The organism is Porphyromonas sp. COT-239 OH1446, assembly GCF_000768875.1.
GTDB lineage: Bacteria > Bacteroidota > Bacteroidia > Bacteroidales > Porphyromonadaceae > Porphyromonas.
In genome coordinates this window covers 1-57,671 of the sequence record NZ_JRAO01000018.1, presented here as the reverse complement: position 1 = coordinate 57,671, position 57,671 = coordinate 1, and the positions used below count along the sequence as shown (strand labels likewise).

The 57,671-nt window shown below is 52.5% G+C and carries 42 protein-coding genes, 1 pseudogene and 1 CRISPR repeat array (1 of these 44 running past the window's edge); of the genes and pseudogenes, 16 read left to right on the top strand and 27 right to left on the bottom strand.

Annotation, left to right across the window (positions count from 1 at the left end):
* The 5 genes from cls to HQ37_RS05015 all read right to left on the bottom strand — a co-directional run.
* A protein-coding gene (cls, locus tag HQ37_RS05035; protein ID WP_081951768.1) for a cardiolipin synthase crosses the window boundary here: on the bottom strand, positions 1–628 show its 5' end (the start). It extends 641 nt beyond the left edge of the window; the window shows 628 of its 1,269 coding nt (coding positions 1–628); its start codon is at positions 626–628; the stop codon falls past the left edge of the window.
* Positions 629–745: 117 nt separating this feature from the next.
* Positions 746–1,834: a GDP-L-fucose synthase gene (locus tag HQ37_RS05030; RefSeq protein ID WP_036881226.1), complete on the bottom strand. Its 1,089-nt coding sequence runs from the start codon at positions 1,832–1,834 to the stop codon at positions 746–748.
* 104 nt (positions 1,835–1,938) lie between these two features.
* Complete coding sequence (locus HQ37_RS08085) at positions 1,939–2,910, bottom strand: glycosyltransferase family 10 domain-containing protein (RefSeq protein ID WP_052080772.1); 972 nt, start codon at positions 2,908–2,910, stop codon at positions 1,939–1,941.
* A gap of 62 nt (positions 2,911–2,972) precedes the next feature.
* Positions 2,973–3,539, bottom strand: a complete 567-nt coding sequence (locus HQ37_RS05020) for an FHA domain-containing protein (RefSeq protein ID WP_036881225.1) — start codon at positions 3,537–3,539, stop codon at positions 2,973–2,975.
* A complete protein-coding gene (locus tag HQ37_RS05015) occupies positions 3,540–5,231 on the bottom strand; it encodes a S41 family peptidase (RefSeq protein WP_052080780.1) in 1,692 nt (563 codons plus the stop codon).
* Positions 5,232–5,818: 587 nt separating this feature from the next.
* On the opposite strand from HQ37_RS05015, the gene rplU reads away from it, so the two are divergent.
* The 9 genes from rplU (at position 5,819) to HQ37_RS04970 (ending at position 15,261) form a co-directional block, all read left to right on the top strand.
* Positions 5,819–6,136 (top strand): 50S ribosomal protein L21, encoded by a 318-nt coding sequence (rplU, locus tag HQ37_RS05010; RefSeq protein ID WP_036881223.1) that lies wholly within the window; start codon positions 5,819–5,821, stop codon positions 6,134–6,136.
* Positions 6,137–6,166: 30 nt separating this feature from the next.
* Positions 6,167–6,424: a 50S ribosomal protein L27 gene (gene rpmA / locus HQ37_RS05005; protein WP_036881221.1), complete on the top strand. Its 258-nt coding sequence runs from the start codon at positions 6,167–6,169 to the stop codon at positions 6,422–6,424.
* A 123-nt stretch (positions 6,425–6,547) separates the two neighbouring features.
* Positions 6,548–7,825 (top strand): serine--tRNA ligase, encoded by a 1,278-nt coding sequence (gene serS, locus HQ37_RS05000; protein WP_036881219.1) that lies wholly within the window; start codon positions 6,548–6,550, stop codon positions 7,823–7,825.
* A gap of 33 nt (positions 7,826–7,858) precedes the next feature.
* Positions 7,859–8,227, top strand: coding sequence for a DUF4878 domain-containing protein (locus HQ37_RS04995; RefSeq protein ID WP_081951767.1), 369 nt, complete (start codon positions 7,859–7,861; stop codon positions 8,225–8,227).
* Between the two features lie 192 nt (positions 8,228–8,419).
* Positions 8,420–9,739: a UDP-N-acetylmuramoyl-tripeptide--D-alanyl-D-alanine ligase gene (murF, locus tag HQ37_RS04990; RefSeq protein ID WP_036881218.1), complete on the top strand. Its 1,320-nt coding sequence runs from the start codon at positions 8,420–8,422 to the stop codon at positions 9,737–9,739.
* Between the two features lie 3 nt (positions 9,740–9,742).
* Complete coding sequence (gene rpoN, locus HQ37_RS04985; protein ID WP_036881217.1) at positions 9,743–11,203, top strand: RNA polymerase factor sigma-54; 1,461 nt, start codon at positions 9,743–9,745, stop codon at positions 11,201–11,203.
* A gap of 529 nt (positions 11,204–11,732) precedes the next feature.
* Positions 11,733–13,382, top strand: coding sequence for a fumarate hydratase (locus tag HQ37_RS04980; RefSeq protein WP_036881216.1), 1,650 nt, complete (start codon positions 11,733–11,735; stop codon positions 13,380–13,382).
* 125 nt (positions 13,383–13,507) lie between these two features.
* Entirely contained in the window at positions 13,508–14,539 is a 1,032-nt protein-coding gene (locus HQ37_RS04975) for a branched-chain amino acid aminotransferase (protein ID WP_036881215.1), read from the top strand.
* Between the two features lie 221 nt (positions 14,540–14,760).
* Positions 14,761–15,261, top strand: a complete 501-nt coding sequence (locus tag HQ37_RS04970) for a flavodoxin (protein WP_036881214.1) — start codon at positions 14,761–14,763, stop codon at positions 15,259–15,261.
* A gap of 108 nt (positions 15,262–15,369) precedes the next feature.
* Here the strand turns inward: HQ37_RS04970 and HQ37_RS04965 are convergent, their stop codons facing one another.
* From HQ37_RS04965 to HQ37_RS04950, 4 genes are read right to left on the bottom strand one after another with little or no spacing between them, the layout of a single operon-like run.
* Positions 15,370–17,019, bottom strand: a complete 1,650-nt coding sequence (locus tag HQ37_RS04965) for a beta-N-acetylhexosaminidase (RefSeq protein ID WP_036881213.1) — start codon at positions 17,017–17,019, stop codon at positions 15,370–15,372.
* An 11-nt stretch (positions 17,020–17,030) separates the two neighbouring features.
* The gene (locus tag HQ37_RS04960; RefSeq protein WP_036881208.1) at positions 17,031–18,344 is read right to left on the bottom strand and encodes an ABC transporter permease; all 1,314 of its coding nucleotides are present in this window, start codon (positions 18,342–18,344) and stop codon (positions 17,031–17,033) included.
* On the bottom strand, positions 18,334–19,251 hold the full coding sequence (locus HQ37_RS04955) for an ABC transporter ATP-binding protein (protein WP_036881207.1): 918 nt from the start codon (positions 19,249–19,251) through the stop codon (positions 18,334–18,336). The genes HQ37_RS04960 and HQ37_RS04955 overlap by 11 nt, the downstream gene beginning before the upstream one ends.
* Before the next feature lie 32 nt (positions 19,252–19,283).
* Positions 19,284–19,745 (bottom strand): type I restriction enzyme HsdR N-terminal domain-containing protein, encoded by a 462-nt coding sequence (locus HQ37_RS04950; protein WP_036881206.1) that lies wholly within the window; start codon positions 19,743–19,745, stop codon positions 19,284–19,286.
* A gap of 113 nt (positions 19,746–19,858) precedes the next feature.
* Between HQ37_RS04950 and holA the strand changes: the two genes are divergently transcribed.
* Together holA and HQ37_RS04940 are read left to right on the top strand one after the other, a co-directional pair.
* Complete coding sequence (holA, locus tag HQ37_RS04945) at positions 19,859–20,800, top strand: DNA polymerase III subunit delta (protein WP_235264640.1); 942 nt, start codon at positions 19,859–19,861, stop codon at positions 20,798–20,800.
* 42 nt (positions 20,801–20,842) lie between these two features.
* Positions 20,843–22,876, top strand: a complete 2,034-nt coding sequence (locus HQ37_RS04940; protein ID WP_036881204.1) for a family 20 glycosylhydrolase — start codon at positions 20,843–20,845, stop codon at positions 22,874–22,876.
* Between the two features lie 99 nt (positions 22,877–22,975).
* Here the strand turns inward: HQ37_RS04940 and HQ37_RS04935 are convergent, their stop codons facing one another.
* The 5 genes from HQ37_RS04935 to HQ37_RS04915 form a co-directional block, all read right to left on the bottom strand.
* The gene (locus HQ37_RS04935; protein WP_036881203.1) at positions 22,976–23,623 is read right to left on the bottom strand and encodes a WbqC family protein; all 648 of its coding nucleotides are present in this window, start codon (positions 23,621–23,623) and stop codon (positions 22,976–22,978) included.
* Complete coding sequence (gene lepB, locus HQ37_RS04930) at positions 23,613–25,043, bottom strand: signal peptidase I (RefSeq protein WP_036881202.1); 1,431 nt, start codon at positions 25,041–25,043, stop codon at positions 23,613–23,615. The genes HQ37_RS04935 and lepB overlap by 11 nt, the downstream gene beginning before the upstream one ends.
* Before the next feature lie 10 nt (positions 25,044–25,053).
* Entirely contained in the window at positions 25,054–25,815 is a 762-nt protein-coding gene (locus tag HQ37_RS04925; RefSeq protein ID WP_036881201.1) for a 4-hydroxy-tetrahydrodipicolinate reductase, read from the bottom strand.
* A gap of 123 nt (positions 25,816–25,938) precedes the next feature.
* On the bottom strand, positions 25,939–26,712 hold the full coding sequence (locus tag HQ37_RS04920; protein ID WP_036881200.1) for a DUF5020 family protein: 774 nt from the start codon (positions 26,710–26,712) through the stop codon (positions 25,939–25,941).
* Positions 26,713–27,076: 364 nt separating this feature from the next.
* Complete coding sequence (locus HQ37_RS04915) at positions 27,077–31,135, bottom strand: glycoside hydrolase family 2 TIM barrel-domain containing protein (protein ID WP_036881199.1); 4,059 nt, start codon at positions 31,133–31,135, stop codon at positions 27,077–27,079.
* Positions 31,136–31,590: 455 nt separating this feature from the next.
* Here HQ37_RS04915 and HQ37_RS04905 point away from each other — a divergent pair, with 455 nt between their 5' ends.
* The 3 genes from HQ37_RS04905 to HQ37_RS04895 all read left to right on the top strand — a co-directional run bounded on the left by HQ37_RS04905 (position 31,591) and on the right by HQ37_RS04895 (position 36,303).
* Complete coding sequence (locus HQ37_RS04905; protein ID WP_036881197.1) at positions 31,591–33,039, top strand: CCA tRNA nucleotidyltransferase; 1,449 nt, start codon at positions 31,591–31,593, stop codon at positions 33,037–33,039.
* Positions 33,040–33,160: 121 nt separating this feature from the next.
* Positions 33,161–33,787 carry a uridine kinase gene (gene udk / locus HQ37_RS04900; protein WP_036881196.1) on the top strand — a complete coding sequence of 209 codons (627 nt, stop codon included), beginning with the start codon at positions 33,161–33,163 and terminating at the stop codon, positions 33,785–33,787.
* Positions 33,787–36,303: a bifunctional UDP-N-acetylmuramoyl-tripeptide:D-alanyl-D-alanine ligase/alanine racemase gene (locus tag HQ37_RS04895; RefSeq protein WP_052080770.1), complete on the top strand. Its 2,517-nt coding sequence runs from the start codon at positions 33,787–33,789 to the stop codon at positions 36,301–36,303. Before udk ends, HQ37_RS04895 begins: the two co-directional genes overlap by 1 nt.
* Before the next feature lie 124 nt (positions 36,304–36,427).
* Here the strand turns inward: HQ37_RS04895 and HQ37_RS04890 are convergent, their stop codons facing one another.
* The 7 genes and pseudogenes from HQ37_RS04890 to HQ37_RS08490 form a co-directional block, all read right to left on the bottom strand.
* Positions 36,428–37,321, bottom strand: a complete 894-nt coding sequence (locus HQ37_RS04890) for a diacylglycerol kinase family protein (RefSeq protein WP_036881194.1) — start codon at positions 37,319–37,321, stop codon at positions 36,428–36,430.
* Positions 37,318–37,788, bottom strand: a complete 471-nt coding sequence (gene queF, locus HQ37_RS04885) for a preQ(1) synthase (protein ID WP_036881193.1) — start codon at positions 37,786–37,788, stop codon at positions 37,318–37,320. Before queF ends, HQ37_RS04890 begins: the two co-directional genes overlap by 4 nt.
* 80 nt (positions 37,789–37,868) lie before the next feature.
* Positions 37,869–38,501 carry a polysaccharide deacetylase family protein gene (locus tag HQ37_RS04880; protein WP_036881191.1) on the bottom strand — a complete coding sequence of 211 codons (633 nt, stop codon included), beginning with the start codon at positions 38,499–38,501 and terminating at the stop codon, positions 37,869–37,871.
* On the bottom strand, positions 38,498–41,782 hold the full coding sequence (locus tag HQ37_RS04875) for a protein O-mannosyl-transferase family (protein ID WP_036881190.1): 3,285 nt from the start codon (positions 41,780–41,782) through the stop codon (positions 38,498–38,500). The genes HQ37_RS04880 and HQ37_RS04875 overlap by 4 nt, the downstream gene beginning before the upstream one ends.
* A 615-nt stretch (positions 41,783–42,397) precedes the next feature.
* A complete protein-coding gene (locus HQ37_RS04870) occupies positions 42,398–43,750 on the bottom strand; it encodes a zinc-dependent metalloproteinase lipoprotein (protein ID WP_152566797.1) in 1,353 nt (450 codons plus the stop codon).
* Between the two features lie 27 nt (positions 43,751–43,777).
* Positions 43,778–46,000, bottom strand: a complete 2,223-nt coding sequence (locus HQ37_RS04865; RefSeq protein ID WP_036881186.1) for a hypothetical protein — start codon at positions 45,998–46,000, stop codon at positions 43,778–43,780.
* Positions 46,001–46,194: 194 nt separating this feature from the next.
* Positions 46,195–47,112: direct repeats of the CRISPR family, unit length 37 nt; unit sequence GTCTTGATAATCCTATAGACTGTATTTGTATAGATAC.
* 311 nt (positions 47,113–47,423) lie between these two features.
* Positions 47,424–47,867 (bottom strand): annotated as a pseudogene (locus HQ37_RS08490) (CRISPR-associated endonuclease Cas1); the annotation flags it as partial.
* Here HQ37_RS08490 and HQ37_RS08445 point away from each other — a divergent pair.
* Positions 47,856–48,122: a hypothetical protein gene (locus tag HQ37_RS08445; RefSeq protein ID WP_036881185.1), complete on the top strand. Its 267-nt coding sequence runs from the start codon at positions 47,856–47,858 to the stop codon at positions 48,120–48,122. The pseudogene HQ37_RS08490 and the gene HQ37_RS08445 sit on opposite strands and share 12 nt — an antisense overlap.
* A 130-nt stretch (positions 48,123–48,252) precedes the next feature.
* Here the strand turns inward: HQ37_RS08445 and cmr6 are convergent, their stop codons facing one another.
* From cmr6 to HQ37_RS04830, 6 genes are read right to left on the bottom strand one after another with little or no spacing between them, the layout of a single operon-like run.
* Positions 48,253–48,996: a type III-B CRISPR module RAMP protein Cmr6 gene (gene cmr6 / locus HQ37_RS04855; protein ID WP_036881184.1), complete on the bottom strand. Its 744-nt coding sequence runs from the start codon at positions 48,994–48,996 to the stop codon at positions 48,253–48,255.
* On the bottom strand, positions 48,993–49,487 hold the full coding sequence (locus tag HQ37_RS04850; RefSeq protein ID WP_052080769.1) for a hypothetical protein: 495 nt from the start codon (positions 49,485–49,487) through the stop codon (positions 48,993–48,995). Before HQ37_RS04850 ends, cmr6 begins: the two co-directional genes overlap by 4 nt.
* Positions 49,474–50,295, bottom strand: a complete 822-nt coding sequence (locus HQ37_RS04845) for an RAMP superfamily CRISPR-associated protein (protein WP_052080768.1) — start codon at positions 50,293–50,295, stop codon at positions 49,474–49,476. The genes HQ37_RS04850 and HQ37_RS04845 overlap by 14 nt, the downstream gene beginning before the upstream one ends.
* Entirely contained in the window at positions 50,292–51,452 is a 1,161-nt protein-coding gene (gene cmr3 / locus HQ37_RS04840; protein ID WP_036881183.1) for a type III-B CRISPR module-associated protein Cmr3, read from the bottom strand. Before cmr3 ends, HQ37_RS04845 begins: the two co-directional genes overlap by 4 nt.
* Before the next feature lie 2 nt (positions 51,453–51,454).
* Positions 51,455–53,062 (bottom strand): type III-B CRISPR-associated protein Cas10/Cmr2, encoded by a 1,608-nt coding sequence (cas10, locus tag HQ37_RS04835; protein ID WP_081951765.1) that lies wholly within the window; start codon positions 53,060–53,062, stop codon positions 51,455–51,457.
* The gene (locus HQ37_RS04830) at positions 53,002–54,423 is read right to left on the bottom strand and encodes a hypothetical protein (RefSeq protein WP_036881181.1); all 1,422 of its coding nucleotides are present in this window, start codon (positions 54,421–54,423) and stop codon (positions 53,002–53,004) included. Before HQ37_RS04830 ends, cas10 begins: the two co-directional genes overlap by 61 nt.
* Positions 54,424–54,960: 537 nt before the next feature.
* Between HQ37_RS04830 and HQ37_RS04825 the strand changes: the two genes are divergently transcribed.
* Complete coding sequence (locus HQ37_RS04825; RefSeq protein ID WP_036881180.1) at positions 54,961–57,291, top strand: TIM-barrel domain-containing protein; 2,331 nt, start codon at positions 54,961–54,963, stop codon at positions 57,289–57,291.
* The last annotated feature ends 380 nt before the right edge of the window (positions 57,292–57,671 follow it).

The following is a 57,671-nucleotide window of genomic DNA, read 5'->3' as shown; positions in this document are numbered from 1 at the left end:
CCTGCTGCAGATCCAGCACTGCATCCCCCTCGATCCGCATGTGAATATCCCTCCACGGGCCGATCTTAGGTAGGCCATTGATGTAATAGTCTGCGACATTCATCCCCCCGACATAGCCGATATAGCCATCAATCACCACGATCTTACGATGGTCGCGGCTCTTAGCATGATTGATATAGGGGAAGCGGATGGGGTCAAACTTGACAATATCTATTCCCAAATCTCTAAGCTCGAGGAGGTCTCGACGCTTGAGGGGGCGATTATTCGACCAGTTGCCAAAGTCATCAAAGAGGATGCGTATCTCCACCCCTTGCTCTGCCTTCTCGGCGAGCAAGGTAAAGAGAGCATGCGAGATGGAGTCATTTCTAAAGTTGAAGTACTCCATGTGAATATGATGCTGTGCCTGACGAATATGGTCGAAGAGATCGTCGAACTTCTCCTGCCCACTGGTCAATAGGCGCACACGATTGCTCCGACGGATAGGCGAACCCTCCTCTATAAGCAAATGCTTGACCAGCGAATCACTCGTGGCATCGAAAGCCTCCCGAGGCAAAGAGAAGAGGCTATCACGCAGTGGCATGTTGCCCCATAGGCTCTGAGGGAGGGCCGAGGCAAGAAAAACAAGCATCAGAACAAGCAACCTAGGCCTGGATCTCGATCCGATGAGGCATATCGGGCTGGATTGTTCGTTCATCTAATGCTCGTAAGCTCTCGGCTGAGCCATAGGAAATCTATAGGGGACAAGTTATTGCTCAAGGCTAGAGAGATACCAACGGTGTAGCTGCTCGATCCCCTCGTCCAACCCTACACTATGCCTCCAGCCCATGCGATGCAGGCGGCTAGGATCAGTTAACTTCAGCATCGTACCGTCTGGCTTCGTAACATCGAAGGAGATCTTCCCCTTATAGCCAACGACATAGGCGATCAAATGAGCCAGCTCACTGATGCTAATATCCTCTCCAGTACCAACATTAATGTGGCAGTTGCGCACAGGGCCTGTCTCAGGGATGAGGTCAGAGAAGTTCACCTGCTGCATGAGAAACACACAGGCACGGGCCATATCCTCACTCCAAAGGAACTCCCTGCGAGGCCGCCCACTGCCCCAAAGGATTAGTTCACTAGCCTTGATGCCATAGTGCTCGTCTAGTACTTGGGCAATAGCCTCATTGCTCTCTTCGCTCAGAGCCCCTAGCTGAAGGAGGGGTCTCACCTCAAGGTCTCGACGGATGAATGCCCAGTCCGACTCGGACAAAGCCCTTGCCAGCAACATTTTGCGTAGCATTGCGGGCAAGACATGACTGCGCTCAAGGTCGAAGTTATCCCCCGGGCCATACAGATTCGTAGGCATGGCAGCGATGAAGTTCGTACCATACTGCAAATTCATACTCTCGCAGAGTTTGAGTCCTGCGATCTTCGCAATAGCATAGGGTTCGTTTGTGTATTCGAGGGGGGAAGTCAAGAGACAATCTTCGCTCATGGGTTGAGGAGCCTCTTTGGGATAAATGCAGGTACTACCCAAGAAGAGGAGCTTCTTGACCCCTGTACGGAGACTTTCTCCGATCACATGCTGCTGGATAGCAAGATTATCGAGTAGGAAGTCTGCCCGATAGGTATTGTTTGCCATAATCCCTCCGACCTTGGCAGCTGCGAGGAAGACATACTCGGGCCTCTCCTCTTCGAAAAAGGCTCGTGTGGCCACAGCATCCGTTAAGTCTAGCTCGGCGTGGGTTCGAACTACTAGATTGGTGTACCCCTGCCCTTGAAGGGCTCTGAGGATGGCACTACCGACGAGGCCTCGATGGCCTGCAACATAAATCTTGGCACTACGTTCCATGAACTTCGTATAAAAAAGTAGTTGTAGATCTAACCATTTTTAGTGGGCTTTATGGTATATCTGTCCACTAAATCTGTTGTATTCATATTAACTCCACTTCCGCCTTAACGGACAATTGCGGCAAGCTTGTCATGAAGATTCTCCATGTAAGCATAGATAACATCTGCTGCTTGCTCCTTAAAGGGAGGAATTTCGGCCACAGCTCTGTATGCGGAGGGAGACTCCCAAAGCTCTCGAACCGTGTCCATCCAGTCCATTCGACCATCATCCCAGTATCGAATAAAGGCTCCTTGATTAACGATATCCGGTTCTATCTCTTCTGTTCCTCCTCCAAAGTATATCGGGATACAACCTGATGCAAAAGAATCAAATAGTTTCTCTGTAATATAGCCGGGAGTAGAGGAGTTCTCAGGACAAACATTGAACTTGAAGAGCTTCAGATACTCCCTTTTGTCATTTGCATACAGATCATGCAATTCATTCGTATTATTCTGAAACCTTCCAGGGCAAGTAACTGAGGCAATGGGCATAAGTACATCATACAGCTTCTGACGTATCCCAGTCTTATCATGGCTAGCCACAAGGCAAGCAAAGCGATCTCGGCTGGCATTAAGCCTCGTGGAGGGGTCATTGATCCTCTCGATCGTCTCTTTAATCTTTTGATAATCAGCGGTGGGATCAATGAGAAAAGCTATCCACAGAGGGAAACGCATATAGTTGACACGGCTATCTTCAACCTCATAGTCAAAACCAAGAACGAGATCATAAACGGGGAAGGTCTTCTTAAACGCCCTTCCAATACTATGAATGGAATTATCTGCCAAGTTTTCTCCAGTAAAAAAGACCTTTTTACCGGGAATGATTCTGGGGAGTAATGGATTCCCGAATACAGAAAAGAAATTCAATCGATGCCGCTCCTTCGCCAGGCCTCGATGCTCAACAAAGTGATTGAACCAGTTATTGTTGTAATCACACGGCCAAAAGTTATAGTACTTACTGTTCGGACACTGACGGTACATTTGTACCTCATTGATACAATAGTTCAAAATGTTTCTAACTCTTTCTACGGCATTCATTATTCTTCCAATATGTTTGTATCAACAGATTAATATTCCCAAGCAAAATATAGAGACAGAGCCTAAATATCACTTTCTACCTGCTCCTGGGCCTCGGAGGGTAATGGATCACTGGAGAAGATCACACTCGTCGCCCCAAGGGTGAAGACGTCGCCCGTCTCGAGGTTGCACCACTCACGAGGAGCGAGCAACCTCCCAGCGACGAAAGTCCCAACACGGCTGTCATCATCCGAGAGCGCGAAGCTCAGCCCCCCACCCTTGCGCTGCATGACCTTGATTATGGCATGATGACGATCCATACTAGGATCACCCGTAATGATGGGGATATCGGTCTGAGTATCCTTGTTGCGTCGCCCTATCCTATTTAGTCCAAGATAAAGAGGGAAGAGCTGCTTGTAACCAAATACATTCTCCAGGACGACAATGTGGCCTAGGCTCTCGCCTGTAGATGCTTGCCTACCCTGCTCCTGAGGCTCAGAGGATGCTGACCTCAGACGAATGCGCAGCTGATGTCCACAGCTCGGGCAGACAATAGCGGCTCGATCACTTTGGCTCTCACGGATCTCCCTGAGACGTGCATGAGAAAGGATAATCACCCCATCGCACTTGGGACAGAAGATCTTCTTCATCTACTTCGCCGAACTTGTAGCGGTTTGCACACTAGGGCTTAGGATAGAGCTGTAGCGAGCTGCATCTCTGAGCACCTCCTTAGCTTCTTGAACGACCTTGTCGGTAAGCAATTCTCTCTCAATGACTCCACGGCGATAGTAGTAGCGTCCGACAATGCTACTCTCCAGGAAGCTCTCGATATGCGGACGAAGGCTCTCGAGATCGTGCTTGAGGTCTGGCTTGAGAGCCTCTCGAAGCTGCTGCATGAGCTGCGCATGCTTGGTGTAGTAGCCCTCGATCTTGGAGATCTCCTCGAGGGTGCTGAGACTCTTGGCGGTTTGACGATCGTAATCGAACTTCTTCTCGATGAGCATTCGACCGAAGTCTGCATAGTCCTCATCGCTGAGCTGGAACTGTGTGGGCGAAGCAATGCTCTTATGACGCAGCGTGTAAGCCGTGATCCAGTCGAAAGCATCGGGGTTAATACCCAGGTAAAGCATCATCGTAGGAAGGGAGTCTCGAGAGACTTGAATATCGGGCAAGATGCCTCCCGCATCGCGCACAGGTCGCCCTGCTTCGGTGTAGAAGGTATGGGTCAAGCTATCGGGCAAGACGGCATCACGCTGCCCATCCCGCACCTTCTTGTAGTCAATGCGCTGGATGCAGCGGCCACTAGGGATGTAGTACTTGGCCGTGGTCAGCTTGAGCACTCCATTGTGAGGCAGCTGCATGGTGGTCTGCACAAGACCCTTGCCGAAGCTCTTCTGCCCGATAATAACCGCCCGATCTAGATCCTGTAGTGCACCGCTGACGATCTCGGCCGACGAAGCCGTCTCCGAATCGATAAGGACAGCTAGGGGAAGCCTGGGGGCAATGGGGCTGGTCATCGTCTTGAGGGTAATGTCCTGCTTGAGATCCGCACGCTGCTTGGTCATCACCACGGCCTTACCCTTGGGGACGAAGAGGTTTACAACCTTCACGGCCTCATCGAGCAGTCCTCCGACATTACCTCTCAGATCCAGGACGAGCCCCCTGAGGTTGGGCTCTTGCATGAGCTTGTCGAGAGCTTTCTTGAGTTCTATGGTGGCAGTATTTGGGAAAGAGTTGAGGGCGATATAGCCCAGGTCTTGATCGATCATTCCGTAATACGACACAGGATTGATCCTAATCTTACGACGCTTGAAAGAGACCTTACGAGGCTTCTTCTCTCCCATGCGCTGCACGAGGATCGTTAGCATGCTCCCAGGCTCTCCCTTGAGATCTTTAGTTACGGCCTCGCTGCTCGAGCGGCGATGGTCATGTCCATTGACCTCGAGGATCACATCCCCAGCCTTGAGCCCAGCCTCGGCGGCAGGCATTCCCTCCATGGGGTCGTTGATGATAACAGTGCTATCGGGGCGTTGGGAAATGATAGCCCCGATCCCTCCGTACTCGCCCGTGGTAATCAAGCGTAGACGTTCGGAGTCCTCCTCCGAGAAGTACTCTGTATAGGGGTCTAGGCTATGCAGCATAGCATTGATACCAATCTTGCTGATCTTCTCGATATTGACGCTATCGACGAAGTACCTATTGAGCAATGCCATTGATGAGCCCATGACGTCGAGAGCCTTGGTATAGCTTTTCTTGTTACTGCTGGCATTCTGCCCATGCATGGGCAGGCTACAGCCAAGGGATAGGGCAATCAGGACGCCTAGGGATAGTTTCTTGATCATTCGCTGACGATACATATAGCTTGTAGTTCTCCTTAGTTTCAATGTACCGCAAAGGTAAAGAGAATGCTTGACACTTCCGGCCTATGTGTATCCATGAGACACATCCGAAGATGTAGATAGGGACACTGACGAGGTTGCAGATAGGGCCTCGATGGAGATCTAAGTAAGATCGACGTAGAGATCTAAGTAGGACTTGAATCGAGGTGTAAGTAGGATCGTGGTGGAGCTCCTATTTGGGTCTCACTTACGATCCTATCTAAGCCTACACCGAGGTATAAATAGGATCGAAATGGAGCTTCTCCTAACGCCTCCCTCGAGCCCCTATCAGGATGGCTATCCATGCACAGTGGAGCCCTCGTTCGTCCTCACTCTTCGGTCGTGTCAGAGGCTTCGATAGGGAGCGTAGCAAGACTCTGAACCCAGCAATGAGCAGAACCATCCGAGGGACAATACTAATGCAGACTTGCGGGTCTCAGAGAGAAGCATTACCTTTGCACAGATTTTCCTAAGTAGGGTATGCGTATTAAGTGAGAAGATCGAGAAATCTGATCCACCTTACGGGACTAATTTCAATTAGTAATATTCAAATGTACGTTATCGTAGAAATTCAAGGACAGCAGTTCAAGGTTGAGCAGGGCCGTCGCTTGTTCGTGCACCACATCGCTGGTGCAGAGAGTGGTTCAGTAGTTGAGTTCGACAAGGTACTCCTTGCAGACAAGGATGGCCTCGTAACTGTAGGTGCTCCTGTCGTAGAGGGTGCTAAGGTTGTGTGCGAAGTCCTCTCTCCACTAGTTAAAGGAGACAAGGTACTCGTCTTCCACAAGAAGAGAAGAAAGGGCTACCGTAAGCTCAACGGCCATCGCCAGCAGTTCACGGAGATCCTCGTAAAGGAAGTTGTCGCTTAATTCATTAACCCCTTAAACTAGAACAAAGAAATGGCTCATAAAAAAGGTGTCGGTAGTTCCAAGAACGGACGCGAATCAGAAAGCAAGCGCCTGGGGGTAAAGCTCTATGGCGGTCAGACAGCTAAGGCTGGTAACATCATCGTGCGTCAGCGTGGTACGCAGCATCATCCTGGTGCTGGTGTAGGTATCGGCAAGGATCACACGCTCTATGCCTTGATCGATGGTAAGGTTGTCTTCACACGCAAGAAGGACAACCGATCGTATGTGTCTGTACAGGCAGAGGCTTAATCTCTACTGCACGACGAGTAGATCACATCTTTAGATTTAGATTAGAACTCACGAGAGAGGTTGCCTCTGAGGGTCGTAGGACCTTTGGGGCAACCTCTCTCTTTATGGATCATACACCACTCTATGCTTACACTCAAGCAGATTAAGGATAACCGGGCAGAGGTCATACTCAAGCTTGCTAAAAAGGGCTTCAAAGCCGACGATATCATAGACGAAGTCCTGCGACTGGACGAGGCTCGGCGTCAGAGCCAAACAGAGCTCGACAGCCTGCTCGCTGAGCAAAATCAGTGTGCCCGAGAGATTGGGGCTCTGATGAAGGCCGGACAAAAGGACGAAGCAGAAGCCAAGAAGGCTCAGGTCGCCTCGATGAAGGCCCGAAGTAAAGAGGTCGAGGAGGCCAAGGAGGCCTATGAGAGAGAACTCAGAAACCTGCTCCTACAGATCCCCAACTTACCCAATGACATTGTCCCCGAAGGCAAATCAGCCGCAGACAATCTCGAAGTGCGCTCAGGTGGACGGATGCCTGAGCTCGGAACTACAGCCAAGCCTCACTGGGATTTGGCCAAGGAATACGACCTCATTGACTTCGAGCTCGGAGTGAAGATTTCAGGCGCAGGCTTCCCCGTCTACAAGGGTTATGGAGCACGTCTGCAGCGAGCCCTGATCAACTTCTTCCTCGATCAAGCTCGAGAGGCTGGCTTCGTGGAGGTACAGCCCCCCTATGTGGTCAATGAAGACTCGGGCTATGGCACAGGCCAGCTCCCAGACAAGGAGGGGCAGATGTACCATATCGGTCTCGATGGGCTGTATCTCATCCCCACAGCGGAGGTTCCTGTAACGAATATCTACCGAGACGTCATCCTCTCCGAGGCAGAGCTACCTATTAAGAATACGGCCTACTCGGCTTGCTTCCGCCGTGAGGCAGGCTCATATGGCAAGGATGTACGAGGCCTCAATCGTCTGCACCAGTTCGACAAGGTCGAGATCGTCTGCATTGACAAGCCCGAGCGCAGCTACGAACGTCTCGACGAGATGGTCGCCTACGTGCAGACGCTTGTAGACAAGCTCGAGCTCCCCTGGCGCATCCTGCGTCTCTGTGGGGGGGATATGAGCTTCACCAGTGCACTCACCTATGACTTTGAAGTCTATTCTGCGGCTCAGCAGCGTTGGCTCGAGGTGAGCTCGGTATCGAACTTCGAGAGCTATCAGGCCAATCGTCTCAAGTGTCGCTATCGTGATGCTCAGACGGGGGTTCAACTCGTACACACTCTCAATGGCAGTGCATTAGCCTTGCCCCGCATCGTTGCAGCCCTCCTAGAGAACCACCAGAGCCCAGAGGGTATTCACATCCCCAAGGCCCTTGTGCCCTATACGGGCTTTGACCTCATCCCTGCTCCTTAGCAGCTATTGATCACACTCTGAAGTAAAAACGACATGATGAAAAAAGCTATGATCGCCATGGCCTTCGCAGGCTTAGCCCTTGTGGGCCTAAGCAGCTGCGAGTCGGGCCCCGAAAAGGCTACTCGTAAGTTCTACGAATACCTCTCTACGGGTCAGATCGAGGAGGCAGAGGATTATTGTACCGAGCGCACAGAGCGTCTGCTCGAGATGGCTGCAGCCCTAGGGTCATCGAAGGAGCTGAATCCAAACTTCAAGTTCAAGCTCGTCGAAGAGAGAATAGAGGGCCGAGAGGCATGGGTAAAGTTTACTGACATTGCAGGCAAGGGGCAGAACGACACGACCGAGGTGTACCTCATCAAAGTCGATGACGACTGGAAGGTAGACATAGCCTCCGACAAGTAGCCCTCCATCTCATTTAGGTTTGATTATGGATACGAGTGCTTTGCTCCGTAGTGGTGCAGGGTACTCGTATCTGTATTTGAGACTCTTCCGCCCAGTCGAGAGCCTACTCTCTCGATGATGTACCCCTCGAGCTTGGGGCTCGAGAGATCAAGGATTTGAAGAGATAAGGCGAAATGCTTACATTTGTTTATTATGATACAGACAGACAAGTTATACGAAATATTTTGCCAACACCCCGAGATCGTAACTGATAGTAGACAGATACTCCCTGGGTGCCTCTTCTTTGCCCTCAAGGGGGCTCGGTTCGATGGTAATCAGTATGCCCTCGAGGCCCTCGAGTCTGGGGCTGCCTATGCTGTGATCGATGATGCCCGCTTGCCCAATGATCCTCGCCTCCTCCTCGTGGAGGATGTCCTCGGAGCAATGCAGGCCTTGGCTCGGGAGCACCGTCGTAGAATGGGTATCCCCGTGATTGCCATCACAGGGACGAACGGCAAGACAACGACCAAAGAGCTCGCTGCTGCCGTCCTCTCTACGACCTATCGGCTGCTCTATACCCAGGGCAACCTCAACAATCATATCGGCGTGCCCCTGACCCTGCTGCGCCTGAGGCAAGAGCACCAACTTGCTCTCGTCGAGATGGGTGCGAGCAAGCCTGGCGACATCGCAGAGCTCTGTGCCATCGCCGAGCCCAACTATGGCATCATTACCAATATTGGCCAAGCACACCTCGAGGGCTTCGGCTCGCTCGAGGGCGTCCTTAGGACGAAGGGTGAGCTCTATGACTGGCTACGCAACCACGAGGGGAAGGCGATCCGCAATGCTGACGATCCACTACTCCGAGACATCGCCGACGGCATCCCCTCGGTACTCTATGGTCAGGGCTCAGAGGCCCTCATCAGGGGGGAGCTCTTATCCCAGGAGGCGGGGAAGCTATTCTTCGAGCTCCAGTGGTCTGCCGAGGTCATCGGCATCGAGGGGCAGAGACAGGCAACACAGCTCGTTGGGGCGTACAATATGGGCAATGTGTTGGCCGCCGTCGCCCTAGGCCTCTTCCTCGATGTCCCTAGCGAAGAGATTGTCCGCTCGATCGCAGCCTACAGCCCCAGTAACAGTCGCTCTCAGCTGATGCACACCCCTCTAGATAACCTCGTCATTGCCGACGCCTACAATGCCAATCCGAGCAGCATGCACCACGCACTGGAGAACTTCTTCGCCATCGAGAGCCCTCGCCCTCGACTGCTTATCCTGGGCGATATGAATGAGCTCGGAACTCAGGCACACGAGGCGCACCAAATCCTTTATGAGGAGATACAGAGACTGGCTCAAGAGGGCGATCAACTCTGGCTCTGCGGCCCGATATGGGCAGGGATGGGGCTGACAGAGCGCACCTTCGCCTCAGCCGTCGAGCTCGAGCATTATCTCAGTAAAGGGAACGTACCTCACGGACATCTGATCCTAGTCAAGGGATCGAATGGCATCAGACTCAACAACATCCTCCCCAAGCTATAGTGCATGAATAAGATCGGTCAAGAGCAGCGTCTCGAGCAGACAACCAACCTCTCCGCCTCTCAGATCCAGGCTATCAAGATGCTGGAACTCACGGGTCTTGAGCTCGAGGGACGCATCGAGCAGGAACTCGAGGAGAACCCTGCCCTCGAAGAGAACCCCGAGGGGGAACGCCTCGGAGAAGATGAGGAGGCCAAGGGGCAGGAAGGCCTCGACGGACAAGACTGGGAGTTGGGCGAATATGCCAGCGAAGACGACATCCCCGCTTACAAGCTTCAGGAGATCCAGGAGCGTCAGAGCCGCCGGGAGGAGATCCCCTTCGCCGCCTCTGCCCCCTCGCTCGATGAACTGCTGATGGAGCAGCTCTCGATGACCCGCCTCAGCGAACGAGAGCGAGAGCTAGCCCGATACATCATCGGCAACATCAATGCTGATGGCTACCTTGACCGCTCGATCGAGCAGTTGCAGGACGATCTGCTCTTCAAGGTCGGCCTCGACACTTCTGAGGCCGAGCTAGAGACAATGATCGCTCGAATCAAGACCCTCGACCCTGCTGGCGTGGGGGCTAAGGATCTGAGGGAATGCCTTATCCTCCAGCTCGAACGCAAAGGCGAGGGTGAGGGCGACTCAGAGACGCACCTTGCCCTCGAGCTGCTGCGGCATCACTATGAGGACTTTGTCAATAAACGCTTCGACCAGCTTCGGGAAGCTCTAGGCGTAGATGCTGAGCAGCTAGCCGCACTCTACAGCCTCATCTCCCGCCTCAACCCCAAACCTGGCAACATTGCCTCGGACGAGGGCGAGGATCGATTGGCCCATTATATCCCAGACTTTATCGTGGGCGAGCGGGATGGCGAGCTGCAGCTGACCCTCGTCGGAGAGCGAGAGATCCCCCTCCTGCGTCTGAGCCCCATGTACGTGGAGATGATCGAACAGGAGCGTCAGGAGGGCTCTCGGAACAAGGGTGCTCGAGAGGCCATGAGCTTCCTCAGGCACAAGATCGATAGGGCGCGCTGGTTCATAGATGCCGTGGCCCAGCGTCAGCACACGCTACGCACGACGATGCAGGCTATTATGGTGCATCAGAGGGAGTTCTTCCTCTCGGGTGAAGTACTCGACCTCCGCCCCATGATCTTAAAGGATATTGCCCAAGCCACAGGCCTAGACATCAGCACCATCTCTCGGGTGAGCAATAGCAAATCCGTGCAGACGGACTTTGGGGTGTATCCGCTGAAGTTCTTCTTCAACGAGGGGATCACCTCCGAGGGGGGCGATGAGGTCTCGACCCGACGGATCAAGGAGGCCCTAAGGCGAATCATCGAGACAGAGGACAAGGCCTCGCCCTATTCGGATGCTCAACTGGTGGAGGTCTTAGCCCGTGAGGGCTATCCCTTGGCACGCCGTACGGTGGCCAAATATCGAGAGCAGCTACGCCTACCCGTGGCTCGCCTGCGCAAGCAACTCTAGGGGCGGAAGAGGCCTCCAAAAGGCCCTCTTAGAGGCTTCGCATAAATCACTAGAAACCAATCGGATAACGAATGGCCCGCAGAGGGCCAAATTTTCTTGCGGAAGAAAAAATTTTCTTGCGGAAGAAAATATTTTTTCTTGCGGAAGAAAATAAATTTTCGTGCGCACGAAAATTTATTTCTCTGCGCACACAAATTTGGAGGACTGCCCGGAAGGGCAATTTTCCGTCCGCAAACAAATTTAGAGGACTGCCCGGAAGGGCAATTTTCCGTCCGCAAACAAATTTAGAGGACTGCCCGGAAGGGCAAATTTCCGTCCGCAAACAAATTTAGAGGACTGCCCGGAAGGGCAATTTTCCGTCCGCACACAAATTTGGAGGACTGCCCGAAGGAGTCCATTCGAGCCTCCCTCCACCCTTCGCATGAGACGGGAGTAAGAGGGGAAATTCACCCGCAGACAACCCTGGGAGACGAGGTAGTTTTCGTATATTTGCGGACATATAAGGATCACAAACAAAAACTATTTTCAGATGGCTACACCTACCTTCCGTTATCAAAAGCCTTTCCCCGTGGGAGAGGACAAGACCGAGTATTATCTGCTGACAAAGGATTATGTTTCAGTAGAGCAATTTGGCGAGCATGAGATGCTGCGCATTGAGCCCGAAGCCCTGCGCCTCTTGAGCCGTACGGCCTTTCACGATGTGTCGTTTTACCTGCGCCCTGAGCACCAGGAGCAGGTCGCTAAGATCCTGCATGATCCCGAGGCCAGCGACAATGACAAGTTCGTCGCTCTGACCTTCCTGCGCAATGCCGAGGTGGCCGCCAAGGGGCAGCTCCCCTTCTGCCAAGATACTGGTACCGCGATCATCATGGGTAAGAAGGGGCAGCAAGTCTTCACCGGAGGCCACGACGAGGAGCACCTCTCACACGGGGTGTACGATGCCTACACAGAGAATAACCTACGCTATTCGCAGAACGTCCCCCTAGACATGTACCGAGAGGTCAATACGGGCTGTAATTTGCCCGCACAGATTGATCTACTCGCAGTCGATGGGATGGAGTATAACTTCCTCTGCATTGCCAAGGGAGGAGGCTCAGCCAACAAGACCTATCTCTATCAGGAGACCAAGGCACTGCTCAATCCTGAGAGCCTAGTCAAGTTCCTCGTCGAGAAGATGAGTTCGCTCGGCACAGCCGCTTGTCCTCCCTACCATATTGCCTTCGTTATCGGGGGGACTTCGGCCGAGACAAACCTCAAGACCGTCAAGCTCGCCTCTGCCAAGTACTATGATAACCTGCCCACCGAGGGCAATGAGGGCGGACAGGCCTTCCGAGACATCGCCCTCGAAGAGCAGGTACTCGCCGAGGCTCATCGTCTGGGGCTTGGAGCCCAATTCGGCGGGAAGTACTTTGCCCACGATGTGCGTATCATCCGCCTCCCTCGCCACGGAGCATCCTGCCCCGTAGGGATGGGTGTCAGCTGCTCAGCCGACCGCAATATCAAGGCCAAGATCAACCGAGATGGCATTTGGATCGAGAAGCTCGAGACCAACCCCGCACGCCTCATCCCCGAAGAGCTTCGTCAAAAGGGTGAGGGCAATGTGGTGAAGATCGACCTCAACCGTCCCATGAGCGAGATCCTTGCCGAGTTGAGCAAGTACCCTGTCTCCACTCGCCTCTCGCTCAGTGGTACAATCATCGTCGGGCGAGACATAGCACACGCCAAGCTCAAGGAACGGATCGACCGAGGTGAGGGCCTGCCACAGTATATCAAGGATCACCCCATCTACTACGCAGGGCCTGCCAAGACCCCCAAGGGAATGCCTAGCGGATCATTCGGCCCCACGACGGCTGGGCGTATGGATAGCTATGTAGACCTCTTCCAGAGCCACGGCGGTAGCATGCTCATGATCGCCAAGGGAAACCGCAGCCGACAGGTAACTGATGCCTGCCACAAGTACGGAGGCTTCTACCTCGGCAGCGTCGGAGGGCCAGCAGCCATCCTTGCCCAGGATAGCATCAAGAAGGTCGAATGCCTCGAATATCCAGAGCTCGGCATGGAGGCCATTTGGAAGATCGAGGTTGTAGACTTCCCCGCTTTCATCCTGGTCGATGACAAGGGCAATGACTTCTTCGAACAGATCAAAAGCAAGTGCAGCTCCTGCGGACTGGGCAAATAGACAACATCCCTGAGTGATAAGGGGACAAATACACAAGATAAGAGGCGGCGTCCTCGTAAGTTTATCTTATCTTTGTCCATCATACACTACATTAACTGTTACTAACCACCTAATTAAACATTGTTATGGGAAACAGAGCAGAATTGGATTGGTCTTCGCTGACCTTTGGCTACGTCCCTACGGACTACAACATTAGATGCTACTGGCGCAATGGGGCCTGGGGCGAGCTGGAGGTATCTTCGTCGGATATGCTGACGATCCCGATGGCAGCGACCTGCCTGCATTACGGACAGGAGTCTTTCGAAGGGCTCAAAGCCTTCGAGGGCAAAGACGGCAAGGTGCGCATCTTCCGCCCAGAGGAGAACGCTGCCCGTATGCAGCACACCAGCCGAGGTATTATGATGCCTGAGATGCCGACAGACCTCTTCCTAGAGGCTATCGAGCGTGTCGTCCGCCTCAACCGTCGCTTTGTCCCCCCTTATGGTTCGGGAGCATCGCTCTATCTTCGTCCACTGATGATCGGGCTCGGCCAGCAGGTCGGTGTCAAGCCTGCCACTGAGTACATGTTCATGGTCTTCGTTACACCCGTAGGGCCTTACTTCAAGGAGGGTTTCCGCCCTACCCCTATGGCCATCATGCGAGGCTATGACCGTGCCGCCCCTCTAGGAACAGGAACTTACAAGGTCGGCGGGAACTATGCCGCTAGCCTCTATTCAGGACACCTGGCCCACAGCAAGGGATATTCGGCTGTGATCTACCTCGATGCCAAGCACAAGGAGTTCATTGACGAATGCGGCCCAGCCAACTTCTTCGGGATCAAGGACAATACCTACATCACCCCCGAAAGCACTTCGATCCTGCCCTCCATCACGAACAAGAGTCTCATGCAGATCGCCCAAGATATGGGTCTAAAGGTGGAGCGTCGCCCTATCCACGTAGAGGAGCTAGCTACCTTCAGTGAGGCTGGTGCTTGCGGTACAGCTGCTGTTATTAGCCCTATTGCACGCATCGACGACCTCGACGAGGGCACAAGCTACGTCTATAGCACAGACGGCAAAGCGGGTGAAATCAGTGAGCGTATGTACAATAAACTACGTGCCATCCAGTATGGAGATGAGCCTGATACACACGGCTGGGTTCGTGTCTACGACTTCTAAACGAAGTGCATAGATCGGCCTCTGAAGGCCAGTACCTGTAAAGGAAATCTAGCGGTGGATACAGCGATGGTTGTATCCACCGTTTGTTTTTGCCCCTCCGCAGTCGAATATCCCTATGGATAAGTAGCGAATATAACAATTATACCTATATGTGGGGATCGAGGGGATGAGGTCGAACCTCTATCTTTGCTTCGAACAAACGAAACACCTATTAATTAGTTATGAAAAAGTTCGGTATTTTCTACGGTTCATCAACCGGTTCAACCTCTGAGCTCGCTCAGCGTATCGCCAAGGCAGTGGGTGCCGAGGCAGAAGTCCATGACGTAGCTAGTGCTGATGCCTCTATGGCAGCAGACTACGAAGTACTCCTGCTCGGTAGCTCTACTTGGGGTATCGGAGAGCTACAGGATGACTTTGACGGCTTCCTGCCCAAGCTCGCAACCCAAAATCTAGCAGGCAAGGCTGTAGCCCTCTTCGGCTGTGGCGATGCTGATAGCTACCCAGACTCTTTCTGTGAAGCCTTGGCCCTGATCAAGGAGGGGCTTGCTGGTACAGGCTGCCGCTTCGTCGGAGCTTATACCCCAGAGGGTTATAGCTATGATTGCACACGTAGCGAAGAGGATGGCAAGCTCATCGGCCTCTGCGCAGACGAGATCAATCAGTCCGATATGACAGACGAGCGTATCGACATTTGGCTCGCTGCTATCAAGGCTGAGCTCTAAGGCAGAAGGTATACTTTCCTCACCCTAAGCCAAGGTAGAGAAACAATCACCCCCGACTAGATGATCTAGTCGGGGGTGATGTCGTATGCAAGCAGCTCCCAGAGCTGACTACTTGCTGGGCTGAGGAGCGTAGACCTCAAAAGGGGGACGATAGGGTATGCCCGAGCGCAAGAGCTCATCCAATACCAAAGGCAGTCGATGCACGAATGATGCCCAGTCTCTACGAGGCAGAGTCGTCCAGCCAATCTCCGCCAGAGCAAGGGCACGAGGATAGGTCATATAAAACACCCTATTCATGTCCTTAATAGCCTCTCCCCAAAGTGTTCCCATAACTCCCAAAACGTGGCCATCGCCAGAGGCATAGAGGTTGTTCTTCAAGTCCCAGGTATAGGCTCGCTCAAGTGTTGTGATTGGCATTCCCCAATTATTAAACTCGGGCAGATCTCCTCGAAACTGAGGATAATCGAAGTAAGCTGCCTCGCCCGGGGCTAGGATGATCTTGTGCCCCGAAGCCCTAGTCAAATCGAGGCACTTGGGTGTCAGCCCCATGCGCCAAGTGATCAACTCGACATCCTTAGGGTAATCGAAAAGATACTCCTTGGCAGGCATACGGATATTATCCAACTCACACCACAGCATTGGTCTCAGACCATACTTACGAGCAGAGCTCAATACCCGCTCGAAAAAGTAGCTCATCAGAGCTCGAGGCCCATCATAGCCCAACTTCTTCTGTAGCTCCTGATGCTCAGGACTTACGGCCCAGTTACGTTCAATGGCTGATTCGTCTCCACCGAGATGTATGCGCGTACCTCTAGGGAAGATCTCTGAGAGCTCCCTCAAGACATCGTCCAATACCTTAAAAGTCGCCTCACTTACAGCCGAAAGCATTACATTATCTGTCTTACCTAGGACAAAGTCTGTCTCCCGAGCAATATCGCAGCGCAGCTCTGGCTTAGCGAGGAGCAACGCAGCCGTATGACCGGGGACATCGACCTCGGGGATAATCTCTATCCCTCGCTGTGCGGCATAAGCGACCAATTCCTTAAGGTCATTGGCAGTATAGAAGCCATTATCCGTAATGCTTTCATGAGAACTACGCCTAGCCCCAATTCTCGTGAGATCTGGGTGAGAAGCGATCTCAACCCGCCAGCCCTGATCGTCGGTCAAATGAAGTTGAAGCGTATTGAACTTGTAGCGAGCCATACGATCGAGAAATCGCTTTACTTGAGCTACTGGGAGAAAGTTACGGGCAGGGTCAAGCATCAAGGCACGCATCCTATAGCGAGGCTGGTCATCAATCTCCAACCCAGGCAATACAAACCTCCCTCCAAAGCGAGGACGATGGCTATGCAGCAACTGCATTAAGGTCATTACTCCATAGAGAGCTCCTCGTTCGTGGCCAGCACGCACACTTAGACCAGTCTTCGATATGGAGAGTCTATAGGCCTCCTCGTCTGAAACCTGAGGGTCTATCAAGAGTGATATATGCCCAGGAGCTTTGCTAAGCTTACTTGTGGGACTAAGGCTCAGCTCCTGACGCAGATATTGATGCAGATATTCAGAAGCGAAACCGAGGCGAGCATCGTTGTAGTGTAGGCGGAGCTTTGCAGGCAAGCGATAGCGAGTCCCTGTCTTTTGGATCATTCGAGGCTGTGGAATAAGCCCATAAGCATCCATGGACTCCTGTGCCCTTAGCCCCCAAAGGGGACATAAAAGCAGGAAGAGAAGTGATAGACGCTTGATTATATTCTTTTCCATAATATATAGGGTTACTTGTATCGAGTCCATCGCCATAGCTCCCTAAGGCTAGGCTTCTTACCATACATCAAGATCCCAATACGATAGATCTTCGCACTGATGAAGGTAATCCCCACAAAGCTCAGATATAGGATCAAGATGCTCAAGGCCTGTTGCCACAAAGATACGTCATAGGGCAGTCGTACCATCATCACAATAGGTGAAGTGAAGGGGATCAACGAAGCCCAAAAGGCTAAGTTCCCCTCGGGATTGTTCATACAAGCCATACCAATGTAGAAGGATACCATGATGATCAATGTAACGGGCAACATCAACTGTCCGGCATCTTCATCGCTGGAGACAGACGAGGCAAGTGCCGCCAGAATTGAGGCATAGAGCAGAAAGCCACCCAAGAAGAGAAGAACGAAGAGTACGATGATCTCAACGAAGTTAATTCCTTGGACAATCCCAAAGAGCTCATAGACCATATGCATGCTCTGCATACCAATATCCGACTGACTGGCCTCTAGGAGTAGCTCTGGGCTGTACAGTTGCCCGATCAAAAGGAATTGTGCTGCAATATAAAGGCTAAAGGTGAGCACACACCATATTGCTATCTGTGTTAGCCCGAGGAGGCCTACACCCAGGATTTTACCCATCATGAGATCAAAGGGACGTACAGAAGAGACCATAATCTCCATGATACGACTCTTTTTCTCCTCCAAAACGCTCTGTAAGATCATCGTACCATAAGTAAGGATGAACATGTAGCTCATCAGAGCAAGGACAAGACCAAGGATAGAGGCAAAATCACTCGAGCTAGCCGTCTCTGCCCCACTCTCATTCCATTTATAGGTTGCCAGGGAGATATTCACCTTGCTGTCTCGTATGATCTCTGGGAGATTAGGGATGTCATACGAGGCCATTTTCTGCTCCGATAGATGCTTCGACAGAGTGGCATTGACATAAGCCTCGAGCCCTGGGGGCAATTGTCGGAAAGCATAGAGACCAATAGCTTTAGGATCCTGGAGTAGATCTTGGCGGATCTCTAGCACAGCTGTAATCTCCTGTTCCTCCCCGAGGGCTTTGTATTCCTCAGCAGTCTTGTCAGCATCGACGAAGCGATACTGCTCATTACTCTCAAGCAGAGAAGCATACTGACCCGTGCGATCAATAACAGCCACAATTTGCTGATCACTATCGCTATCGATCTGCATCAATAGTACTGGTAGAAAGGATATGAGGATGAAAAACAAAGGAGCAAGCAGGGTAATGATGATAAAGCTACGCTTGCGAAGCCTCGAGAGATATTCTCGGGCAATGATGATACTAATCTTACTCTCCATGGTAACCGTTTTCTTGGACTGTTTGGATGAATATCTCGTGCATACTGGGGACTTCTTCGTAGAAGCTAAGCAACTCCACCCCATGGGGCATCTGAGAGATTAGCTCCCAGTTAGTTAGGCTCTGTGGCTTGTGCAGGCGTAGTACAGAGCCGCCTCGCTCCTCCCTATATTCCACGACATCAAACTCTCTGAGGGACTCCTCTGAGAGGTTCTGCTCAAAGCGCATTGAGAGGATACCCGAAGCATACTGACGGCGGATAGAGTCCACTTGGCCACTCAACACGACCCTAGAACGATTAATCAAGGCAATATCATCGCAGATCTCCTCGACAGACTGCATGTTATGCGTGGAGAAGATAATCGTATGCCCAGCATCTCTCAACTCTAAGATCTCTCTCTTGAGCAAATCGGCATTAACAGGGTCAAAGCCACTAAAGGGCTCGTCGAAGATAAGCAACTCGGGCTTATGAATGACAGTGCAGACAAATTGGACCTTCTGCTGCATCCCCTTGGAGAGCTCCTCGACCTTCTTGTCCCACCAAGGCATGATATCAAATTTGTCGAACCACTGCTTCAGCTGCTTGCGAGCCTCAGACTTCTCAACGCCCTTGAGACGAGCCAGGTAAATAGCATGCTCACCAACCTTCATCTTACGATATAGGCCTCTCTCCTCTGGTAGATAGCCAATACGGTTAATATCACTCTGCTGCATAGGCTTCCCATCGATCAAGATTTGCCCTTGATCTGGAGCAGTAATGCGGTTAATGATGCGGATCAAAGAGGTTTTACCCGCCCCATTGGGGCCAAGCAGACCGAACACTCTGCCCCTCTCGACCTCAATGCTCACGTCATCGAGGGCCGTATGAGCAGCATAGTGCTTGTACACGTTCTTTGCTTCTAAAAACATAGGTTTATAGGTGAATGATAATACGAATCTATTTAGATTGGAGACATGAGATGCCCAAAGGGGGGGATTTCCCTCAAAGGCTCATAAGTCATTTGTTCATAGTCGATATGATAGACTAAATGCTCTAGCCCATTACTCAAGATAAGGTAAGGGACTAGGAGGGTATAGTTGTAGCGGATAGCCTGCTGCAGCACTCGCTCACTAAGAGCTACCTCAGGAGCTTTATATTCGACCAAGACGAGAGGTCGAAGGTTACGATTATAGATGACAGTATCGCAACGTTTGCTTCGCTGTGCCACACGGATCGAGACCTCGTTCATCATGAGCTCTGGGGGATACCTTAGGTGATCGATAAGATAATGAACGAAATGCTGCCGCACCCACTCTTCGGGGGTAAGGCGTACAGTCCGCCTGCGCAGGCAGTCATATATGTAGGGCTTACCAGCCTGTTGAGACACTTGTGCGGCGTAAGGGGGGAGATTTAGCCTAATCATCTTATCTTTGCGACATCTGTCTACGAAGATACATATTTCTATATTAGTTGCCCATGCTCTCCTATGATGATATAGTTCGAAGCCTCAAACGCAAACAACCCAAGCGCATCTATATGCTTTGGGGAGAAGAGCCTCTGTTCATCGATCGCCTAGCAGAGTTATTTGCGACTCAACTCATTCCAGAGGATGAAAGAGACTTCAATCAGACCATCCTCTATGGCAATGACACGCAGATCGGAGACGTTCTGACGGAGGCTATGCGCTTCCCCATGCTCGGGGAGCGTCATCTAGTACTCGTGCGAGAGGCCCAGCAAATCAAGGATCTAGAGCGTCTCTCAGGCTACATCCCTCGCCTACCTGAAACGACCTGCCTCGTACTCTGCTACAAGAAGAAGATAGACAAGCGTAAGGCCCTCTACAAGGCTCTAGAGGAGGCCGAAGCTCTCTACGAAAGTGCTAAGATCTACGACTCCAAAGTCCCGGACTTCATCATCAAGTCATTTGCTGCCGAGGGAATGTCTATCGATCAGCGTACAGCCTACATCATGGCCGACCATACTGGCAATGACCTAGAGAAGATCCTCGGAGAGATCCAGAAGCTATCCATAGCCCTAGGCCCTGGCAGGCATATCGTAACAACTGAGCATATAGAGGAATACATTGGGCTGAGTAAGGAATACAACAATTTTGAGCTCCTAAGGGCTATCATCGAGAGAGATGCTGCTCGAGCCTACAAGATAGCCCTATACTTCTCCGCCAACGAGAGGAATTATCCCGTGCAGATGACCCTAGCCGTTCTCTACAACTTCTTCTCAGCTCTCATGGGAGTCTACTACATGCCCCAAGCCAGTGATAAGGCTATTGCGGAGGCCTTGCGTGTATCCACCTATGCAGCCCGAGACTATATCGTTGCCAGTCGAGTGTATAGCTCTATGGCTACCTTCAATATTATCCGACAAATACGTCTGAGCGATGCTGCCTCCAAGGGGGTCGATGCCTCTATCTCTGATGGAGAGATCCTCAAGGAGCTTGTCTCTTATATCCTAGCCCAATAACTATCTCAACACCAAAAGCATTCATCCTATAAAATAACCTATATGAAGTACATTCGCTGCCTATTCGCTGTAGCATTATTCATTCTAAGCCCGAGTCTCATGGCCGAAGGGAAGAACCCGAAGCCTTTTGTAATCCCCGAGCTCACCTCCTGGACAGGAGGAGATGGGCACTTTACCCCCACTGGTCGCATTGTTTTAGGGTCTAGAGATAAGGCTCTGTTCTCTGTAGCCAAGAGCCTGATAGAAGACTATCGCCTCATGTTTGGCCGTGAGCTCAAGATCTCCTACGGCAAGGCTCGCCAGGGAGACCTAGCCCTCTCTCTTCTGAAAGACAAGACTCTTGGGGAGGAAGGCTATCGCCTGGACATCGCCCAGTCGGCTAAGCTCACAGCTGCCACTCCTAGGGGGCTATACTGGGGGACACGGACACTACTTCAGCTCTCTGAGCAAGACCCCGAGCGCAAGCTACCCCAGGGGAGTACGATCGACATCCCTCGCTATGCTCTCAGGGGGCTACTGATGGATGTAGGTCGCAAATACATCCCGATAGACTATTTGAATAACCTCGTCAAGGTCATGGCCTACTACAAGATGAATACATTGCAGGTGCACCTCAATGACAATGGTTTCAAGCAGTACTTCGACCATGACTGGAGCAAAACGTCATCGGCCTTTAGGCTAGAGAGTGAGACCTTCCCGGATCTAGCTATAGCAGGGGCATCCTACTCTAAGAAAGAGTTCATTGACTTCCAAATTAAGGCCGAAAGCCAATTCGTTGAGATCATCCCAGAGATCGACGTCCCAGCTCACTCGTTAGCCTTCTCACGTATCAAACCTGAGATTGGGAGCAAGGAGTATGGGATCGATCACCTAGACCTATTCAATCCTGGCACTTACGAGTTTGTGGATGCCCTCTTCAAGGAGTATCTATCGGGTAAGAATCCAGTATTCCGAGGTAAGCGGGTCAATATTGGCACGGACGAATATAGCAATGCCAAGGAGGAGGTACGAGAGAAATTCCGTTACTTCACCGATCGCTATATCAAGTATGTACAGGGCTTTGGCAAGCAGGCCTGCCTGTGGGGAGCACTCACCCATGCCTATGGTAAGACACCCGTGGCGAGCAAAGATGTTGTCATGATGTGCTGGTACAATGGATATGCAGACCCTAAGGCGATGAAGGAGGCTGGCTATCAAATCGTCAGCATCCCCGATGGCTATACCTATATCGTCCCAGCAGCAGGCTATTACTACGATTATCTGAATACGGAGTATCTGCATAAGTCCTGGACCCCAGCACAAATAGGTAACCAAAAGTTCGAGGACGGGGACCCATCTCTATTGGGAGGGATGTTTGCCGTGTGGAATGACCACTATGGCAATGGGATCTCGGTCAAGGACATTCACCATCGGGTCATGCCCGCCATGCAGATAATGGCTCTGAAGACCTGGACAGCTCACGACACTAGTATCCCCTATGCTGAGTATAATGAGAAGAGGCTGAACTTAAGCGAAGCTCCTGGAGTGAATGAGCTCGGACGTATTGGTCGAGGCAAACAGCTTGTCTACGAACGCTCTGAGCTTAGGGCTGGAGATACCCTCCCCTATATGGAGATAGGTTACGACTATACCATCAGCTTCGACCTCGAGGCCGCCGAAGAGGCTAAGGGGACTATACTGCTTCGCTCTCCGCACGCCACGGTCTATCTAGCTGATCCTAAAAGCGGAGCTATAGGATTTGAGCGAGATGGTTACCTCAATACTTTCTCTGTCCGCCTACCCAAAGCTGGGGAAAAGATCAACATTAGCATACAGGGGACGAATAGGGAGACTTCGATCTTCGTCAATGGCAAGCTCCGCCAACGTCTCAGCCCCGAAACAGTCTATGTACTCGAAGAGAAAAATAAGCTCGACGTCCAGCACAATGCTCCAGATCCCTTCACCCCAACAGTTTATAGAGGAGGGGCGAAGATGCACTATCAGCGCACTCTTGTCTTCCCCCTAAAGGAAGCAGGAGGGTTCGAGAGCCGCATCACAAACTTCAAGGTATATAACTACCTCGTCGCTATGCCCTAGCCGCTAGAGAGGATAATGAACTGCTCGCCCCCAGTCAGTACTCATACTGACTGGGGGCGAGCTCTTTGCTGGCCTACCGATCGACCAGGCTAGAGGTCATCAAGCCTTGCTGAGGTAAAGCAAAGCCTCTGGGCCTAGATTGAAGATTAGATCGAAGATACTCAACGCTTGGACGAAGCCCCACCGCTCGGCAAATGGCTGATAATAACCCTCGAAGGAGATGTCCTCAGACTGCTGTATAGACTTAGGACTAAGCCTATAGCGATAGTCTTGGGAGGACTGCTTCTCAGGTGGGAGGAAGCTCTGCGTAGGCTCTAGGCTCAGCTCCAAGTCAATGAGCCTCGAGAGGCAATGTAGGAGCTCCCAGTTGAAGTCCCAAAGGTAGGTATAGCGTCCCTGCTCGTAGAATGGGCGAATATCATCCCAGTAGTACTCAAAGTAGGGACTACGACCATAAGAGGCCATCAATGCTCCCCGATGTAGATGTCGCCAAGCCCCATGATCGGAGATTCGTATATCTCTGATCATGGGGCTAGCCTTATGCTCGACAGGGATCGTTAGAGCCTGAAGCCCGTTCGGGCCAGTGATATGGCAGCGACTGCGGTAGCTCTGCTTGACGAAGTGCTCCTGTGCCTCGAGATAAGCGACTTGCCCCTGGGTTCTATAGAGACGAATCATGTACTCTATCGGCGGGGCATAGGCTGTCGAGAGCAGCAAAGCCTCCGAGAGATCTAGCTTAGTCTGCATCGACGGCTCTAAACATTCTTCCCCAACGAATACCGCTTAGAAATCCTTGCTCATCGTTGCGAGAGAAGAAGATGAAGAGGGGTCGGCCGACAATATGATCCTCGGGGACAAAGCCCCAGTAGCGACTATCGGCAGAGTTGTGCCTATTGTCTCCGAGCATGAAGTAATAGTCCATAGCAAAGGTATAGCTACGCTGCTCTACACCATCGACGAGGAAACGCCCCTCGGGCGTCGTCTCGAGGCGATGCCCTTCATAGGCCTCTATGCAGCGGCGATAGAGGGCTAGATTATGTTCGTTGAGCTCGATAGTCAGCCCAGCCTTGGGAATGAGAAGAGGCCCATAGTTGTCCCCCGTCCAGGCAAAGTCCTTAGAGAGAGGGTAGCACACCCCTCGGTCTCGACTGCGCTCAACGACGATATTACGCACATAGGGCTCACGGGTGAGCTGCTCCCTCATCGCTTGGGTCAGGGGCAATTCGTAGATGCGCCCCATCGAGAGCGTACTGTCAATGGGTGTCAAGCCGAGCTCGAGCTCCAGAGCCTCCGCTTCTTTTTGAGAATGGATCTGCATCGAGATCTCGTTCACGTCTCTATAGTTGATTTTGAGTGCATCAAGGACTTCTTTCGAGAGCGTACGTCCATCGGTCTGTAGCAGATAATTGAGCTGCATCTTCGAGGGGTTGCCTATTGTCTTGCCATCGATAAGGACTTGATTGTCTCGGATCTCGATACGCTCTCCAGGCAGGCCTACACACCTCTTAATATAGTGAGCTCGCTTATCCACTGGCCGGTAAATGATCTCGCCGAAGGTAGCCCGATCTCGATGCACGGCCTCCCTGCCGTACTGAGCGCACAAAGTATAATAATCGGGGATGGAGACAGAGAGGGCGACTGTATCTCCAGCGGGGAAGTTGAAGACAACAAGATCATTGCGCTCGATCTGACGAAGTCCCTTGAGCCTGCGATAGGGGCAGGAAGGCTTGTCGAGATAGGCCTTCATCCCGAGGAAGCTCTCGTGCACTAGAGGCATAGCCACAGGGGTCATAGGCATTCGAGGGCCATAGCTGAGCTTCTCGACTACGAGGTAGTCTCCGACGAGCATCGTCTTCTCGAGAGAGGAGCTTGGAATGCCGAAATTTTGGAAGAGGAAGGTCTGCAGCACAGACACCAGCACGACAATGAAAATCAAATCCCCGACCCAGGTAGCCAGGAAGCGCACGATCGGATTGGAGCTATTACGCCCCCAACCCCAGGGGATGAGGCGCAGGAAGTAATAGTCAAATGCCAAGGGAAGAGCCAAGAGCCACCACAGACTAGCCCAGAGAGCTAGCACAAGGATGAGGATCATGAGCAGAATGCCCCAAAGATAACGGCGCAGGCGGTGTCGGGTGCTCTCGCCTGTAGGACGATAGAGTTTCATAGAGCTAGATCTATAGATTGGGTGAAGCTAACATTTGACGCATGCTCAGCGGGCCACGCCGCCCTCGAGTGAACTCGGCCGCCAAGACCGCCCCAAGGGCAAAACCCTCGCGACCGAAGGCCTCATGGCGCAGCGTGATCACATCCACCTCGGAGCGATACTCTACGCTGTGAACGCCTGCCACCTCGCCCTCTCGATGGGCATAGATCGGGAGCAGATTGTCCGCTAGAGGTGTAGCCTCGTCCGCCAAGTGCCAACCGAGGAGCTCAGGACGCTCCGAGAGGATGCCCTCGGCCAAGGTAATGGCTGTGCCGCTGGGGGCATCGAGCTTGTGCACGTGGTGCGTCTCCTCGAGCGAGACACGATACTCTGGGGCTGCCGAGCGCATGAGGGCGGCCATACGACGATTCATCTCGTCCATGAGGTAGACCCCAATACTGAAGTTCGAGGCCCAAAAGAAAGCTGCCTCGAGCTCCTCGGCCCAAGCCTGCAACTGCCGTACGCCCTCAGTCCAGCCCGTCGTACCCGAGACGACCGAGAGGCCGAACTCGAGACACCGCCGACAATGCTCATAGGCAGCACTAGGCTGGGTAAATTCGATCGCTACGTCGGCCTGCTGCATCAGCTCGGGCGTGAGCTCCAGGCCAGTAGTCTTATCCACACGAGCGACGATCTCATGCCCCCGCTCCTGGGCAATGCGCTCGATCATGTGCCCCATACGGCCGTAGCCGATGAGTAGGATCTTGAGCTTATGCGTTACGTTCTCTTCCATACTTCTTCTAAGCAAAATTCCCATTCGGGAGGTGAGGCGAGCTCTCCCCTGCCCTCCTAAAAACGGAGGACAGGGGAGAAAGCTCAGGGAGAGCAAAGGTAGTGTTATTTGCTGACAGCCTTGCTATTTGAAGCTCCACTTCAGAGCCAACGTAGGGGCACAGATCCATTGCGGAGCATCAATATTGCGCGAGATGCGTAGCTCTGTACCCAGACTTAGGTTGAAGTCTCGGGCGAAGCCCTTGAGGCGATTCAGATTGACCCACAGCTGGGGTTGGCTCATGAGCTTGAAGTTTGTCCCCCAACCCATTCTGTCGTCCTGCTCTGTCCACAGGCTGATAAAGCCCGAGGCCGTCAGCAATCCGCTAGGACTATTGTAACGCCAAACGGGGCATAGCTCGACATTGTGAGGCTTGCCGTGCCCCTTGATATACTTGTAGAGGAGCGAGAGGCTGAGCATCAGCCTCCTGTCCGAGCTGAGGTAGGTGTAGGTCCCTCCTGTCATGAAAGCATCCTTGATAGAAATAGCCCTCGAGGATAATGCGGGAGAGGGAGCATGAGGAGCAACAAAGCGCAAGCCCCCATCGTAACGCACATGCCAAGAGAAGGGCGAACGCCAAAAGCGTAGATTACGCATGAATTTCCAATTCGCTGCTACAGCCCCCTGATCGAGCCAACTCATATCGACAAAATAGAAGGTGTCTCCCCAGCGATCTAGGCTCTGCTGCTCTAGCGTTGCGGTCATCCTAGGGCGGGAGGCCTGCACCTCGGGATGGGTATAGCGACCGAGGTCATAATGTAGCTGAATGTTCTGCGCCGAGGTTGGCAAGGCTTGAGCTCCAAGCACAAGAGAGAGGACAATCGATGCCCTCCGTACGAAATGAATGGTTTTGGTCATAAGTATATAATATATATAAGGTAGCGACAGTGCCACCTTGTTGTGCAAAGATAGTGATTATAGGCCATCCCCTCCCCTCTTGAGAGCTATGCCTAGGGGCGGAGGGGGGCTCAAAAAGGGCCTCTAATTTTCTTGCGGAAGAAAATATTTTTTCTTGCGGAAGAAAATAAATTTTCGTGCGCACGAAAATTTATTTCTCTGCGCACACAAATTTGAGGGACTGCCTGAAGAGATAATTTTTCGTCCGCAAACAAACTTAGAGGACTGCCCAAGGAGCGGCTCGAGCCTCCCTCCACAAAGAGATCGGGGTCTCGGTGCTGTGGCACCGAGACCCCGATCATCTCTATCAACTTGACTAAGGGAATTAATTTGCTGAAATCACATCAAACTCTGCCCCAGAAGCGAAGTCATTACCCGCATGAGAGCTCAGGGCCTTGAAGCGCACATAGCGAGCTGAAATCACTGAGAACTCGACACGCTTGAGATCTTTATTGCGATCGAAACTACCCTTGTGTACTTCAGTCCAGGTCTTGCCATCGGTGCTTACTTCGATGACATAGTCCTTGATACGACCATTTTCACCATCCTGGCGAGGCAGATAGGTGAAGCCCTTAATAGGTTGCTCCTCCTGCATATCGAAGTCGATCCAGTGTGGGTACTGAGCCACAGTTACAGAGTAGACAGAGTGCCAAAAAGTAGCAGGATCTTGGTCGATCAGGTTACTCGCCCCCTCGCCATAGTGGATCTCCTCGCTACTTACATAGGATATGTTCAGGGGTACGGTCTCTATCTTGCCGTACTTGATATAGCTCTTGATGTGAGGAGTGTGCATAGACCAAGCCACGACCTCTCCATCACTGCGCAGCTGGATGGGTGTCGTATAGGTCTGATCCTTACCGCCATCAATGGTATACTTGATCTCAGAGCCTACAGGATGCGAGAGCGTAAGCATACCACGATGGTCGCGATCGATGAGCACAGGCAGCTCCATCGCTAGAGAAGATACCTGAGTGAGCTCCTGCTCACGAGCCTTGTCGTAGGGGCGGATGATGAAGCTGAAACGTTGGGGCTTGGCGAAGCTACGACAATGATCTAGAGGGCCTCCCTGACCACAGCTAGCTCCACCGAGACCATTCACACTGGCATCCAAGTGCAGATGCGTGTCGCCCATCTCTGGTAGCTGGTGTGGATGTGGAGCCATCATGAGCTCCATCTGACTCCAGGGTAGAGCAGAGGTGCTCATCCGATCTCCAGCCACGACCAGGAGTCCACGACCAGCATCGTTGGAGAGGGCTGCCCAGCGAACATCCTCACGGTTGCCCATCGTCTGAGGCTTGGGGAAGTTCACAAATTGTTCGGCCACAGTGCTGCGATGCACTTCTACAAACTGACTGCTCTTACGGTCGGAGTAGTTATTGATGGGTCCACGACCGTAGTAGCTGTAGTAGCTATAGTGCTTGGGAACGACAAGTTCGTAGCCAAGCCTTGCTAAAGCTAACTTAGGCTTGTTGCTCACGAGCGTTGTATTGAGCTCGATCGAACCATCGGGGTAGATGCTCCATACGAGCTCGCTATTGACCTTGAAGTCCTCCATCCCAAAGGGTTTGTCCGTCTCTTCGTCTACCTTGTAGCGACCCGACGCCCTATGATCGTATAGGTTTGCCCCTTGAGGTGCTTGGCTCTCTACGTTGAAGTGCAGCACGATCATTCCATCTCGGTGCTTGTAGGCAGAGGACTTGAGGACTCTGTGCTGTAGGTTGTGCAGGCCATTCTTGCCCCATGCACCTCTGACCCAAATATCGTTGTCGCAGGGTGCACGGAAGAGGTGGAGCTTAGGCCCATTGCCCGCTGTAATCACCTCGTCCGAGCCATACTTAAGGCTGTGGATAGTCCCCAGGGCGTTGTCGAAGACAGCGGTGAAGCCATTACCCTCGATCGTAGTGTAGGGCTGCTCCTTTGCCTTCTTCTTGCCCTTGGGGGTAGGGAGGTCGGACGTCAGCTTGCCCGTCTGTCCCTGGGCAATAGAGGGCTTAGTGATGGGCTTGCGCAGGAGGAGTTGCTCATCTGCCTGTACATAGCCAGCCCTGGCCCAGGGCATATCTTGGGCGAGGATATACTCTAGCTTGAGGAAGTATTCACCACTAGGGTCTTCGGCCATCTTAACTTCATAGGGGATCGTGATCTCGGCACGCTGGCGAGCTTCTAGACGAGGAAGTTCAGCGAAAGCCTCACGGACTTTGTGGCCATTGCGCAGGATGCTCCAGCGTAGACGATAGTCGGAGAGGTCGGTGTAGTAGTTCTTGTTGTGTACACGGATCTTCGCAGCCCCGCCCTCTGCCGAGACGAGCTCTGTGCCGATATACTGATACACCTTCTTCACCTCATAGTACTGAGGCTTGGGGCTTAGATCTGCGAAAACGATACCATTCATCACGAACATCCCGTCGTTGGGGGTATCGCCGAAGTCGCCACCATAGGCGAGGTATCGCTTGCCCTCGGGGGTGTAGTTGTAGAGGGCTTGATCGACCCAGTCCCAGATAGCTCCGCCACAGATGAAGTTGGTAGACTCAATAGCCTTCCAGTAGTCCTCGAGCCCCCCGACAGCATTACCCATAGAGTGGGCGTACTCGGAGATATGGAAGGGGTACTTTGCCTTCGTCTTGCCGCTTGCTAGCTCGAAAGTGCCAGGGATACTTGGGTACTGGTTCGAGCCCATATCGACGATGTCGTTGTTGCGCTCGTACTGGATAGGGCGGCTCGTATCGACGGCCTTGGTAGCCTGGTAAGACTTCACGAAGTTGATCCCAGGGCCTGCCTCGTTCCCCAAAGACCAGATGACAATGCTGGGGTGATTGATGGTGGCATACACCATCTCGAGCATGCGGTTCGTATGGGCAGTCTCAAACTCAGGCACATGCGAGAGCGATGCCTTGCCATAGTGATACTGGTGCGACTCGATGTTGGCCTCATCCTCGAGGTAAATCCCATACTTGTCGCAGAGGTAATAGAAGTAGGGATCGGTCGGATAGTGCGAGTTGCGCACGTGGTTGATGTTGGCCCGCTTCATAATCATGACCTCCTGCTCCATCTGCTCTCGGGTAATCGCATGACCACGAGCGGGATTGGTCTCGTGGCGGTTCACACCCTTGAGCTTGACTGTCTTGCCGTTGATGTAGTAGTAACGCCCCGAGAGGCCGAACTCATCCTCCTCGGCCTTTGTCTCCTTGATCTCAACCTTGCGGAAGCCCGTGTAGGTCGATACCGTCTCGAGCACACGTCCCTTGCGATCCTTGAGCTCGGCTACCACGAGATAGCGATAGGGGCTCTCGGCTGACCAAAGCTGGGGCTTGGAGAGCATGAGCTCAGCCTTGAGGATGGTGCGCTCACCCGAGGCGAGCTTCTTGAGCCGAGCGGTCTGTGCCGTAGCTCCCGAGATAAGGATGGGCTGATCCGAGTAGAGGGGCAGCGAATAGAGAGAGTAGTCTATTCGTAGATCCTTGGCAGACCTCTTGGAGAGGTTGCGTAGCTCTGCCGAGAGAGCTAAACTGCCCTCACGATACTGGGCGTCTAGGTCGGGGATAATCTGTAGGTCTCGGATCTGCACCTGAGGCTTGGAGGTGAGGTAGACTGAGCGATAGATACCTGGCAGTCTAAACATATCCTGTGCCTCGAGGAAGGAGCCGTCGCTGCTGCGATAGACCTCGACAGCCACCACGTTCGCCCCTGGACGCAGATAGGAGGTGATGTCGAAGCTGGCCAGATTGCGTGAATTCTTGGAGAAACCAACATACTGGCCATTGATCCAAAGGTAGAAGAAGGAGTCCACCCCATCGAAGTTGATATAGACCGCACGCCCGTCCCAGTCGCTGGGGATCTCAAAGGTGCGGCGGTATGAACCCACTTCGTTGCGATGCTTGTAGGTAGTCCAGTTCTGTGGAGGGGTACGCATCACCCCGCCACGCCAGTCATCGACCTTCACCTCATGCTTGAAGATCACAGGCTGATTGACATAGATCGGCGTACCGTACTTCTGCTGACCATTCTTTTGGATGCCGTAGACATTCCAGTTCATCGGTACCTCTACGGTGTCCCAAGACGAGGCGTTGTAGTCGGTGGCGTAGAAGTCTTTCGGACGCTCGTCGGGATGCCCAACCCAATGAAACTGCCAAGCCCCATCGAGCGAACGATAGTACTCGCTGTGCTCAGGCAGGACACGCACTGCCGAGGACGTGGAGGCAAAGGAGAAGAAGTAGGCATGGGGCTGTTCCTTGCCATGCGCATACTGCTCGGGGGCTTGCCATTCAGAGCCATTCGGCGCACTCTGCTGACCATAGCCGAAGCCCTTGAGTGTGGGGACGGGAGTATTGGCCAAAGCGGAGAGCGTCATCGTAGCACAGAGGGCTAGCAAAGAGATCTTGCTCATGTTGTGTTTGGTAAATTATTGATAAATGATCTTTGAATAATTGCGACGCAGCATTCCCCTCAGCTTAGGGGCAAATCTGAGCAAAGATAATCTTTTTGAGTAAGCTGTCAAGATGAGCTAAACGAGCCTCTGCGCAACCTACAGAGGTGAGCTGTCAGAGAGGTGAGGACAGAGGCTCTCCTGCTAGCATCTCCGATCTACCCGTAGCCCCTCGGCAGAGCCCTCGACAGATATACGAATGAGCTCTAAGATAGGACCTCGATAGAGGCCTCGATCGAGATGTAGTGGAGACCCAAGTAGAGGCTCGGTAAAGGTATAAATAGGATCGCCACAGAGGTATAAGTAGGACTTCGACCGAGGTATAAGTAGGGCCTCAATCGAGGCATAGATAGGAGCTTGATGGAGTGCGATAGGTAGGAGGGCCATCGGAGGAGAATGTTTACCTTTGCGGACGTATGATAGACGAAGATTTTATTTACGACAAGATAGACACCCCGACCTTCAGGCTCATAGGAGCTTGCGCTGACGAACTTGGTATCGAAGCCTATGTCGTCGGAGGATTCGTACGAGACCTCATCCTTCATCGCCCCAGCAAAGACATAGACGTGGTCTCTGTCGGCAAAGGGATCGATCTCGCCCAAGCCGTGGCAAAGCGTCTGGGACGCAAGGCCCATCTGTCAGTCTTTGCCCGCTTCGGCACGGCACAGGTCAAGCATGGCGACCTAGAGATCGAGTTCGTTGGAGCTCGACGAGAGAGCTATAGCCGAGACAGCCGCAAGCCGGTGGTCGAAGATGGGACGCTCGAGGAGGATCAGCAGCGTCGAGACTTCACGATCAATGCCCTGGCCATCTGCCTGAATGCAGATCGCTTCGGTGAACTCATCGATCCCTTCGATGGGCTTGGGGACATGGAAGGGCTTACGATCCGCACACCACTCGATCCGGATATCACCTTCAGCGACGACCCGCTGCGTATGATGCGCGCCATTCGCTTCACCTCACAGCTCGGCTTCTTCATTGATCCCGACACCTTCTCAGCCATCGCACGCAATGCCAAACGTATAGAGATTGTTTCGGCCGAGCGTATTATCGTCGAGCTCAACAAGATATTGATGAGCCCCCGCCCTTCAATTGGCTTAGAACTCTTCGAGCAGACAGGCCTCATGCAGGAGGTCTTCCCCGAGCTCCTCGAGCTCAAAGGGGCTGAGACCAAAGACGGGGTCGGGCACAAGGATAACCTAACCCACACCTACAAGGTCGTGGACAACCTGGCCAAAGTCCTATGGGCTAGAGGCCTCAAGGACGAAGACCTCTGGCTCCTGTGGGCTGCTCTGCTGCACGACATTGGTAAGCCTAGAACAAAGCGATTTGACCGCAAGATCGGCTGGACCTTCCACAACCATAACTATGTGGGAGCGAAGATGCTTCCCAAGATCTTCCGCCGCCTACGCCTTCCCCTAGACAACAAGCTCAAGTACGTGCAGAAGCTGGTCGATCTGCACATGCGCCCCGCCACACTTGTGGACGAAGGCGTTACAGACTCGGCCGTACGCAGACTACTCTTCGAGGCAGGGGACGATATTGACGATCTAATGCTCCTCGTCGAGGCTGACATCACGAGCAAGAACCCCGCACGAGTACGCAAATACCTCGACAACTATGTCGTGGTCAGACGCAAGCTCAAGGACATTGAGGAGAAGGATCGCATCCGAAACTTCCAACCCCCTGTCGATGGAGCTCTGATCATGCAGGCCTTCTCTCTCTCGCCATGCAAGGAAATCGGTATCATCAAGGACGCCATCAAGGATGCCATCCTCGAGGGGACTATCCCCAACGAATATGCCCCTGCCCATGCCTATATGCTCGAGGTGGGAGCTTCACTCGGTCTGTCGCCAAAGAAATGACACGAAACCTCGAGCGAACTAAAGGTGGGGCGTGTATCCCAGATGTTGCGTATCTTTGAGGCACAGCCCTAAGCTTAGGGCATACTAGGGCAATTATCATTATCATCATAACAGCATCGCTATGGATACTACATTTACCCCTACGATCATCGGTGTGGCTGGTGGCTCGGCCTCGGGCAAGTCCACTCTAGTCCGCAAACTACAGGAAGCCTTCGCCGAGGAGCAGGTAACCACCCTCTGCCACGACTTCTACTACAAGGCCCACAACGACCTGAGTCTGAGCGAGCGTTCGGCCCTCAACTACGACCATCCCGATGCCTTCGATACAGATATGATGATCGAGGACATTATGGCTCTGAAGGCAGGCAAGAGCATCCATCGGCCAGTGTACTCCTTCACCGAACACAATCGCCTCCCTCAGACCGTGCTTGTGCACCCCGCCAAGGTTATTATCCTCGACGGTATCTTGATCTTGGAGAATAAGACGCTCCGAGAGCTCATGGACGTGCGTGTCTACGTCGATACGGACGATGACGTCCGCCTGGCTAGAAGGCTTGTGCGGGATGTGCAGGAGCGAGGACGAGATATGAGCTCCGTACTCAAGCAGTACTTCTCCACCGTCAAGCCCATGCATCGAGACTTCGTCGAGCCCAGTAAGAGGTATGCTAACATCATCATTCCCGAGGGAGGCTTCAATTCTGTAGCTCTAGCCCTATTGATCGAGAATATCCGCTCGCTCATCCAATAATGACCATCACCGAAGCTACCTCTACAATCCCACTCTGCTCACTCTGCTCGGCCGAACAATTGGCCGAGATCGTCCATGCCCAGGCACATCACCTCAGGCAGGGAGGGGGGATCTATCGCTGCCTCACGGACAGTCGCTCACTGGTTGAGACGGAGGGGACTCTCTTCTTCGCTATCCGCACGGGCTCGGGCGATGGGCATCGTTATCTCGTCGAGCTATACGGTCGAGGCGTTCGTTCGTTTGTCGTAGAGCAGAGCCTTGAGCCCCTTCGGAACTTGTTGCCCGAGGCCAACCTGTGGCAGGTTGCCTCGTCGATTGATGCCCTCCAAGCTCTAGCGGCACACCATCGCTCTAGGTGGACTATGCCTGTAGTCGGCATCACAGGAAGTAATGGCAAGACGATCGTCAAAGAGTTCGTCGCTACCCTACTCTCTCGGCGGATGGAGGTAGGCCGATCTCCCCGCAGCTACAATTCTCAGATCGGCGTCCCCCTATCCATCCTGCAAATATCCCCCGAGGTGGATATTGCCCTCATCGAGGCTGGGATCTCCGAGGTTGGCGAGATGAGCCGCCTCTCTCGCATCATTCGTCCTCAGATAGGCATCTTCACCACCCTCGGACAGGCTCATGCTGAGCACTTCAGCAGCCAGGAGGAGCTGTTGAGCGAGAAGTTCAACCTCTTCGAAGGGGTCGAGACCTTGATCGCCTCGATGGACGATCCTCGCATCATGAAGGCCATTGAAGAGCGAGGCTGGCAGGCTCGTCTGAGGGGGTGGAGCAGGAAAGATCGCTCGGCCTTCGTCTTCATTGCCCACGAGAGAATAGAGGCCTCGCACACCTATCTAGAGCTGGAGATCTCAGGCAAGCGATATAGCTACGAGCTTCCCTTCACGGACGAGGCCTACCTCATGGATGCCCTCCACGCTCTCACCACAACAGCATACCTATGCCCTGAGCTGCTGGAGGATCTAGAGCTCACTCAAAGCCTTGGACCTATATCCATGCGCCTAGAGGTCAAGGCTAGTGTCTTTGGCAATACGATCATCAACGACTCCTACTCCAACGACTTACTCTCGCTACAGATCGCCCTAGACTTCCTCAGACGTAAGGCCGAGGGAGCAGGGGCACAGGCTGTAGTCATCCTCTCAGACATCGCCGAGAGTGGCCTAGGGGAGGAGGAGCTCTATCATGAGGTTGCACGTCTACTCGACCACCTAGGGGTCAAGAGGTTACTAGGTGTAGGGCCTGCACTCATGGGACAGAAGTGCTGCTTCGAGGGGGTGCAGGCAGACTTCTTTGCCACAACGGACGAGCTGTTGTCTTCGGGCAAGCTTGAGGGACTGCGACACTCGTGTATTCTGCTCAAGGGGGGGCGCAGGTTCGCCTTCGAACGGATCTATCGCTCCTACTCCCTGAGAGAGCATCAGACCACGCTAGAGATTAATTTCTCGGCCTTGGTCTCAAACCTCAAACATTACCGCTCACTCATGCCTCAAGGGCATCAGATGATCTGCATGATCAAGGCCGATGCCTATGGGCTAGGAGCTTTCGAGATCGCCCGAACACTCGAGGAGCATCGGGTGGACTACCTTGCCGTAGCTGTGGCCGACGAAGGCAAGGAGCTTCGCCTCAAGGGGATCAAGAGCCCGCTGCTCATCATGAACCCTGAGCCTCAGAGCGTGGAGACCCTCGTTGCCTATCAGCTCGAGCCCGAGATCTATAGCCTCAGGCTGCTACAAGCTCTAAGAGCGGAGCTTCGACGGCTTGGGATACGAGGCTTCGGCATCCACCTCAAGCTCGACACAGGGATGCATCGCCTGGGCTTCTGCCTTGAGGAGCTAGAAGTTGCCGCTAGGGCTCTCTGCGAGGATGATACGCTGATCGTGCGTAGCGTCTTCAGCCACCTCTCCTCGGCAGATATGCCCGAGCTAGACAACTATACCGAGCGACAGTTTGCCCTCTACGACGAGGCTTACGAACGTCTAGTCCAGCTACTGGGTTATCGCCCCCTGAGACACATCCTCAATACTGCTGGGATGGAGCGATTTGCCCATCGAGCGATGGATATGGCTCGTCTAGGCATTGGGCTCTATGGGCTCAGCCCCACAGGCTCGGAACTACATCCTGTCGTGCAGCTCTCGACCACCATCCTACAGATCAAGCAGCTCCACGAGGGCGAATACATCGGCTATGGGTGTAGCTCTCGACTCTCCCGCCCCTCTCGCATTGCAGTGATCCCTATTGGCTACGCCGATGGCTTCGGTCGCAATCTTAGCCGAGGAGCTTACCAGGTGGAGATCCGAGGCCAGCTCTGCCCCACCATTGGCAATGTCTGCATGGATGCCTGCATGATTGATGTTACAGACGTGCCAGAGGTCTGCGAGGGCGATCGAGTGCTACTCTTCGGCTCTCCTAGGCTTCCCGTCGAAGCAATGGCGAAGATCTGTGGGACAATTACCTACGAGATCATAACCTCTATCTCTCCTCGTGTGCAGCGCCTCTATTACCAGGAGTAAGCGAGAGGTATGAGGCCCTACAACACCTCTACACAACGCTCGAGCGGGGCGAAGCTTAAGCTTCGCCCCGCTCGAGTCTTATATAACGAGAGACTATGGAGGAGGAATACTCGAGCTCGAGGGGCTAAAGGACCTCTGCCGCAGGGGTAATGACCTTGATCGAGGCAGGTACGACCTCGATCTCCAGGCGAGTGCCCATCTCGATCGGTTCGCCATCCAAATGGACTGGGCCAGCCTTGCTACGCTCGATGATAGCCCGAGAGACCTTGAAAGAGTCCTGAAGATTACTACTCTCTAGCCTCTTAGTAAAGAGCTGAAGAGCTACCTGCGGAGCTTTGAGCCCTCCGAAGGGGCGCAGCACGATTAGGTCGATCATCCCGTCTGTCATGCTGGCATTGGGTGCAATATAGGCATTATTACCATACTGCGAGGCATTAGCCCCAGCGACGATGAAGGCCTCTGTCTCCCACACCTCTTGCCCGTCCTCTATGCTGATGCGATAGAGCTCGGGCTTGAAGTTGATGTACTTGTCCACCATCGTTGCGAAGTAGGTCAGAGGGCCTCGGAAGGGAGCTTCGGCAAACTGCTTGCTCACCTGGGCATCAAAGCCCATCCCGCAGGTACAGAAGAAGGGCCGGCCATTGGCCTTGCAGCAGTCGATGACGTGCACACTGCCTCGCAGAATGGCATCGATAGCTGAACGCTCTCGCATCGGCATCCCTAGGGCTCGAGCCAGGCCATTGCCCGAGCCTTTGGGGATGATAGCCAGTGCTGTATCGGTATAGATAAGGGCCTTAGCGATCTCATTGACCGTACCATCACCGCCGACGGCAATGACATACTCGTAACCCTGCTCGACAGCTTGGCGGGCGAGCTCGTAAGCATGTCCACCCTCCTTCGTATAGGTAACGAAGAGCTGGAGGTCGGTCTCCTGGTAGGCCTCTGCGAGCAGCATCGGGATGCTGGTCTTCGAGCCAGTGCCAGAGATCGGATTGATAATGGCAAGAACCTTTCTCATCGTACTGGATAGTTAGCCAGCCTCTGCTCTGCCAGTGCCTCGTACTTCGTCCCTGGACGACCATAGACACAATAGGGCAAGATGCTGATCCCCCCTCGTGGAGTGAAGTCGCCCAACACCTCGATGTAGCGAGGATCCATGATCCGGATTAGATCTTTCATGATGATATTGACACAATCCTCGTGAAAAGCCCCATGACTACGGAAGCTGAAGAGATAGAGCTTGAGGCTCTTGCTCTCGACCATCTTGACATCGGGGATATAGTTGATGTAGATCGTGGCGAAGTCGGGCTGTGCCGTGATAGGACACAGAGAGGTAAACTCGGGACAATGAAAACGCACCCAATAGTCGCTCTCCTGGTGCTTGTTGGTGAAGACCTCGAGGCACTCGGGGGCATAGTCTTGACGGTATACGGTGCTTCCCCCAAGGAGGGTAAGCTCTTGTTCTGCTTCTCTAATACTGCTCATAGATTGGTTCATTAACGATTTGACAAAGATGCTCCTACCTCGCCCCACCTCAGTGGGGGCACGAGGATCTAGGTAGCCCCCTAAGGGGCATCCCCCATACGGAGGAAGTGATAACCCTCGGCCTGCAACCAGCGTACAGCCTCGGGCATGGCATAGCGCATATTGCGCTCGGCCTTGATCGAGTCGTGGAAGACAACGATAGAGCCATTGCGGGCATACTGCTTGACGTAGCCGAGCACGCACTCAGGGCTGATCCTCGGGTTATAGTCTCGGGTCAAGACATCCCACATCACGATCTCGAAGCTGTGGCTCAGAGCTCGTGTCTGTGAGAGTTTTAGGTGTCCATATGGTGGACGGAAGTAGCGTGTCTGCAGCAGCTCATGGGCTGCATATACATCCTCCATATAGCGGGAGGTGGAGCAGCCCAGGGCCTTGAGGTGGTGATAGGTATGATTGCCCACCTGGTGGCCACGGTGCAGGATCTCGGCCAGGAGATCGGGGTACTTGCGCACATTGTCTGCCACGCAGAAGAAGGTCGCCTTGACCCCTAGCTCATCGAGCTGATCCAGCACCCAAGGCGTTACCTCGGGGATAGGGCCATCGTCGAAGGTCAGGTAGATGCTCTTACCCTTGATCGCAGGGATGCGCCAGCGAGCCCCTGGGAAGAGCATCCGATAGGCCAAGGGCACTCGACTGAGGAACTTACCGATCATCGAGCTTGACCTTGCTGAGGGGAGGCTGGCAGGAGTAGCTTGCTGTACTGGGCGAGCTGCTGCGTGTAGGGCTCCATCACCTGGCTGCCATACTTCTTCGAGAGCTGTAGAGCCATCAGAGCAGTTTCGAGGGCGAGATCAATCTCCCGATCTTTGTAGACGGCCTCGAGCAGATGATCGGACAGGCGGAAGTACCAGGCGAGCGACTTCATAGCATCCGAGCCGACGGCCTCGATGAGCTTGTCGGCCTCTAGCTTCATCTCTGCCTCGTAGAGGCTCTGCGCTAGACGAATCGAGCGGAAGTCATAGGGCACGACCTCGGGGCGAATGACCTCGAGACACCTCTGTAGCACCCTCTGGGCACGCTCCTTGTCGCCCCGATTGATCAGCGCACGAGCGAGCACCTCATAGACACCCACACGCACGCCCTGTAGCGTCTCACGCCCTGTAGCATCGAAGTAGATGGAGGGGTTGTCTGCCCCACCCCATACGAACCTATTCATGACATTGTCGTACATCTGCTCGATGCGTACGGCATCGAGGGCGGGGAGGCTGTCGGCCTTTGAACCCTCGAGCGAGATGGGCAGGAGCTGGTAGGCCATGCCGGTCTGCATCATATGTAGAGGCATATTGTCATAAGCATTGCGGGGCGAGGTGAAGGTCCAGTAGAGGGGACGCTCCCAGCGGTTACTCTCGATAAGGTCGAGGATGCTGAGGCCCGAGCGATCGAGGTAACGCTTGGCCTTGACCGAGATAGGCAGACGAGGCAGTACCCGTCGGGCGAGGTCGGGCTCGCTGGCGAAGAGGCGACTGGCAACCTCAGCACTATCGACATCGACATAGAGGGTATTCGAGGGTAAGACGGCCTCGCCACGGGCTGTTCGGCTCGATCCATCGACCACTCGGGTGAGGGCCTCGGGCACGGACATCGGAGCAGAGGCTTTGGGGTCGAGGTAGGCTGCCTCGTGGTAATAGTAATAGCTGGGCTTCATGAGCCTCAGAGGCAAGGGCTTACCCTCGTAGGTGGCTCGCTTCATCTGATCAACGTACCATTCACCCGTTAGATAGCTCATATTGACCGTACGCACGTCGGTACGTACGCCCTCGACATCCTGGATGTACCATAGGGGGAAGGTATCGTTGTCGCCGAAGCAGAAGAGGATCGCATTCGGCTCGCAGCTCTCGAGGTAATTGATCCCAATATCGCGCACTAGGGTACGGCCCGATCGGTCGTGGTCGTCCCAGTTCTGCCCTGCCATTTGTATGGGGATGAGGAGGGCAATGAGGGTTGCCACAGTGGCTGAGGTGAGGCTGGAGAGCTTGGCCCGACGCAGCAGCGACCACAGGGCTGCCACGCCAAAGGCTGTCCACATGGCGAAGGCGTAGAACGAACCTGCGTAGGCATAGTCTCGCTCTCGAGGCTCATTGGGCTTTTGGTTGATGTAGAGGACGATGGCTAGGCCAGTCATGAAGAAGAGCATGAAGACAATCCAAAAGCTCTCCAGGCCGACGGCCTGCTCCTCTTGCTTGCCATTGGAGAGGCGGCGCAGTCGGGTGCGAGAGATCTGATAGAACATGCCCACTAGGCCCAAGATGAGCGGCAGGGCGTAGTAGACGTTGCGCCCCTTGTTGCCCTTGAGCCACTCGGGCATTCCCTCGCTAGAGCCGACGAAGTAGCGGTCGATGAAGTCTAGGCCTGTGATGGCATTGCCTCGTAGGCGTCCACCATCGGCGGGGAGGTCATTCTGCCGACCGACGAAGTTCCAAAGGAAGTAACGCCAGTACATGTGATTGACCTGATAGTTCCAAAAGTAGAGGAGGTTCTCGCCGAAGGTTGGGGGCGTGTAGTCGTCGGCTCGGCGGTTCATCCATCGGTTGTACCCCTCTGTGTGCGAGGGGCTGTAGACACGAGGGAAGAGCATCTTCTGCGAAGCATCGTATCGAGGCTCAGGCTTGCGGTAGCGCACGACGTAGCGGTCGGGCTCAGACTCATCCTCTCGGGGGGCTTTGCCCATGACCTCCTCGCCATCCTCGACGCCCGAATGCCTCGAGGCGAAGGTAGGCCCATAGATGAGGGGGGCAGAGCCATACTGCTCACGGGCCAGGTAATAGCGCAGGGAGAAGGGGTTGTCGGGGGCATTCTCGTTCATCGGTGTATCGGCTATCGCCCTAACGAGGATGACCCCGTAGGAGGAGAAGCCAATGGCGATGACCATCAGGCCCAGCTGCATGCTGTGCACGAAGCGGGGCTTGAGTCCCTTGTAGGAGAAGAGGAAGACGCCCAGCGCAGTGCTCAGCGCAAGCCCTAGCACGACGCCACTGCCGAAGAAGGGGATACCCATCAAGACGATGGAGAGCAGCACCGAGAGGCGCATGCGGCTCGAGCCCTCGCCCACCGAGATCGCTCGGGCGGACTCGTACACCGACCAGGCCAGTACAGCGGCCAAGAGGAAGAGATAGGTATAGAGGCCACTATTGAAGCTCAGCCCCAGGGTATTGACGAAGAAGAGGTCGAAGCGTCCGGCCATCTTGGGCACTCCCTGCACGATGCCGTACATCATCACCACGATCAAGACAAAGGAGACCCCGACCGAGAGCACAGCCCCTCGGAGCGTGGGTCGCTCGGCCCTGCGGTAGTAGTAGACGAGGGCCATAGCAGGCAGGCAGAGCAGGTTGAGCAGGTGCACCCCAATGCTCAAACCCATCAGATAGGCAATGAGGATGAGCCAGCGATCGGCTCGAGGCTCATCGGCCCGCTCGTCCCACATGAACATGAGCCAAAAGACCACAGCCGTAAAGAGCGAGCTGAAGGCATAAACCTCGGCCTCCACAGCACTGAACCAAAAGGTATCGCTGAAGGTGTAGATGAGCGAGGCCACAAGAGCCCCCCCTAGGATCACCACCGACTGAGCCCGAGTGATTGTCTCCCGATCTCGGCCCTCACGGCGAAACTCGGGGGTTAGCACCCGACGCATCATATGCGTTACCGTCCAGTACATGAAGAGGATCGTGAGACCACTGAGCAGGGCACTGGTCGCATTGGCCATCAGACCTGCCTGCTGGGGGTCGCCAGCTAGATGCGAGATAACATTGTAGACCAGCATGTAGAAGGGAGCCCCTGGCGGATGCCCAATCTCCAGCCTGTAATCACAAGCGACGAACTCTGCACAGTCCCAAAGGTTAGCCGTGGGGCTGATGGTCATCAGATATACCACCGTGGCGATGGCAAAGACCAGCCACCCCATGAGGTTATTAGCTAGTCGAAATTGCTTCCAATTCATGATCCCTAAATTGCTTATCATTTGAATGATGAATCTCCTGCAGAGGCCCTCGGGCCCTTCGGAGGGTCAATCGGGCACAAAAGTACTAAAGAAAAGCCAAACACCCCTCGCCTACCCCATCCTCTGCATACTCTCTAGCCCCTCCATTGAGATACGAGTAGGAGCTCCATCAAGGCTCAAGTAGGAGCGACGATGAGATATAAGTAGGAGCTCCATCGAGGCTCAAGTAGGAGCGACGATGAGATATAAGTAGGATCGGCGATGAGGCCCAAGATAGGATCACAGGAGAGAGACAACTGGGGGCTCGATCGGGAGATCGGTAGGAGTGCAGTGGAGGGCTAACTGGCAGCGCAAAATCTGATCAGTTAGTAGTCGATGAGCTTGTAAGTTGCAAGAAAAAATCCGATAAGTTAGTAGTCAATGAGCTTGTAAGTTGAAAGAAAAGATCTGATCAATGAGTAGCCTGGGGAGGTATCACTAGGGACTCAATTGAGACTCTACCCTACCCGAGCGATCGCCCCCACGAAAGCTCCACCCAAGGGGGTACAATAAAGGCCGTGCGACGAACGGGTCGCACGGCCTTTATAGCTTATAGAAGGTAACGCTCGGGGCGCACTACTTATTGGGCATAGGGTAACCCTCGGGTGCACGACAGATCACCACATTGTGGGGGATCGACACTGGGCCTAGGTGCACCTGGCGGATCGTAGAGAGAGCCGAATGCTTAGGCCCTGGGATGAAGGGGCTATAGGTCAGGGTATGACGCATACGGGCCTTCTGCTGAGGGGTGAAGGTATCCAGGTAGCAGTAAGCGTAGTCCATGATGTTGCGTGCCTCGAACTTCTTACCATCGCAGGTCTCACGCTCGAAGAGGGATTGCCACTTAAACTCATTCTTGAAGTTAGGATTGTACTTAGCCTCAGACATCATCGCCTGGACGAAGGGGTCGTAGTTCGTCCTCTTGTCATAGCTGGGGGTATCGGAGCAGAAGTCTGTGTCTACACACGAGCCCTGAGGCCCTTCGGAGAAGACGTGCCTGAGACCGAGGTAGTGCCCCAGCTCGTGGGCGATCGTCGTGGCAGTGCTGACCTGACGCTTGAGCAGATCGGAGCTGATATAGCCACCGAAGGGGTCCTGCACATCATCGACGAACCAAGAGCTATTGATCGACACCCCTCTCAGACGCTTGAGGTCAGAGAATTGTAGGTTAGCGAACTTCACAGGATCGAGACCCTCCAAGGGGAACTGCTCGGGGGTCAAGGGGAAGGTCGCAATACCCAGTATCGCATCTATCGAGAAGGGGTAGAGCATTACATTCACATACTTGTTAGGGTCCCAAAGCAGGTGCAGATACTGATTATTCTCCTCAGTCATCACTTCGATCGGGTTGATCTCTGGGGCAACCCACTTGATGCGGTCGATGCCAGGCTCGGCCATCGCATTGCCACTAGGGTCAATGCCTGCTGCGTAAAACTCAAGGTTGATATTATTCTTCGCATAGAGCTCATTCACCTCCTTGAGTACCTTGTAGATACGCTCGCTGGCGATGTTTTGATTCGGATCTTGATGGTGATAATAGAGGACGTGGAAGACCAGCGGTACTCTATACTTGAGCTCCTGCCCAGCAGGCTTACCCTGTTGAGAGATAGTGATCATCCTCTTAGAGTTGCGGCTCAGTAGCTCGATCTGCCCAGTACGAGCAGCCTCACTGAGGTTGCTCTCAACCTCTATCGTCAGGTACTGATTCGCTCCACTACCTGACTGGGCAATCTTAATCCAGGCTTGGTCATGCTCCCTAACGACCCAGGAGCCACCAGACTGCACCTTAATCTCGTAGCTTCCGCCCTCGGCTGGCACTTGAGAGATGCTCGTGCGAGAGGGATTGATCTTGATAGTATCATCCTTCTTGCAGGCCACGAGACTGAGGCAGAGCAGGCAGGCGAGTATATACAAAAGTTTTGCTTTCATAGTCTTTATCTCTTTGATGTTGATCACTTACTTGACTGCATTCACGAGAGGGATGTGTATCTCTGCGCTCTCCGTCTGAGGTCTGAGTGGTGTACGCATGGGGCGTATCTGCTCGGGCTGGGGCTTCTGCTCTGTGATGCGCTCGGGTAGATAATGCTCGACGGAGGCTGATTGACCGAGCGACCAACGAGCAAAGATGGGTTCTTGGATCAGGCTTGCTGTTGCAGCATTGGCCTCGTCAAAGATATCTTTCAGCTTGGCAATGTCCATCTTGTCTTTGGGCTCTAGAGCCTTGATCGCTGTACGAGCAATAGGGCCTCGCTCAAAAGTCTTGCTGAGACCATAGCTGTAGCTCACCTGAGGCAAGCCCCAAGGAGAAACGATGAATTGATATGGAGCCTGGAGCTTCATCTTCGTCCAGGTCAAGCTACCATTGTTGAGGATCTCTGCATCAGGAAGGACATTGGGATCAAGCTCATCAACATTGTCTACATCTTGACTGACAGATGAGTAGGCCTCACTGATACCTGCCGAGATATTGTACTTGAGTACCAAGATAACTTTATCCTTCACCATATCGGGCTGATTAAATATAGAGCCATTCTCTTCATTCCCATCGAAGACCCCAGCAATTTGCATCCCATCGACCGTCTCGGTGGAGAAGCCTGGGACTGTCAAGAAGCCAGGCTCAAAGTGCTTGTCACTGGCAATGCCCTTCTTATCGAATGTTAGGATGAGTAAGGTGTGCTTCTCCCCTGGCTTGAGGTTAGACCACTGGAAATCACTCTCTCCGAGCGTAGCCTGGTTCGATATCACATCCCAAAGCTCTGCATAGGGATTGAAGCCACTGCCCTTGGTCTGATCGAGGCTACGCCTCAAGCCTGCGATCAGACGACCCTTGAGGCTCTCCTTGCTCTCGCTGTCGGGATAGAGCAGGGGAATATAATAAACGGACTCATCGCTAGGAGTAATCTTAAGCTGTGCCCTATCGGTAGTGAGCTTGAGCTTCTCTACAGTGAAGGTCGTCTGCTTAGGATCTCCAGCCTCAAGAGGATCGAACAGCTCTCGATATACCTTAGTACAAATCCCTCCCTCGTAACCAAAGGCCATCAGATAGTGCTTCGTGCCTGGGACGAGCTTGCGAGTGGGATAATTGACCACCCTGTGGGGGAAGGCCTCGAAGAAGATATAGGGATTGGTATCAATGACGTGGCGAGCATGCTGCTCAGGGGTCATCTTGAGCGTTTGGGAGTTGAGGGGCTCACATCGCCATACATATGCCTGCCCTAGAGCCGAAGGTGTGATCGAGATGGATGCATGAGTTTTCGTGATATTGCTCACCTTGAGGTCAAAGGTCGTATCCTTCTGCGGTACGGCAGCTGTCTTGAAGCTCCCTGGGGTTGTATTGGAGATGAAGACTACCTCAAAGCTGGGCGAGACGTAGACTGCAGTCAGCAGATAAACATATTCGGTATCAGCCTTGAGGGCTCGACCTCTGACAGTTAACTTCTGTCCTCCGATATGGAACTTATTATTGATGAACTCCTCGATCTGCTCTCGTGTAGGGTCGGGGTTCATCTGTAGGAAGCCTCTAAACTCCTGCCCGAGGTAGGCCTGAGCCATCTGCCCGTCTCTCATGCCCGAGGCCTTGAGCTTGTCGTACTGATCCTTGGGGAAGGAGCAGAAGTACCACCGCACATCAGCCAGCGAGGGTGTTACGTCGAGAACGACCTGTCTGGGGTTCGAGGTGTCTACACTCACCTGGAAGGTCATATCGACAGGGTCTGCAATGAGTGTCTCAAAAAACCTGTAGCCAGCACTACGAGAGAGCTGTCGCCCCTTAACGCCGAAGACCACCAGCTCGTACATATTGCCGGGCAGTAGGTTCTTGATCGTGCGGGTAATCCGTCCCGTAGCCAGGAGGCCCGAGAGGTAGTCGTCCCAGGTCTTATTCGCTGCCTGGGCATTCTTCTTCAGCTCCTTGACGAGGAAGGCTGGTAGCTCCTGCTTAGGCACTTTGTCGATCACGCTCTTGTCCACATAGAGGCAGACATAGGGGCTCTTGCTGTCCGAGGGAGTTACGGTGAAGGAGTAGGAGGTGGAGGTTACATCCCCGTCCTCGATCTCGAAGGTAACGTCGTAGGGGTCTACGACATCCACACCGATGAACTCTTTCGTTTTGTCTGCACATCCTACCAGGCCTCCAACGAGGAGGGCGGAGAGCAGCCAAAGGGTACTCAGTTTCTTCATAGATTTATTGATTTAGATTAGTACTCACTAGTCCTAATCACAACCAAAGGCGGACGAGGGCTAGTGCATTCATTTCTCGACGATAAAGGTAGCAATTTAATATCAAAGCGCACCCACACCAAGCATTAAGTTTATGGTATATAAACCCCGAAGCCTCAACAAAAAGCAAAACCGCCCTCTCCCCACCCTCCCTCCGCTGGATAATCCTATAGACTGTATTTGTATAGATACGATATGCATTGGTGTTTCATTTGGCCCATTATATGGGGTCTTGATAATCCTATAGACTGTATTTGTATAGATACTTGCTCAAGGCAACGAAGAATTAATCCTCAAAGCTCTGTCTTGATAATCCTATATACTGTATTTGTATAGATACGTCTTGGATGCTACCAAGTCCTCCTCCCTGAACTAGTCTTGATAATCCTATAGACTGTATTTGTATAGATACAAGAGTTTTTGCGAGCAAGAGGACTTGAGCCTCCTTTTGTGTCTTGATAATCCTATAGACTGTATTTGTATAGATACTTGGGAGTAGGGAAGACTTTTGCTCAAGGCAACGAAGTCTTGATAATCCTATAGACTGTATTTGTATAGATACCAAACAAAAATGAAAACAAAATTATTTTTTTTCATTGTCTTGATAATCCTATAGACTGTATTTGTATAGATACTCAGATATAACCCTAAAAAAGATGGCTTTGAGCACAGTCTTGATAATCCTATAGACTGTATTTGTATAGATACATTTGTTTTATGGTGATGTAAGTCAGATTGATAAACAGTCTTGATAATCCTATAGACTGTATTTGTATAGATACGTCGTATGGAGATACTACGATCTCTTTCGAGATCCTGTCTTGATAATCCTATAGACTGTATTTGTATAGATACCAGTACTTCCCAGACCATAAGGGACACCTCTTCTTAGTCTTGATAATCCTATAGACTGTATTTGTATAGATACTCAAGCACAACAAAAAAAACCTACTACGTTACTGGGCGTCTTGATAATCCTATAGACTGTATTTGTATAGATACTTAAATTACTAACCAGACCTTTTTCCTTCATTTCGTCTTGATAATCCTATAGACTGTCGCTGTGTAGGATGGGGATGCCCCGCTTGTTGCAGAAGCTGAGCACTCCGCTACTGAGCGAGGGGGCTTCGCCCACGAGGCGTAGCTCACGAATGGAGGTAGCAGGGTGGCGGCTGATGAGCTGGCTCCCCTGTCGGATCACAAGGTCTAGACGCTGAAGCCCTAGCCTTAGCCCCTCGCCCTGCACCACGAGGCAGCCATCCTCATCGAGGACGCTCGAGGGACTAGGGCTCGGCTGAGCTGAGGCATCCGTTCCCCAAGCGAGGATCTGCCCATTGCCCGAGACCGTATGCGTGCCGATATGCACCCAGTGAGCCACAGAGAGCATCAGGGCTGCCACGGGGTCGTAGGGCGTGCGGTAGTGGAGCTGCCCCAAGATGCCCGACATATCGTACTGCCGATGCGCCTTGATCGTGGGGCTCTGCGGTAGGCTCACCTCCGAGAGCATGAGGTCATTGCGCTCGGCGAAGACGAAGGGGGCGACCGACTCGCCCTCAGAGGCAAGGCACTGCGTGTAGAGCTCGTAGAGGCGGCGAGAGATGCGGTTCAGGAGGCGCGACAGAGGGATCTCGGCCGAGAGGAGCTGGTCGAGCCTCAGCGTCGTAGGCGTGAGGAAGCGCACACTTAGCCCCTCGACCCACTCGGGGGCTTGCCGCTCGAAGAAGCCTATATCCAGCCTTGCCTCCCCCACCCCGAGACCCGTCTCGTAGCGGCCAGTCTCGGGGCTCAGCAGCTGGTAGCTGTGGTAGCTTAGCCCATGCTCCTGCATGAAGTTGTACCCCTGCCACTCGGGCAGGAAGGCCACAAAGTCCTCCACAAGCCTTGCCTCCCGCACGACGATCGTGATGTAGAGGTCGAGTGGCTCTCGGCGGGCAAGGCCACGCCGTGTAGGCCGATCGGCACGCACCACGAGGCGAGAGGCCGAGGTGTGCTGCCGCCCGTCCGCCCCCGTCTGTGGCTCGGGCTTGAAGAGCTCGGTGTAGAGATGGGCAAAGCGAGGGCTATTCATCAGTGCATTGCCTAGGGCGAAGCGAGGCAGGAAGTACCACTTCCCACCGAAGGCGACCTCCCGCTCCGCCACGAAGCGCACCCGCAGGTGGTAGGCGGTGAAGCCCTCGAGGAAGCGAGGTAGTCCCTCGAGACCTACCTTCGGCTTACTTTTGGAAGCGTCCATAGCCTACATTCGTCTTAGCCCCTAGCCCGAGGGCGAGGATGATCTCCTCGAATAGCTCGAGCTTATCCTTTGCTTCAAAGCCGGCTCTATCTCGCAAGATAAATCTGAATAGATAGGTTACCCCGGGATTGACTCTCAGGAAGCGCACGGGGTTGGGCTCTTCTAGAGGGCCAGGATGATGGGTGATGTAGTCCTCGCCGAAGAGCCCCGCTCTCGAGACCTCGACAGGGATGGCATCGAGGAAGATGTCTCGCTCGTAGATCGACTGCCCCTTGCCCTCGAAGACCGCCTTAACGAAGTTCTCGGCATTCCACCCTGACCAAGGCTTATCCGTATCTGCCCCCTTGAAGAACTCCCATTCCTTGATCGCAGACCTCAGTGCTCCCTTGATTGACGAGCCAGGGATGACGGGCAGCCCCGAGCTGTAGTCGAAGTACATCCCGAGCTGATAGAGTAGCGGTTCGTCCTTCTTCTTGCCTTGCCCCTCCTCCTTGGGTCTATTGACCTCATGGTGATAGCCGATGCCACAGAGTAGACCGGGGTAGGTCGTTTGGAGTCTAAAGCCTTTGACGTCCTTTAGCGACTCTAGAAACGGGGGAACCTGCCTCACTTGACTTAGTGCATCGCCACCATGCCCGAACTTCTCTGGCACCTTGAGCTGCCCCTCGTTATCGAGCCTTAGGCGATAGAAGTAGTCCCGATAGTACCATTTGCCGTAGTTCATTCGTTGCCTCCTTCCTTCTTGTTCTTCTTATCCTCCTTGTCTTCCTTGATCTCAAAGGTGCGTAGGGCGAGCTTGAGGGCGACGATGTACTTGAGGATCTTCCCCTCCCAGTCCTTAAGCTTAAGGCCATCTCTCCTAGAGATCTGCTCCAGGCTGCCGTCTTTCCCGTCGATGATCTTCTTGATGAGCGTCGTCGGGGCAAGCTCTCGCCAATTGATCTCCCCCCGCTCCCCCTCGGGGAGGTGCATGTAGTAGAGGGCTTTGAGCCAAAGGCAGGGTTCGCCCTCGGTGTTGTTGCCCTCCTTCTTGCTCTTGTTGTAGAAGATGAGCGTAGGGAGGAGGCCCGACTGGATGATGCTGGGGCCCATGGCGTTGATGTAGCCCTCATTCACCTTGGAGACTTCTCCCTTGGCATTGGCGATGCCAACAGTCTCTAGAGCCTTAATGGCCATGGGGATAAGCCGCTGGATCTCGTGCCTATTGATGATCATGGCTCACCTCCTCTCCACCCTTTGAGTTAGCATCAGGCTCATCTGTGAGGCACTCGATCTTGCAAAAGCCATAGCCAACAGAGCCATTCGCCCCGATCTGGACGACCTTGCCGTGGAGGGCTTGGTTGAACTGCTCGAAGTAACTGTTGCCCTCGGGGTAGGTTACGAAGAAGACGAAGCACGAGGCGGAAGGCACAACCTCCTCGTACCAGAGGTTTTTGCTCTCGCCATTGTCGAGGCAGTTGCGGGCGATGATAGGTAAGCTCTCGATAGCCTCCTCTAGCTCCTTTCCCTTCTGCTCATTGCTTATGGCGGTGTCCGCCTCTAGACGCTGCTTTAGCTGCTCAGAGGCTGTGCCCGAGAGCTGCTGGTAGAGCTCGTAGACCTCCTGCTGCCACTTGGTGTGCGCCCCTAGGGTGTAGCCCTGTGCACTACCATCTCTCAGCGGATAGGCCACGAGGTTCGCTTGGAAGAAGCTGAAGTGCCCAATGCCATTCATCAGGTTGCCTTGGTTCTCCTTGCCTTCTTTGCTATCAGTCTCCTTGCCTTCTTGATTATCAGCTTCTTCGCTTTTGGTGTTCTTTCTTTCTACCCTTGTACCGAAGACGTGGTTGATCATCTCATGATCCTTGCCTGGTTGGGTGGTCATGAACTGCCTGAGTGCCCCCTTGAGGCTCGAGGCATAGATGCATGGCCGCTGGGTGGTAACATCTCGCTGTACGGTGTTGTCTACGGCTTGATAGCTTGCGCCTCCCACTCCCACATGTAGGTTTGTGAGGCACTTGATGAGGTAAACTGCTGTTTTCATATAGTTGCTGTATTTGTTGCTTGAGTATTGGTAATGAGCTGGGTATAGTTATAGCCAATTTTATGGAAGGTGGAGGCGTGTACTTGTTTTTGGAATACCTCCGCTTGGTCTAGAGAGTCGAAGTAGAAGATCGATCCACGGGCATAGAGCTCCATCTCTTCGCTTACGCACATATTGCCTTGGGTATCGACCTTATCCTTGCTACGTGTACTATTTCTATTGTAATAGTGCTTTGTCTTCCTTACGGAGGTGATGACCCGTGCAAACTCTCGGATCTCAGTGAGGGAGAAGGCTGCCCCCTCGAGTGCCTTAGCCTTGATATGCGCATCCGAGAGGAGGAGTACAGCGTGGTAAGTTTCCTCGGAGGGGTAGAAGGCTTGGCGTATCCGCTGGGTGTAGCTTTGCTCATTGGCTGGAAGTTTGTCTACTGGGATGCACTCCATCACGAAGCTCTGCCGCTCGCCCCCGAAGTGCACGAGCTTGCGCAGAGGGAGCTTGCACGCCTCACTCGCCTCGAAGTAGCAGGCAAAACTATACTTGCCCCTAAAGCGGTAGAAGACTTGGTAGAAGAATGCATCTTCCCGTACCCCACCCTCGTAGTCCTTGGTGATACCGACACGGCAGTCCTCCTCGAAGAAGTCCTCCTCGGCAACGAGCTTGCCCTCTGAGCTTATCCACACCGAGCTCAGCCCATTCTTAGGCGAATACACCTCATCGGGCTGCTCCGACTCCTGGAGTAAATGCGGTTCCCCCTGCTCCTTGACAAGCTCTAGCCGCCTGAGTTCCTTTTCTCTCTTCTGGTAGCGTAGCCCTGCCGGGAAGTAGGCAACCTCCCCTGCCTCCCCTTGCTCGATCAAGAAGACTGGCGAGAGCCCTTGGATCTGCCCGAAGTTATTATGCTCAGCACTAGCCGTCGTGGAGAAGCTCCTAAGACCAACCAATCTCTTTGCCTTGCGCCAACTGACGATCTTATTACCCTTGAAGACCTGATCGCCTGCATGTAGGAGATATTGGTAGCGCAGTAGACCTAGTATCGTCGTCTGCTGAGGCAGGCGAGCCGAGCGCACGAAGTAATTGACGTTATCCGTCTCGAAGGTATTCTTTTGCCCAAAGAAGAACTTCTCCACGGGCGTTAGTTTCACTAAATATGTAGGCATAGCTATCTCTCCTCTGTATCTGTGATGAATTGGCAGTAACGCAGTAGGCCATAGATGAGCTTCTTAAACTCCGAGATCTCCTCCGCTGTCCCGACCCCATGCTCTAGGCTAAGCTCATACATGAAGTCAAACACTTGTCTCAGGAAACTATCATAATTAGTATGAATGTCCTCGTCGAAGAAGTTCGCCCTCAGTGCATCCAGTCGTTTCTTTCTCAGCTCCTTGTCCTCGATCTGTAGGATCGGTACGACCACCGTGTCTAGCATATCATCGAGCCAATAGATTAGCCCCTCGATCATGACCTCCTCATCCTTGCTTAGGCTTCGCATCAACTCGAGAGCCTCGCTATATAGTTTCGGGCTCTTTTTCTGCTCTCCCTCTGGGGCTGGAGCCGTGTGCGTACTCTCCTTGCAGGGCAGGGTGAACTCGATCGTGCGCCCGCTATGCTTGCGGATCGAGACGGCTACTCGATCTCGCCCACTGCTCTTGGCCTGCCCGAGTAGCTGATTAGCCACCTCAATCGCCTCGGACATAGGGCTCTTGTAGTAGAAGATGCTCACGCCGTAGGAGAGGCTCAGTCCCTCTGCCCCCTTGACTGCCGCCTTAAACCGCCCGAAGCACGCCTCTACAGACGAGATAATATTAAAGATGTCTTCGTTGCGCTCGTGGCTGTAGATCGGCACGAAAAAGAAGAGGTCGTCCCCACCGATGTAAACGGGCACAGTACGAGGCGAAGCAATATCCTTGGCTACCTGTACCGAGAAGTCGAAGAATGCTTTGGAGAACGCTTTCATCTCCTCGTCCTTCAGCTCTGCGATGAACTTGCCGAAGCTATCGCCATCGGCCTTGACTACGGCAAGGTACTTGTAGCAGTTGCGATAGCTCTTTTGTAGCACCTCGTTCTTGCGCACCTTAGCGTAGTCGATCGAGCCCTCTCCGTCCGAGCAGGCCTTGATCTGCTCATCATTCATCCAGCCCGATACAGCGATGAGAGAGGTCGTAGCGAATGGGATCTTCTCCCCGATCTCCTGCGTGATAAAGCTATTGTTCTGAGCGAGAAAGGGGGTGAGGTAGTCGTTCCTCGAGCTAGTTGCCCTCTGCCGTAGCTCTAGGGTGTCGAGGTATTGGTTGAGCTTGCTGATGATACCCTTCTTCTCCTCTCTCTCGATCCTAACCGACGAGATCATAATGTAGTCATTGAGATACTGCTTAAGATCCTCTTCGGATGTAGCTTGAGGCTCTCCTTCCTTATTGCTGCTAAGACTCTTATGTAGCTCCTTAGCCAAATCCCCTAGCACCTCCTCTTTAAGTTTCTTGAGGACTTCATCGCTTAGCCCCTCTCCACGAATAAAGGCTCTGTCAGGGAATAGCCCCACGCCCTTGGGGATGGAGGGAATAGTATTCTGATCATACGCAGGCGAGAGGATTTCCAGCCCTTCAATCTTGCTGATACGAGATAATAGCCCTCGCATAATCCAAGAGAACATGTAGCTGGCACTCCAATAGGCCTTAACCTTGCGTGCCTTGTCGAGCGTCTTGCCGATCGGCCCTATCGTGATAGCGATGTAGACTTTTCCTTTTCTATTGTATCCTTCCATTTTTGTTCGCATTTGGCTAGTTGTTTATAAATACCAAGAAGCAAATCTCTGATTCTTTTTCCCTCTTCATCGATACAGATAAGTTCATTCTGCAATTTCGTTTGATAATTTCGAAAATTGATGACATCTACAATCGACTCAATTTTGGGGAAGGTAAGTGGCAAAGAGTTGTCATTATCAGATGTGCCCTGGGAAATACTGTTAGAGGGGTCTTCAGTATGTTGAGGAGTAATCTCTTGATCATTACGAATTGCTTTAACCTTAACTATCGTTTCGTTGGCTACGAGCTCCGATAACCCCACCTCCTCCTCAAAAATCCCAATGTATACTCTGTAAATTTGTTTGCCCTCATACTCCGATAACAGAATGGGCTTAAATTGCAGGGGAGACTTCATGCGATTGACCTCCTTGTTACTAGAGAAACAAGTCTTTTTTATTGCTATATTATCGTAATGAGCCCCCCAACTTTCATTGGTAGAGAGGCCAAAAATATCTCTATAATCAATCCTACAATCTTTATTGGTTTCATGGTATTGGTGATCCTCGTCGTGCATCTGTAACCAGCTCAAAGCAAAAGCATACTTAATGCTACGCTTATCCCACCAAGTCTTTCGTCTTTTGTTCGCAGCATAATAGAAAATCATCGGTTTCATATACAACACAGATTGACCTCCTCCTCGACATTCATTCAGCCCACTTCTGAGTGTTCTGTAAAAGTAATTGATTGTTGAGAAAATCTCTCTCTGAGCATTGCAGAGCCTTTTTTCTCGCTTTTTCTCCTCTGATTCTTTACTACCCTCATCTCTATAGGGACGTATTTTAATCTCAAAACTTAGATAACGATAGCAGTTATCTCCTCGCTTAAGTAGGCCATCCTCTTTCACCGTAAAGGATCCATAGCCTTTACTCTCACGTGAGCCAAAGTTATGGAGCATGAAGAAATTACAAATAGCCTCATGGCCACTGTCACTGTTAAGCCAGTCGGCGAGTTTAGGCTTTTCTTGACACTCCCTATTTTGACGACCAACAAGTATAGTCATCGTAACTCCTCCACTAGCAAAAACTAGATTCTTAGGCTTGCCATCTCCTATGTTCCCAAAGTACATGGGTGCATTCTTCCTATCGGCAGGCCAAGTAATGACATCCTCTGCCTCAAAGGATAGCTTATAGTTAAGAGAAATCCGCTTCTCTTGAGCATCACTCTCTCCGTGAATAGACTTATCGCACTCAGCGATATGCTGAGCATGATATTTTAGCAAATACTTGTCGAGCTTGGGTTTGACTTCGGAGGCACGGAGGGTTGCTCCTCGATACACCGATTGGAAGTGGATGATCGGCGTATGTTGGATGAGATCAAATGTTAGTCTGTGCATAGATAAATTCGTATTAGAGATTTTCTAACAGAGGGAATTAAATAACCCTCGCAAGGTAACGATAATCCTCAATATGCCCAACACCTAGAGGTAGATTTTTTCGCAAGATATACTTCATTGATGGGGCTTTGCTACACCCATGGGAGAGTCTAGTCAGCTAGAGGGGAAGATGGGGCGGATGAGGGAGGACATTCCCCCTTCACTCCTAGCCTAAGATCAATCCCATAAAAGCCCCCTCAAAATCCTCAGTGAGATCGAAGATGAGACGTAAGTAGGGTCTCTATCGAGACTCAAATAGGATCGCAGTGGAGACTCAAATAGGAGCTCGATCTAGGTCTAAGTAGGAGCGCAGGTGAGATCCAAATAGGTACTCTTCGATGATCGCAAGGCGTTCAAAATCACTAGATGCTACGGGCATAATCAATAAGAATTCTGCTCCACCTCTGTCAACTTTTTTCAGTACACGACAATATGTTGAATATCCTTACCTTTGTAATACGAATAGACAAAGTTGCTTTTTTATTAATTTAAACGTACATGAATAGACGACTCTTGTCCCTCTTTTTAGGGTGTTTTGCATTTCTTGGGAAACTGGCATCTGCTCAAGTTGTAAGCTGTAACCCTGTAGCTGTAGATAGGGCTGTTGTGAAATGTGGTAAGGCTCGTTTCACTATTCTTACCTCTGAAATGGTCAGGGTCGAGTATAGTGATCATGCAAGATTTGAAGACAATGCTACTTTTACGGTGATCAACCGTAAATTAGCAGTCCCCCAGTTTACCAAATCTGAGGATAGTACCTATTTATATATAGAGACTGCTCATTTGAAGCTGAGATATAGGAAAGGCTCCGATCCTCGCACCCTTCCGGCCTCTCCTACCAACCTCAGTGTTGCCATCCATGGCAATGGTGTTTCTACAGTTTGGTATCCAGGCAAGACAGATTCTCTAAACCTAAAGGGTACCTGTCGCACACTAGATGGTATGATGGGCGATAGTAAACGGAAGGATCTAGAAGATGGCTTAGTGTCTCGTTCTGGTTGGGCTGTCATTGATGATTCTTGGAGTGCACGACGTGCCGATGGTGGTCGTTCGTATGCTTTGGTGCCAAATGCCGACATGGGATATTTATGGTGGGCAGAACGTAGCGATCCACAGGCTATGGATACCTATTTGCTAGCTTATGGTCATAATTATAAGAAGGCTATCTCTGACTATACTAAAATTGCAGGTAAAATACCATTGCCCCCAGACTATGTGTTTGGCTATTGGTATAGCAAGTACTCTTCTTATTCGGCAGATGATTATCGAGGTATCATGAGCGATTTGAAGAGTAATAAGATCCCTACCGATGTCATGATCCTCGACATGGACTGGCATTGGAATGGAAATGCCCACAGCATGTCGGCAGGTCGTGGAGGCTGGACAGGATGGTCATGGAATACCAACCTTATTCCTGATCCCAAGGGTTTGCTTGCAGAGATACACGAGCAGGGCTTCAAGACGGCCTTGAATTTGCATCCAGCTGATGGTATCAACCAAGTGGAATCTCCTCCTTATTTTGCTGCGATGAAGAATGAGCTGAATGGGAAATACCTCAATCAGGATAAAAACAATATCGATTGGTGTCTGGATTATACAGATTTCACGAAGTCTTTCTTTAAGAATATTATACGTGATCACGAAAAGGAGGGCGTGGATTTCTGGTGGTTAGATTGGCAACAGCATCTAACGAGTAAGCACACCAATTCGCTCAGCCAAACCTTTTGGTGCAATCATGTCTTCTTCAACGAAGCAACGAAGCGTGCCGGCCGTCGTCCTGTGATATTCCATAGATGGGGAGGGTTGGGCAGCCATCGTTATCAAATAGGTTTCTCTGGAGATGCCAATATTAGCTATGAAGCCTTTGCTTTTGAGCCCTATTTCACGGCCACGGCATCTAACGTTGGTTATGGCTATTGGGGACATGATTTGGGTGGCCATATGTCCCTTAGTGAGGGCCAGGTAAACGATCCTAACCTGGTTTTGCGCTGGATACAATTTGGCGTGTTTACCCCGATATTTCGTACACATGCAACAAACGAACCTCGAATAGAGCGCAGAATATGGAAATTCCCTAATTTCCCTACCATCTTGGAAGCTGTGCGCTTGCGTTATTCCTTGTTCCCTTACATATATACGATGGCACGTAAGGCATACGATACAGGTGTTTCTATTTGTCGTCCACTATATTATGAGTATCCGGAGGCAGAGGAGTCGTATATATACGAGAACGAATATTTCTTCGGAGACGATATCCTCGTTGCACCTATCACTCAAAAGCCAGAGGACAATGGTTTGACTCTCAAGGATATTTGGCTTCCAGAGGGTAAGTGGTGGAGCGTATCTACTCACGAGATGATTGAAGGCCCGCGTAAGGTTAGGATGTCTTTTACCGATAGTCAGATACCTTATTTCTTTCGCGTGGGATCCCTGATCCCTTACAACCCGTCTACTGTGATGAACGTAACAGAGCGTCCAAGCGAAATAATCATCAACGTCGTGTCTGGGGAAAATGGAAAAGCCTCTATTTACGAAGATGATGGCGACAATGCAAATTATTCTTCCTCATTTGCGGTTACCCAGCTGGAGCAAAACTATCAAGGCAATATAGGTGAGTATATCATTTCTGCGCGCAAGGGCATATCTCGCAAAGCACCTGCTGTGCGCTCTTACAAGCTGAATATTTATAATACCTCCAAACCACTCTTGGTGATGGTCGACGGGAAAACGGCCAACTATACCTATGATACCTCGCAGAAATGTACCAGAATAGAGGTGTCATCCGCAAGTTGTTCTGAGCGACGTCGGATTTGGGTGAGATATAACTAGTCGTCCCTTAAAAAGCCTTGCTAAGCGAGGAGTCATTCATGGATGACCTCTCGCTTAGCTTTTCGCTTATCATTTCGAGCAGATACAAAAGAGACCGTTGCACAGTATTTTGCCTCTTTTGGGCTAGAAAAGTTGCAAAATGCCGTGCAATAGTCTCATAAAGATCTTTACCGAGAGACCCTTGGAGCTTGGGGGACGCTTACGTCAATAAAGGAGGGATGGAGTCTAGACTCCTCCCTATACATGCGACGAACTACTTTGTCTGCAAGAGAAGGGTATAATCGAGTAGGCGCTATATTCAACTTAGAAGTGCAAATTTTGGCAGTGGGATACAGGCTTTAACCCCCTAAACACCTAGAGGGGGTTGCAGGGGGAAACCT

Bases quoted from the DNA above. Each gene is read 5' to 3' on its own strand.
- HQ37_RS05030 (WP_036881226.1), bottom strand. From the start codon at position 1,834: ATGGAACGTAGTGCCAAGATTTATGTTGCAGGCCATCGAGGCCTCGTC.
- HQ37_RS08085 (WP_052080772.1), bottom strand. From the start codon at position 2,910: ATGAATGCCGTAGAAAGAGTTAGAAACATTTTGAACTATTGTATCAAT.
- HQ37_RS05020 (WP_036881225.1), bottom strand. From the start codon at position 3,539: ATGAAGAAGATCTTCTGTCCCAAGTGCGATGGGGTGATTATCCTTTCT.
- HQ37_RS05015 (WP_052080780.1), bottom strand. From the start codon at position 5,231: ATGATCAAGAAACTATCCCTAGGCGTCCTGATTGCCCTATCCCTTGGC.
- rplU (WP_036881223.1), top strand. From the start codon at position 5,819: ATGTACGTTATCGTAGAAATTCAAGGACAGCAGTTCAAGGTTGAGCAG.
- rpmA (WP_036881221.1), top strand. From the start codon at position 6,167: ATGGCTCATAAAAAAGGTGTCGGTAGTTCCAAGAACGGACGCGAATCA.
- serS (WP_036881219.1), top strand. From the start codon at position 6,548: ATGCTTACACTCAAGCAGATTAAGGATAACCGGGCAGAGGTCATACTC.
- HQ37_RS04995 (WP_081951767.1), top strand. From the start codon at position 7,859: ATGATGAAAAAAGCTATGATCGCCATGGCCTTCGCAGGCTTAGCCCTT.
- murF (WP_036881218.1), top strand. From the start codon at position 8,420: ATGATACAGACAGACAAGTTATACGAAATATTTTGCCAACACCCCGAG.
- rpoN (WP_036881217.1), top strand. From the start codon at position 9,743: ATGAATAAGATCGGTCAAGAGCAGCGTCTCGAGCAGACAACCAACCTC.
- HQ37_RS04980 (WP_036881216.1), top strand. From the start codon at position 11,733: ATGGCTACACCTACCTTCCGTTATCAAAAGCCTTTCCCCGTGGGAGAG.
- HQ37_RS04975 (WP_036881215.1), top strand. From the start codon at position 13,508: ATGGGAAACAGAGCAGAATTGGATTGGTCTTCGCTGACCTTTGGCTAC.
- HQ37_RS04970 (WP_036881214.1), top strand. From the start codon at position 14,761: ATGAAAAAGTTCGGTATTTTCTACGGTTCATCAACCGGTTCAACCTCT.
- HQ37_RS04965 (WP_036881213.1), bottom strand. From the start codon at position 17,019: ATGGAAAAGAATATAATCAAGCGTCTATCACTTCTCTTCCTGCTTTTA.
- HQ37_RS04960 (WP_036881208.1), bottom strand. From the start codon at position 18,344: ATGGAGAGTAAGATTAGTATCATCATTGCCCGAGAATATCTCTCGAGG.
- HQ37_RS04955 (WP_036881207.1), bottom strand. From the start codon at position 19,251: ATGTTTTTAGAAGCAAAGAACGTGTACAAGCACTATGCTGCTCATACG.
- HQ37_RS04950 (WP_036881206.1), bottom strand. From the start codon at position 19,745: ATGATTAGGCTAAATCTCCCCCCTTACGCCGCACAAGTGTCTCAACAG.
- holA (WP_235264640.1), top strand. From the start codon at position 19,859: ATGCTTTGGGGAGAAGAGCCTCTGTTCATCGATCGCCTAGCAGAGTTA.
- HQ37_RS04940 (WP_036881204.1), top strand. From the start codon at position 20,843: ATGAAGTACATTCGCTGCCTATTCGCTGTAGCATTATTCATTCTAAGC.
- HQ37_RS04935 (WP_036881203.1), bottom strand. From the start codon at position 23,623: ATGCAGACTAAGCTAGATCTCTCGGAGGCTTTGCTGCTCTCGACAGCC.
- lepB (WP_036881202.1), bottom strand. From the start codon at position 25,043: ATGAAACTCTATCGTCCTACAGGCGAGAGCACCCGACACCGCCTGCGC.
- HQ37_RS04925 (WP_036881201.1), bottom strand. From the start codon at position 25,815: ATGGAAGAGAACGTAACGCATAAGCTCAAGATCCTACTCATCGGCTAC.
- HQ37_RS04920 (WP_036881200.1), bottom strand. From the start codon at position 26,712: ATGACCAAAACCATTCATTTCGTACGGAGGGCATCGATTGTCCTCTCT.
- HQ37_RS04915 (WP_036881199.1), bottom strand. From the start codon at position 31,135: ATGAGCAAGATCTCTTTGCTAGCCCTCTGTGCTACGATGACGCTCTCC.
- HQ37_RS04905 (WP_036881197.1), top strand. From the start codon at position 31,591: ATGATAGACGAAGATTTTATTTACGACAAGATAGACACCCCGACCTTC.
- udk (WP_036881196.1), top strand. From the start codon at position 33,161: ATGGATACTACATTTACCCCTACGATCATCGGTGTGGCTGGTGGCTCG.
- HQ37_RS04895 (WP_052080770.1), top strand. From the start codon at position 33,787: ATGACCATCACCGAAGCTACCTCTACAATCCCACTCTGCTCACTCTGC.
- HQ37_RS04890 (WP_036881194.1), bottom strand. From the start codon at position 37,321: ATGAGAAAGGTTCTTGCCATTATCAATCCGATCTCTGGCACTGGCTCG.
- queF (WP_036881193.1), bottom strand. From the start codon at position 37,788: ATGAGCAGTATTAGAGAAGCAGAACAAGAGCTTACCCTCCTTGGGGGA.
- HQ37_RS04880 (WP_036881191.1), bottom strand. From the start codon at position 38,501: ATGATCGGTAAGTTCCTCAGTCGAGTGCCCTTGGCCTATCGGATGCTC.
- HQ37_RS04875 (WP_036881190.1), bottom strand. From the start codon at position 41,782: ATGAATTGGAAGCAATTTCGACTAGCTAATAACCTCATGGGGTGGCTG.
- HQ37_RS04870 (WP_152566797.1), bottom strand. From the start codon at position 43,750: ATGAAAGCAAAACTTTTGTATATACTCGCCTGCCTGCTCTGCCTCAGT.
- HQ37_RS04865 (WP_036881186.1), bottom strand. From the start codon at position 46,000: ATGAAGAAACTGAGTACCCTTTGGCTGCTCTCCGCCCTCCTCGTTGGA.
- HQ37_RS08445 (WP_036881185.1), top strand. From the start codon at position 47,856: ATGCTCCTGCATGAAGTTGTACCCCTGCCACTCGGGCAGGAAGGCCAC.
- cmr6 (WP_036881184.1), bottom strand. From the start codon at position 48,996: ATGAACTACGGCAAATGGTACTATCGGGACTACTTCTATCGCCTAAGG.
- HQ37_RS04850 (WP_052080769.1), bottom strand. From the start codon at position 49,487: ATGATCATCAATAGGCACGAGATCCAGCGGCTTATCCCCATGGCCATT.
- HQ37_RS04845 (WP_052080768.1), bottom strand. From the start codon at position 50,295: ATGAAAACAGCAGTTTACCTCATCAAGTGCCTCACAAACCTACATGTG.
- cmr3 (WP_036881183.1), bottom strand. From the start codon at position 51,452: ATGCCTACATATTTAGTGAAACTAACGCCCGTGGAGAAGTTCTTCTTT.
- cas10 (WP_081951765.1), bottom strand. From the start codon at position 53,062: ATGCGAACAAAAATGGAAGGATACAATAGAAAAGGAAAAGTCTACATC.
- HQ37_RS04830 (WP_036881181.1), bottom strand. From the start codon at position 54,423: ATGCACAGACTAACATTTGATCTCATCCAACATACGCCGATCATCCAC.
- HQ37_RS04825 (WP_036881180.1), top strand. From the start codon at position 54,961: ATGAATAGACGACTCTTGTCCCTCTTTTTAGGGTGTTTTGCATTTCTT.